At 43.9% G+C, this 57671-nt stretch carries 54 protein-coding genes (1 of these 54 cut by a window edge); 29 read left to right on the top strand and 25 right to left on the bottom strand.

The window, feature by feature from the left end:
• The first annotated feature begins 304 nt into the window (after positions 1-304).
• The 3 genes from IEW93_RS00795 to IEW93_RS00805 all read left to right on the top strand — a co-directional run bounded on the left by IEW93_RS00795 (position 305) and on the right by IEW93_RS00805 (position 5754).
• A complete protein-coding gene (locus IEW93_RS00795; RefSeq protein ID WP_188735891.1) occupies positions 305-709 on the top strand; it encodes a hypothetical protein in 405 nt (134 codons plus the stop codon).
• 129 nt (positions 710-838) lie between these two features.
• Positions 839-2611: an efflux RND transporter periplasmic adaptor subunit gene (locus IEW93_RS00800; protein WP_229706550.1), complete on the top strand. Its 1773-nt coding sequence runs from the start codon at positions 839-841 to the stop codon at positions 2609-2611.
• An 11-nt stretch (positions 2612-2622) separates the two neighbouring features.
• Positions 2623-5754 (top strand): efflux RND transporter permease subunit, encoded by a 3132-nt coding sequence (locus tag IEW93_RS00805; RefSeq protein ID WP_188735893.1) that lies wholly within the window; start codon positions 2623-2625, stop codon positions 5752-5754.
• 96 nt (positions 5755-5850) lie between these two features.
• On the opposite strand, the gene IEW93_RS00810 is transcribed toward IEW93_RS00805, so the two are convergent.
• From IEW93_RS00810 to plsB, 5 genes are all read right to left on the bottom strand, one after another.
• The gene (locus tag IEW93_RS00810; protein ID WP_188735895.1) at positions 5851-6129 is read right to left on the bottom strand and encodes a hypothetical protein; all 279 of its coding nucleotides are present in this window, start codon (positions 6127-6129) and stop codon (positions 5851-5853) included.
• Complete coding sequence (locus tag IEW93_RS00815) at positions 6129-6389, bottom strand: tetraspanin family protein (RefSeq protein ID WP_188735897.1); 261 nt, start codon at positions 6387-6389, stop codon at positions 6129-6131. Before IEW93_RS00815 ends, IEW93_RS00810 begins: the two co-directional genes overlap by 1 nt.
• Before the next feature lie 100 nt (positions 6390-6489).
• Entirely contained in the window at positions 6490-7269 is a 780-nt protein-coding gene (locus IEW93_RS00820; protein ID WP_188735898.1) for a VOC family protein, read from the bottom strand.
• Positions 7270-7375: 106 nt separating this feature from the next.
• The gene (gene mtr, locus IEW93_RS00825) at positions 7376-8632 is read right to left on the bottom strand and encodes a tryptophan permease (RefSeq protein WP_188735900.1); all 1257 of its coding nucleotides are present in this window, start codon (positions 8630-8632) and stop codon (positions 7376-7378) included.
• On the bottom strand, positions 8632-11055 hold the full coding sequence (gene plsB, locus IEW93_RS00830; RefSeq protein ID WP_188735902.1) for a glycerol-3-phosphate 1-O-acyltransferase PlsB: 2424 nt from the start codon (positions 11053-11055) through the stop codon (positions 8632-8634). The genes mtr and plsB overlap by 1 nt, the downstream gene beginning before the upstream one ends.
• Before the next feature lie 264 nt (positions 11056-11319).
• Between plsB and lexA the strand changes: the two genes are divergently transcribed.
• From lexA to IEW93_RS00860, 6 genes are all read left to right on the top strand, one after another.
• Entirely contained in the window at positions 11320-11934 is a 615-nt protein-coding gene (gene lexA / locus IEW93_RS00835; protein ID WP_188735905.1) for a transcriptional repressor LexA, read from the top strand.
• On the top strand, positions 11931-12437 hold the full coding sequence (locus tag IEW93_RS00840) for a cell division inhibitor SulA (protein WP_188735907.1): 507 nt from the start codon (positions 11931-11933) through the stop codon (positions 12435-12437). Before lexA ends, IEW93_RS00840 begins: the two co-directional genes overlap by 4 nt.
• Before the next feature lie 393 nt (positions 12438-12830).
• A complete protein-coding gene (gene coxB, locus IEW93_RS00845) occupies positions 12831-14411 on the top strand; it encodes a cytochrome c oxidase subunit II (RefSeq protein WP_188735908.1) in 1581 nt (526 codons plus the stop codon).
• A gap of 10 nt (positions 14412-14421) precedes the next feature.
• Complete coding sequence (gene ctaD / locus IEW93_RS00850; protein WP_188735910.1) at positions 14422-16017, top strand: cytochrome c oxidase subunit I; 1596 nt, start codon at positions 14422-14424, stop codon at positions 16015-16017.
• A gap of 1 nt (position 16018) precedes the next feature.
• Positions 16019-16582 (top strand): cytochrome c oxidase assembly protein, encoded by a 564-nt coding sequence (locus IEW93_RS00855; protein WP_188735911.1) that lies wholly within the window; start codon positions 16019-16021, stop codon positions 16580-16582.
• Positions 16579-17454, top strand: coding sequence for a cytochrome c oxidase subunit 3 (locus tag IEW93_RS00860; protein ID WP_188735913.1), 876 nt, complete (start codon positions 16579-16581; stop codon positions 17452-17454). Before IEW93_RS00855 ends, IEW93_RS00860 begins: the two co-directional genes overlap by 4 nt.
• Positions 17455-17461: 7 nt before the next feature.
• Here the strand turns inward: IEW93_RS00860 and IEW93_RS00865 are convergent, their stop codons facing one another.
• Complete coding sequence (locus tag IEW93_RS00865; protein WP_223418933.1) at positions 17462-17680, bottom strand: DUF2909 domain-containing protein; 219 nt, start codon at positions 17678-17680, stop codon at positions 17462-17464.
• On the opposite strand from IEW93_RS00865, the gene IEW93_RS00870 reads away from it, so the two are divergent.
• From IEW93_RS00870 to IEW93_RS00890, 5 genes are read left to right on the top strand one after another with little or no spacing between them, the layout of a single operon-like run.
• The gene (locus IEW93_RS00870) at positions 17628-18443 is read left to right on the top strand and encodes an SURF1 family protein (protein WP_188735915.1); all 816 of its coding nucleotides are present in this window, start codon (positions 17628-17630) and stop codon (positions 18441-18443) included. The genes IEW93_RS00865 and IEW93_RS00870 overlap by 53 nt on opposite strands.
• A gap of 42 nt (positions 18444-18485) precedes the next feature.
• Positions 18486-19037, top strand: a complete 552-nt coding sequence (locus IEW93_RS00875; RefSeq protein ID WP_188735917.1) for a redox-active disulfide-containing membrane protein — start codon at positions 18486-18488, stop codon at positions 19035-19037.
• Positions 19037-20017, top strand: a complete 981-nt coding sequence (locus tag IEW93_RS00880; protein WP_188735919.1) for a COX15/CtaA family protein — start codon at positions 19037-19039, stop codon at positions 20015-20017. Before IEW93_RS00875 ends, IEW93_RS00880 begins: the two co-directional genes overlap by 1 nt.
• Positions 20018-20030: 13 nt before the next feature.
• Complete coding sequence (cyoE, locus tag IEW93_RS00885) at positions 20031-20939, top strand: heme o synthase (RefSeq protein ID WP_188735921.1); 909 nt, start codon at positions 20031-20033, stop codon at positions 20937-20939.
• Positions 20940-20952: 13 nt separating this feature from the next.
• Positions 20953-21576 carry an SCO family protein gene (locus IEW93_RS00890; protein ID WP_373284843.1) on the top strand — a complete coding sequence of 208 codons (624 nt, stop codon included), beginning with the start codon at positions 20953-20955 and terminating at the stop codon, positions 21574-21576.
• Between the two features lie 27 nt (positions 21577-21603).
• Here the strand turns inward: IEW93_RS00890 and IEW93_RS00895 are convergent, their stop codons facing one another.
• The gene (locus IEW93_RS00895; protein WP_188735923.1) at positions 21604-22662 is read right to left on the bottom strand and encodes a polysaccharide deacetylase family protein; all 1059 of its coding nucleotides are present in this window, start codon (positions 22660-22662) and stop codon (positions 21604-21606) included.
• 14 nt (positions 22663-22676) lie between these two features.
• On the opposite strand from IEW93_RS00895, the gene IEW93_RS00900 reads away from it, so the two are divergent.
• The 3 genes from IEW93_RS00900 (at position 22677) to IEW93_RS00910 (ending at position 26401) form a co-directional block, all read left to right on the top strand.
• Positions 22677-24020: an MATE family efflux transporter gene (locus IEW93_RS00900; RefSeq protein ID WP_188735925.1), complete on the top strand. Its 1344-nt coding sequence runs from the start codon at positions 22677-22679 to the stop codon at positions 24018-24020.
• A gap of 68 nt (positions 24021-24088) precedes the next feature.
• Positions 24089-26023, top strand: a complete 1935-nt coding sequence (locus IEW93_RS00905) for an alpha/beta hydrolase family protein (RefSeq protein ID WP_188735926.1) — start codon at positions 24089-24091, stop codon at positions 26021-26023.
• A gap of 48 nt (positions 26024-26071) precedes the next feature.
• On the top strand, positions 26072-26401 hold the full coding sequence (locus IEW93_RS00910; protein WP_188735928.1) for an FKBP-type peptidyl-prolyl cis-trans isomerase: 330 nt from the start codon (positions 26072-26074) through the stop codon (positions 26399-26401).
• A 66-nt stretch (positions 26402-26467) separates the two neighbouring features.
• Here IEW93_RS00910 and nfuA read toward each other — a convergent pair whose 3' ends face one another.
• Together nfuA and IEW93_RS00920 are read right to left on the bottom strand one after the other, a co-directional pair.
• The gene (gene nfuA, locus IEW93_RS00915; RefSeq protein WP_188735930.1) at positions 26468-27046 is read right to left on the bottom strand and encodes a Fe-S biogenesis protein NfuA; all 579 of its coding nucleotides are present in this window, start codon (positions 27044-27046) and stop codon (positions 26468-26470) included.
• 219 nt (positions 27047-27265) lie between these two features.
• Positions 27266-28072 (bottom strand): ComF family protein, encoded by an 807-nt coding sequence (locus IEW93_RS00920; protein ID WP_188735932.1) that lies wholly within the window; start codon positions 28070-28072, stop codon positions 27266-27268.
• 33 nt (positions 28073-28105) lie between these two features.
• Between IEW93_RS00920 and bioH the strand changes: the two genes are divergently transcribed.
• Both bioH and IEW93_RS00930 read left to right on the top strand, forming a co-directional pair.
• Positions 28106-28897 carry a pimeloyl-ACP methyl ester esterase BioH gene (bioH, locus tag IEW93_RS00925; RefSeq protein WP_188735934.1) on the top strand — a complete coding sequence of 264 codons (792 nt, stop codon included), beginning with the start codon at positions 28106-28108 and terminating at the stop codon, positions 28895-28897.
• A 63-nt stretch (positions 28898-28960) separates the two neighbouring features.
• Positions 28961-29464 carry a hypothetical protein gene (locus IEW93_RS00930; protein ID WP_188735936.1) on the top strand — a complete coding sequence of 168 codons (504 nt, stop codon included), beginning with the start codon at positions 28961-28963 and terminating at the stop codon, positions 29462-29464.
• Here the strand turns inward: IEW93_RS00930 and IEW93_RS00935 are convergent.
• The 6 genes from IEW93_RS00935 to IEW93_RS00960 all read right to left on the bottom strand — a co-directional run bounded on the left by IEW93_RS00935 (position 29456) and on the right by IEW93_RS00960 (position 38698).
• Positions 29456-31480 carry an LTA synthase family protein gene (locus tag IEW93_RS00935; protein WP_188735938.1) on the bottom strand — a complete coding sequence of 675 codons (2025 nt, stop codon included), beginning with the start codon at positions 31478-31480 and terminating at the stop codon, positions 29456-29458. The genes IEW93_RS00930 and IEW93_RS00935 overlap by 9 nt on opposite strands.
• A 405-nt stretch (positions 31481-31885) precedes the next feature.
• On the bottom strand, positions 31886-33313 hold the full coding sequence (locus IEW93_RS00940; protein WP_188735940.1) for a sensor histidine kinase: 1428 nt from the start codon (positions 33311-33313) through the stop codon (positions 31886-31888).
• Positions 33310-33987, bottom strand: a complete 678-nt coding sequence (locus IEW93_RS00945; protein ID WP_188735942.1) for a response regulator transcription factor — start codon at positions 33985-33987, stop codon at positions 33310-33312. Before IEW93_RS00945 ends, IEW93_RS00940 begins: the two co-directional genes overlap by 4 nt.
• Before the next feature lie 83 nt (positions 33988-34070).
• Entirely contained in the window at positions 34071-34481 is a 411-nt protein-coding gene (locus tag IEW93_RS00950; protein ID WP_188735944.1) for a diacylglycerol kinase, read from the bottom strand.
• Positions 34482-34490: 9 nt separating this feature from the next.
• Positions 34491-36158: a phosphoethanolamine transferase gene (locus tag IEW93_RS00955; protein WP_188735946.1), complete on the bottom strand. Its 1668-nt coding sequence runs from the start codon at positions 36156-36158 to the stop codon at positions 34491-34493.
• Between the two features lie 194 nt (positions 36159-36352).
• A complete protein-coding gene (locus tag IEW93_RS00960; protein WP_188735948.1) occupies positions 36353-38698 on the bottom strand; it encodes a Tex family protein in 2346 nt (781 codons plus the stop codon).
• Between the two features lie 183 nt (positions 38699-38881).
• On the opposite strand from IEW93_RS00960, the gene greB reads away from it, so the two are divergent.
• Positions 38882-39361, top strand: a complete 480-nt coding sequence (greB, locus tag IEW93_RS00965) for a transcription elongation factor GreB (protein ID WP_188735950.1) — start codon at positions 38882-38884, stop codon at positions 39359-39361.
• Between the two features lie 13 nt (positions 39362-39374).
• Complete coding sequence (locus tag IEW93_RS00970; RefSeq protein WP_223418935.1) at positions 39375-39512, top strand: hypothetical protein; 138 nt, start codon at positions 39375-39377, stop codon at positions 39510-39512.
• A 199-nt stretch (positions 39513-39711) separates the two neighbouring features.
• On the opposite strand, the gene IEW93_RS00975 is transcribed toward IEW93_RS00970, so the two are convergent.
• Together IEW93_RS00975 and IEW93_RS00980 are read right to left on the bottom strand one after the other, a co-directional pair.
• On the bottom strand, positions 39712-40560 hold the full coding sequence (locus IEW93_RS00975) for a universal stress protein (protein ID WP_188735953.1): 849 nt from the start codon (positions 40558-40560) through the stop codon (positions 39712-39714).
• Between the two features lie 30 nt (positions 40561-40590).
• On the bottom strand, positions 40591-42081 hold the full coding sequence (locus IEW93_RS00980) for a SulP family inorganic anion transporter (protein ID WP_188735954.1): 1491 nt from the start codon (positions 42079-42081) through the stop codon (positions 40591-40593).
• A gap of 457 nt (positions 42082-42538) precedes the next feature.
• Between IEW93_RS00980 and IEW93_RS00985 the strand changes: the two genes are divergently transcribed.
• The 4 genes from IEW93_RS00985 (at position 42539) to IEW93_RS01000 (ending at position 47737) form a co-directional block, all read left to right on the top strand.
• Positions 42539-43348 carry a C15 family peptidase gene (locus IEW93_RS00985; RefSeq protein ID WP_188735956.1) on the top strand — a complete coding sequence of 270 codons (810 nt, stop codon included), beginning with the start codon at positions 42539-42541 and terminating at the stop codon, positions 43346-43348.
• 117 nt (positions 43349-43465) lie between these two features.
• Positions 43466-44191 carry an osmolarity response regulator transcription factor OmpR gene (ompR, locus tag IEW93_RS00990; RefSeq protein ID WP_188735958.1) on the top strand — a complete coding sequence of 242 codons (726 nt, stop codon included), beginning with the start codon at positions 43466-43468 and terminating at the stop codon, positions 44189-44191.
• Positions 44192-44194: 3 nt separating this feature from the next.
• A complete protein-coding gene (gene envZ / locus IEW93_RS00995; RefSeq protein ID WP_188735961.1) occupies positions 44195-45538 on the top strand; it encodes a two-component system sensor histidine kinase EnvZ in 1344 nt (447 codons plus the stop codon).
• A 228-nt stretch (positions 45539-45766) separates the two neighbouring features.
• Positions 45767-47737, top strand: a complete 1971-nt coding sequence (locus tag IEW93_RS01000) for a methyl-accepting chemotaxis protein (RefSeq protein WP_188735963.1) — start codon at positions 45767-45769, stop codon at positions 47735-47737.
• Positions 47738-47790: 53 nt separating this feature from the next.
• Here the strand turns inward: IEW93_RS01000 and IEW93_RS01005 are convergent, their stop codons facing one another.
• From IEW93_RS01005 to IEW93_RS01015, 3 genes are all read right to left on the bottom strand, one after another.
• Positions 47791-48264 carry a peroxiredoxin gene (locus IEW93_RS01005; protein ID WP_188735965.1) on the bottom strand — a complete coding sequence of 158 codons (474 nt, stop codon included), beginning with the start codon at positions 48262-48264 and terminating at the stop codon, positions 47791-47793.
• A 31-nt stretch (positions 48265-48295) separates the two neighbouring features.
• Positions 48296-48808, bottom strand: a complete 513-nt coding sequence (locus IEW93_RS01010) for a DUF2937 family protein (protein WP_188735967.1) — start codon at positions 48806-48808, stop codon at positions 48296-48298.
• A 102-nt stretch (positions 48809-48910) separates the two neighbouring features.
• Complete coding sequence (locus IEW93_RS01015) at positions 48911-49792, bottom strand: LysR family transcriptional regulator (RefSeq protein ID WP_188735969.1); 882 nt, start codon at positions 49790-49792, stop codon at positions 48911-48913.
• Between the two features lie 149 nt (positions 49793-49941).
• Here IEW93_RS01015 and IEW93_RS01020 point away from each other — a divergent pair, with 149 nt between their 5' ends.
• Complete coding sequence (locus IEW93_RS01020; RefSeq protein ID WP_188735971.1) at positions 49942-51132, top strand: MFS transporter; 1191 nt, start codon at positions 49942-49944, stop codon at positions 51130-51132.
• 58 nt (positions 51133-51190) lie between these two features.
• Here IEW93_RS01020 and IEW93_RS01025 read toward each other — a convergent pair whose 3' ends face one another.
• Positions 51191-52087, bottom strand: a complete 897-nt coding sequence (locus tag IEW93_RS01025) for a LysR family transcriptional regulator (protein ID WP_188735973.1) — start codon at positions 52085-52087, stop codon at positions 51191-51193.
• Positions 52088-52235: 148 nt separating this feature from the next.
• Here IEW93_RS01025 and IEW93_RS01030 point away from each other — a divergent pair, with 148 nt between their 5' ends.
• Together IEW93_RS01030 and IEW93_RS01035 are read left to right on the top strand one after the other, a co-directional pair.
• Entirely contained in the window at positions 52236-52682 is a 447-nt protein-coding gene (locus IEW93_RS01030) for a DoxX family protein (RefSeq protein WP_188735975.1), read from the top strand.
• Positions 52683-52781: 99 nt separating this feature from the next.
• Positions 52782-53477, top strand: a complete 696-nt coding sequence (locus IEW93_RS01035; RefSeq protein ID WP_188735977.1) for a pirin family protein — start codon at positions 52782-52784, stop codon at positions 53475-53477.
• A 50-nt stretch (positions 53478-53527) separates the two neighbouring features.
• Here IEW93_RS01035 and IEW93_RS01040 read toward each other — a convergent pair whose 3' ends face one another.
• The 3 genes from IEW93_RS01040 to IEW93_RS01050 are packed head-to-tail and all read right to left on the bottom strand — an operon-like array spanning position 53528 to position 55724.
• The gene (locus IEW93_RS01040; RefSeq protein WP_188735979.1) at positions 53528-55114 is read right to left on the bottom strand and encodes a PepSY-associated TM helix domain-containing protein; all 1587 of its coding nucleotides are present in this window, start codon (positions 55112-55114) and stop codon (positions 53528-53530) included.
• Between the two features lie 11 nt (positions 55115-55125).
• The gene (locus IEW93_RS01045) at positions 55126-55386 is read right to left on the bottom strand and encodes a hypothetical protein (protein WP_188735981.1); all 261 of its coding nucleotides are present in this window, start codon (positions 55384-55386) and stop codon (positions 55126-55128) included.
• A gap of 20 nt (positions 55387-55406) precedes the next feature.
• Entirely contained in the window at positions 55407-55724 is a 318-nt protein-coding gene (locus IEW93_RS01050; RefSeq protein WP_188735983.1) for a hypothetical protein, read from the bottom strand.
• Positions 55725-56018: 294 nt separating this feature from the next.
• Between IEW93_RS01050 and IEW93_RS01055 the strand changes: the two genes are divergently transcribed.
• Entirely contained in the window at positions 56019-56942 is a 924-nt protein-coding gene (locus IEW93_RS01055) for a GGDEF domain-containing protein (RefSeq protein WP_188735985.1), read from the top strand.
• An 85-nt stretch (positions 56943-57027) separates the two neighbouring features.
• Here IEW93_RS01055 and IEW93_RS01060 read toward each other — a convergent pair whose 3' ends face one another.
• Positions 57028-57671 carry the 3' portion of a hypothetical protein gene (locus IEW93_RS01060; RefSeq protein ID WP_188735987.1) on the bottom strand. The gene runs 409 nt beyond the window's last position, so only the last 644 of its 1053 coding nucleotides appear in the window; its start codon lies off the right edge, out of view; it ends in the stop codon at positions 57028-57030.

Below are 57671 nucleotides of genomic sequence, written 5' to 3' on the forward strand. Positions count from 1 at the left end.
ACTAAAACTACATTTCTAATATTTGTTTATCTAGTTTAGGATTTTTTTAAATTAGAAAATTGATTCTAGTCGCTATTTTTATGATTACTTATTGGAAAATATCTAAAATGGGAGCTAGATCGCTACAAGTGATTTTCAATCAGTCTCATTACTTAGCTATGCGTAATTAAACAAACGAGAAAACACGACGAGAATAAATAACACAAAGATAAAAATGAGCGCTGGCGCATTGTTTACCTTGGCATATGCGTTTATATTAGCCTTGATTGACATTTTATTTATGCAGATTCATTTTTAGGACACTATGGGTAAATCTATTCGCCATTATCTTATTGCTATTTGCACCTTGCTGTCTTTATTAGGCCAAGGTGTGCTAGCTAATGGCCACACTATGATTGCACCAAACCATAGTCAAATGAACGATAAAGCCACAGCATCTGTTATGCTTGCAGGCGATCAAAACAACAACGACTGTCACGGTATGATGCAAGCACAAACTGCATCAACCGACGATACCAATCATTGTTGCGATAATGGCAGTAATTGCGCTAATGACTGCAGTCATTGCTTTACGATTACCTTTACCGGCACTGTGCTTACCACTGATATTAGTGTGAGCCCCGCACCTGCAGATGAAGTCATACCAAGGCCCACCTCACTGCTGTTTTCTATTGATGGGACCCCAGCGTTTCGCCCTCCTATCGTTTAGCCTCGCTTTAATAACGTCGGCCTAATGCTGGCGAAATCAATGCTACTTTTACAATACCTATGGTTTTTGAGTATGAGCAAGTCATAACGTTATTTTCTGCTCCGCGCTCTGCCATGATGTGAGGTTAAAATGAAACACACTCTTTTCGTTGCGTTATTAGCAACTGCCTGCTTATTGGGTTATTTCACTTCTGCGCCAACACTGGCCGCAGGCGAATCAACACCCCATGAGCAACATCAACACGCCTACTATTGCCCTATGCATCCTGAAGTCACCAGCAATGAGCCTGGTAGTTGCCCAAAATGCGGTATGTTTTTGATTGAAAAAGAATCCAATGCAAATGATGTTGAGGCTAAGTCGGTCACTCATGCAAAAACCCATTTAACTCCAGCAACACATGCGGCTAATTACTATTGCCCGATGCACCCAGAGGTCACCAGCCATGAACCTGGTAGCTGCCCAAAATGTGGCATGTTTTTAATAGAAAAAGAGACCGATTCGGCGACATCACATTCTGATGAAACCGCTCAAAACCATGAGCATCAGCAGCACAATTACTACTGCCCCATGCACCCAGAGGTCACCAGCCATGAGCCGGGCAGCTGTCCTAAATGCGGCATGTTTTTAATAGAAAAAGACACCGATGCTGAACCAGCAATGGATAGTAAGCAAATGACGCCAGCAGCTAAAAAGGTATTTGAGCAACCCATTAGCTCGCTCAAACCGTCTAATAAGGCGCTGTCTATTGCAGAAACCAGCAGTAATGAAACCACCAAATACATCTGCCCCATGCACCCTCATGTTATCTCTGATGCTCCTGGAAGTTGCCCTATTTGCGGAATGAATTTAGAGAAAGTTGCGGTTGGTGACGCAAATCAAGAAATAGTCGTAGGTGTATCTGGCGGCATGCAACAAGCACTCGGCATGCGCAGCCATGTGGTGGCTAAAGGCAGTTTATCCCGTCAGGTGAATACCATTGGCACGGTACAATATAATGAAAATACCATTGGCCATGTGCATACTCGAGCAACCGGCTGGATTGAAACGCTAATGGTGCATAACGTTGGCCAACAGGTAAAAAAGGGTCAGTTACTCTATGAGCTGTATTCACCTGAACTGGTCAATGCTCAAGACGATTACTCCCAGGCGCTGGATTACCTCAAACAGGACAAAAACCGTGGCAGCATATTACTCAGTAAAGCACGTAAACGTTTAGATCTGTTGGGGGTTGATAACGCGGTAATTAAGCGTTTAGAAACCACTGGGGAAACGGTGTATCGCGTGCCATTTTACGCACCGCAAAGTGGCTTTATTAGTAAATTAACAATTCGCCATGGCATGTATATTCAACCAGGTGACACCTTGTTTGAAATCGTCAATTTAGACAGTGTATGGGTAATAGCAGACGTGTTTGAAAACGAGCAAAGCTGGTTATCAGAAGGCCGCAAAGTTAGCGTAAGCGCAGCTGCACAAGGCTTGTTTGATATTGATTCAACCATTGATTATATCTACCCAGAGTTAGACCCTGTCACTCGCGCAATGCGAGTTAGAATTGAGTTACACAACACACAAGACAAACTAAGGCCAGGGACATTGGTAGACGTCACATTACATGGCCAACCTAAAGACAATGTACTTACGGTTCCCACAGAGGCGTTGATTTTAACGGGTAGAGAAAACCGCGTAGTAGTGCAACGTAATGACACCAGCTTTGCTTCTGTTCCGGTAAAAGTCGGCATGATGACCCAAGGTAAAGCTGAGATCCTTCAGGGCTTAAACGAGCATGACAAAGTCGTAGTATCAGGACAATTTCTACTCGACTCAGAAGCCAGTATTCAAGGCAGTCTTCAGCGCTTAAGTAGCACCAATACACCATCTGCTCACGATACCCATCAGCACTAAGGAGCCTTGTTATGCTAGCGCAAATTATCAATGCTTCAATTAAAAATCGCATCATGGTGCTGCTGCTTACCGCCATCATTGCGCTGGTAGGTTATCAGGCCATGCGCACCACACCGCTTGATGCGTTGCCCGATTTATCTGACGTACAGGTGATAGTGAAAACCAGCTATCCGGGCCAAGCGCCACAATTGGTAGAAGATCAAATCACCTACCCATTGTCGTCGGCCATGTTGGCAGTTCCGGGGGCAAAAACCGTACGTGGATTCTCCATGTTTGGCGACTCGTTTGTGTATGTCATTTTTGAGAACGGCACCGACATTTATTGGGCTCGTTCACGGGTGCTTGAATACCTTTCGCAAACCCAAGATCAACTGCCTGCTGGTGTAACGCCGAGTTTAGGGCCAGATGCATCTGGTGTCGGCTGGATTTTTCAATATGCGCTTGTTGATCGCAAAGGCCAATACGATTTAGCGCAATTACGCTCTCTACAAGACTGGTTTTTAAAACTTGAGCTGCAAAGTGTGGCTGGCGTGTCTGAAGTGGCTACCGTTGGGGGCATGGAGCAAACCTACCAAATTGTGGTCGACCCACACAAACTGGCGTTATATCAAATTGATTTAATGACCATTAAAAACGCCCTCGATAACTCCAATAGTTCAACGGGTGGTTCGGTGATTGAAATGGCCGAAGCCGAATACATGATCACCTCTAGTGGTTATCGCCAAACCATTGCCAACTTTGCCGAAATTCCCTTGGGTATTTTGTCTGAAACTGGCACGCCAATTTTAATGAAAGACGTGGCAGAATTACGCACTGGCCCAGCAGCAAGACGCGGTATTGCAGAGCTAGATGGTCAAGGCGAAGTTGTTGGCGGCATTGTGGTGATGCGCTATGGCGAAAACGCCCTTGAAACCATTAACAATATCAAACTCAAGCTCGAACAAATCAGCAATGGCCTGCCTGACGGTGTCGAGTTAGTCATTACTTACGACCGTTCTGATCTTATTGTGCGTTCAGTCGATAATCTCAAGCATAAAGTATTAGAAGAAATGTTTGTCGTGGGCTTAATTTGCTTACTGTTTCTATTACATGCCCGCTCAACGCTCGTTGCTATTATCACCTTACCCATTTCAATTTTAATCAGCTTTATTGCCATGCACTTTATCGGTGTTAACGCCAACATTATGAGCCTAGGCGGGATTGCCATCGCCATTGGTGCGGTAGTTGATGCGTCTATCGTGATGGTAGAAAACACTCACAAGCATTTAGAGCACTACCGCCAGCAACATGGTTGTGCCCCAGAGGGTGAAGCACATTGGCAGCTGGTAAAAGATGCCTCTGTTGAAGTCGGGCCTGCACTGTTTTTTAGTTTATTAATTATTACCTTAAGCTTTACGCCCGTGTTTGCACTCGAGGCACAAGAAGGCCGTTTATTTCATCCATTAGCGTTTACCAAAACCTTTGCCATGGCCGCATCTGCCATATTGGCCATCACCTTAATTCCGGTTTTAATGGGCTATTTTGTACGTGGAAAAATCCCCGATGAGCGAAAAAACCCGCTCAGTCGTGTTCTCATTGCTCTATATCAACCCTTATTAAAGTGGGTGTTACGTTTTCCAAAAATCACCATAGTGATGGCTCTCGCGGCCTTGCTCAGCGCCTATTACCCACTGACAAATATGGGCTCTGAATTTATGCCGACGCTAGAAGAAGGTGACTTGCTGTATATGCCCACCACCTTGCCAGGCGTGAGTGCGGGCAAGGCGGCGGAGATTTTACAGCAATCCGACAGGCTGATAAAAACCGTACCTGAAGTTAAACGGGTATTTGGCAAAGTCGGCCGAGCAAAAACCGCAACCGATCCTGCACCATTAACCATGCTCGAAACCACGATAATGCTTAAACCCACAAGCGAGTGGCGCCCTGGGGTGACCTTAGAAAGCATTATTGCCGAGCTGCAAAAAACCGTGCGTATACCGGGTATGACCAATGCCTGGGTACAACCGATTAAAACCCGTATAGATATGTTGTCCACTGGCGTAAGAACCCCTGTTGGCATCAAAATATCAGGTTCAAACGTTGAGGAACTGCAACGAATTGGCAGTGAAATAGAAGCCGTGGTTAGCCAATTACCCGGTACCTTATCGGCGTTTGCCCAACGCAGCAGCGGTGGCCGTTATATTGATATTACTCCTAACTTAAAAAATGCTGCCCGCTATGGAATGACACTCAAAGACATTCAAGATGTGGTGCAGATTGCCATTGGCGGCATGACAATCGGCGAGTCGATCCAAGGCCAGGAACGCTACCCAATAAACATTCGTTACCCAAGGGAACTGCGCGACAACATTGAAAAACTAAAAGACCTACCCGTGCTCACTAAAACCGGTAAATATTTACCCTTAAGTTACCTAGCAGAACTCACCATTAGCGATGGTGCGCCAATGCTCGCTAGCGAGAATGGTCGCCTTATCTCATGGGTATTTGTCGACTTAACAGATATCTCAATTGGCGAGTACATTGCTCAGGCACAAGCCGCGCTCGATGAGCAAATTAACTTACCTGCACGTTACAGCTACAGCTTTGCTGGGCAATATGAGTATATGCAACGGGTTGAAGCTAAAATGACCCTGGTGATCCCTTTAATGGTGGCGGTAATTTTTATCTTATTAATGATGACCTTTAACTCCATGACACAAGCATTAGTGATTATGCTCAGTTTACCTTTTTCACTGGTTGGCAGTGCTTGGTTACTTTATTCACTCGAGTTTAATTTTTCGGTTGCTGTGTCGGTTGGCATGATAGCCCTGGCCGGTGTTGCCGCTGAGTTTGGGGTAGTGATGCAGGTGTATCTCAATAACAGCATTGCCGCGTATAAACGAGAAGAGCGTTATCAAACCAAAGCCGATTTAACCGCTGCGCTTATGGAAGGTGCAGTAATGCGCATACGACCAAAAGCCATGACGGTTGCCACCATCTTTTTCGGATTATTACCCATTATGTGGGGCAGCGGCACAGGTAACGATGTCATGCAAAAAATTGCCGCACCTATGGTTGGCGGTATGGTCACAGCTCCCTTATTATCGCTATTTGTGATCCCGGCGATTTACTTGCTGATTTATGGCAGACGGCTGCCCGCTTAAACATTCGCAGACGCCAAAAGCAAAAATCCCAAACAATACATTGTTTGGGATTTTTATTGTCACGTTTAAACCTAAGTTAAGCTGAGGTTAGTTCGGTTAGTTACGCTCAAGTGACTCATTAAGATGATCCGCTTCATCTTGTTTCTTCTTACGGCATGCCGCGATGTCATCTGGATGACCGTGTTTGCATGGATCGCTGGCTAAAATGGCCCGAGGCAGATTGAGTATCATATACTCTGTATCATTTTTATTATCGTCTGCATTGCCAGCATTGCCTAAACGATAGGACGAAGTACCACTACAGGCCGTTAGCAACAGCAAACTAGACAACACCAGACTCGATAACAAAGTTGATAATAAAAGCGGCTTTTGCATTATTGAGTGATCCTTTGCTTTTCACGCGCCAACCCCATCATCCTAAACATTCCCCACGCCATAATCGCGCCACCAATAACCAACATTGCATTGATGATCATTGGGTGAGCCAGCATAGGTAAAAAGCCTTCATCAAAGCCGGCAAAAATGCCGTAAAGCCCTAAGCCAAACAATAAGGTGCCAGGAAAATCGATAATAGCCACCATCAGCATACTGCGATTAATTCGCGCTAATGCGGCTTGAGTCGTTTCTTGAGTCATAAATTCATCCTTGGGTGTATTCCTTGTGTATTGCTAATCACTGTGACATCGATTGTTAGTGTGAGTTCAAATAATGACCTAAATGCGAGGTGTTAGATGTTTATGCCGCTGGATCCAACAGCGAAATAATCGAGAAAAAACCGCCTTGTGGATCATTAAGCACCGAAAAACGGCCCACATTAGGGATATCGGTAGCCGGTACGCACACAGTCGCACCCAGGCTATTCGCCTTAGCCACTGAGGCATCACAATCTTCAACGGCAAAATAGTTCATCCAATGCGAAGGTGCGTCGCCCCACTCTTCGGTCATCTCCATCATGCCACCAATCGCTTGCTCGCCCACATACCATTCGGTGTACTCAAAATCGGCCATGTCTGCTAATTTTGTGTGATAGCCTAACACCTCACCATAAAACGTTTTAGCAGCATCACTATTTCGACACGCTAACTCAACCCAGCATAAGGTATTTGGCTCTTGAGCACGTTTAATACCAATATGATCTTGCCCCTGCCACAGTGCAAAACGGCTACCTTCGGGGTCGGTACATAACGCCATAAAGCCTGCATCACCAACGGCATGTGGCCCAGCTATCACTTGCCCGCCGCCTTTTTTGACCAACTCAGCCGATACAGAGACATCATCAACAGCAAAGTATACTGTCCAGTGTGTCGGCAAGGATTTCATATTGTCTGGCATGGGATACATGGCACCAATATCATCACCATCTATTTGCAACATAGTGTAGTGACCTTCTGGCATAGGCATATCGTCTGCGACCCAACCAAATAGCGCTTGGTAAAACGCTTTACCTGCTGCCCAATCGTGTGTCGCCAGCTCAAGCCAGCATGGTTGTCCTTGTTGATATTGTTGTACTTTCATTGTAGTTATCCTGTGACTGTGATGCTTATAAGTTAAGTTGATATCACCCAAAAAGCAAAAAGCCTTCAAACGAAGGCTTTAAAAATAATGTGCTATTAAAATCAGATTATTTAAATACCGGCAGAATATCAGCCATAGCCAATAGATGGCAGGTTGCAGTGATAATACCAAACAGCACAACGACAACGATTAATGGCGTACCACCAGGCACTTTAAAACCTGTAGAGTCAGGATACAATTGACGCACTTTATACGCTAATAACGCTGGCACAATCACGGCCCAAACCGTTGCGGCTAGTGCGGCAAACCCAATGGCGATAATAAAACCATTTGGAAATAACAAACCTAAAATCGTTGGCGGTATAAACGTGATTGCAGCGGTTTTCATTCGCCCAGCACGAGAATCATCAAAGCCAAATAAATCAGCCAGGTAGTCAAATAACCCTAAGGTGACCCCTAAAAATGATGACGCTACCGCTAGGTTAGCAAATAAGGTCAGCATGCTATTTAACCATTGACTCGCCATCGCCCCTGACAACGCCTCAACCAACACGCCAATATTGCCACCTTTAGCAATAACATCGGTAAATTGACCACGAGGAATATTTCCCATGGTCGCGATAAGCCAACATACATAGATAACTAAGGCGATAGACGTGCCAACTAGCAGTGCTTTAACTATGGTGCTGGCATCTTTACCGTAATATTTCACTAGACTCGGCACATTACCGTGATAACCAAAACTGGCTAATCCAAAAGGGATTGCAGCAAATAAATACGGTAGATAACGGGTTTCACCATCTGGCGAAAGTAATTTAGTGGTATCGATTTCAATCAGTAAATTGCCAATCGCTAAAAAGAAGGTAATCACCATACCACCGAGCATAATGGTGGTAATACGGTCAACCGCTTTAGTGCTAATTAAAACGATAAACGCCAACACAGCAGCAAAGACTAAACCAGCAACACTTTGCGGTAAAGTTACACCAAGCGCTGACAAGCTATGATTAACGATTGAACCACCACCACTGATGTAGGCGTAGGTTAAAATGTACAATACAAACGCAATGGATACGCCGTTAATCACTCGCCAAAATTGGCCTAATGTTTCACGAGTTAACGTATCAAAACTGGCGCCGGGCTCAAAATGCAAGTTAGCTTCAAGTAATAATAATCCCGACATTAACATGCAAAACCAAACACCTAGTAGCATGGCCATAGAATAACCAAACCACATGCCAGCACCCACAACGGGCAGTGAAAACATGCCTGCACCTACAGTCGTGCCGGCAATAATCATGGCGCCGCCCAATAAAGATTTACTTTGTGGGCGGTGCTTTGCCGCATTCATATGATTAGCCATTATTGTCCATGCTCCGCGTGCACACTATCAACAATGGTTTGTCTAACTGCTGAGCTTAATAATTGATTAGCATGATCACGAATTCGAATCACTTCTGCGCGGTGTTCAACACTGCATAGATAACCTAATTCTTTAAGCTTAACGCTTAAGGTATTATAGAGTTTTTTATCGTAAAACTCTGGCGCAGTAATACCATGCAATGCACCTAAACGCTGGGCCAATAAGTGGCTGTCGGTTTCGAGTTCTGAGCGCTCTAAATCAGGTTTTATTGCCAGTAAGTTAAAGATAATGGCATAACGCTGTAACGTTTCACTGATGGTTTCAGCCATTAATAATAATTGCGCAGTGTAGTTGGGATTGACTTCAAATTGCGTGTCGCCACTGAGTAAACCTTGGTCCACCATAAAGTCTAAAATACTGTCGACATGTTGCTGCACATCTTCAATACCCATAAATAACTCAGCTTTAAGTAAAGGATAAAAGTCCTTAACAACGGCATGTATTGTATTACGGTCGCAAATATCATATTGCACCAAACAGCTAGCAACCAATGACGGTAAAGCCATTAAATGAATGATATTGTTACGATAATAGCTCATGGTGATGGCAATTTTTTCATCAACAGAAATAATCTCACCAATCGCATCTTTGGTGCTAACAAACTTATTGAGCGATAAACAATGATCAACAATGGTTTTACCATCGCCTTCGGCAACCGAAGCATAATTGGTATAAGGTACTGCTTTAAGCAATGCTAAATACAAATCTAATTGACGCTCTAACAAGCTGCGCTCTAATGCATTACGCTCAGAAGCAAGCAACACTAAGCTGGTTAGGGTAACTGAACTGGCTGCTGCGGCACCGTTAATGTTGGTCATAACGCGATTAGCCAGCAAATTAACAGACGGTGTAAACCAGGTTGGTTTTTGCTCGGGGTCGTTGGCCACTTCTTCACGCCAATCTGGTGCTTGTTGGTTTAAAAAATTTTGTAAGTTAATAGGCTCACCAAAATTAACATAACCTTGGCCAAAATTACCTAATTTACGAATAGCGCCAAACACTTGCCAAACAGACTCTTTTTGCTTTTTCTTACCGCTGAGCTCTTTGTGATAGGTTGCCACTTCCATAACATGGTCATACCCTAAATACACAGGCACTAGGGTTACAGGGCGTTCAATTCCGCGCAGTACGCTATTGATGGTCATCGCTAACATGCCGGTTTTAGGCGCAAGTAAACGCCCAGTACGCGAACGGCCACCTTCGGTGAAGTATTCAACCGAGTAACCTTTAGCAAATAGTTGGTCCAAATATTCACGAAATACTGCGGTGTAAAGCTTATTACCATTAAAGCTGCGACGAATAAAAAACGCCCCACCTCGGCGGAACATAGGGCCTGCAGGCCAAAAGTTTAGATTAATCCCCGCTGCAATATGCGGTGGCACCATACCCTGGTAATACAAAATGTATGACAGTAATAAGTAGTCCATGTGACTACGATGACAAGGCACGTAGACAATTTCATGGCCATCATGATGGAGCTGACGAATTTGTTCAGCACCTTTAATGTTGATACCACTGTATAATTTGTTCCACAACCAAGTTAAAAAGCGTTCTGCAATACGGACTAAGCTGTCAGAATAATCTGCGGCAATTTCATCTAAATACTCAATGGCTGTTTCGCGCGCTTTTTCTGGCGACACTTTTTTACTAACAGCTTCTTCTTCAATGGCTTTTTTAATTGAATCCGACTTAAGCAACGAAGCAAAAAACATCTGTCTATTGGGTAATTGCGGGCCGGTCATCACTTTACGTTGGCGACTAAAATGCACCCGAGCAACTCGGGTGAGCTTATGAGCTATACGCTTATCGGAACCATGTTCATCGGCCATATAACGCAATGATAATGCATTAGAAAACTGCACAAAGTTATGGCGACCTAAAAACAAAATCATTAGCCATTTACGTAACCATGTAGGGCTTTCACGCTCAAAAACAGCCGCTTTCATGCTGTCGTCTTCTTTGCCGGGTGTGCGCCCCCAATATAAGCTAACAGGCACCAGCTGAATGTCTAAATCCGGACGCTGACGATGAAGTGCCAGTAAGCTGATAAAACAATTGATAAACTTTTCGCCACTTTCGCGTTTGCCAAAAAGAGGTTTACGTCCCTCAAGGCAAACAATACGCGGTACTTTTAATCCATCGACGATTAAAGGCTCATATGGGCTAGGCATACCAAAGCCTTCGGTGATTTCGCTTAAAGCCGCAGCATCACTAATTGACTCTGTTTTCATGACATAAACCAGTGGCTTAGTCGGGTCTAAATTAAGATCATCAAATGGGTCATGCGGCACAACAATGGTATGCACCATCCATTTTTGCACCCATTTTAATGTCCGTAAAAATATTGAATTTGGTTTTGACATGGTTAATTTCGCAATATAAGCCACTGTAATATTGCTGCATAGGATACCAGAAACCACCCTTGTTACACTATCTGGCTGTTTTATCTTTACTTTGTGAACTATCGCCAATGACAGATCTCAAATAATAAAACCAATAAAACACCTATAAAACATATGGATAACAGTATAACTGATAACAAAGAATAAAAAACAGTTGGTTAATACTTGCGCGAACAAAAACACTGTATATAATGACAGTCACTGTATAAAAAGACAGGAATCATCATGAGACCGTTAACGCCACGCCAAGCAGAAATTTTAGACCTAATTAAAAACAATATCGCCGAAACCGGTATGCCACCGACTCGCGCTGAAATTGCCAACCGTCTTGGGTTTAAAAGTGCAAATGCTGCCGAAGAGCATTTAAAAGCATTAGCCAAAAAAGGCTTTATCGAGATCATGCCTGGCACTTCTAGGGGGATCAGATTACCCCAAGAAGACGAACAAGAATCTGGCTTACCGCTTATTGGCCAAGTGGCTGCAGGCGAGCCTATTTTAGCGCAAGAACATGTTGAGCAATATTATCAAGTTGACCCAAGCATGTTTAAACCTGCCGCTGATTTTTTATTACGGGTTCGTGGTGACAGTATGAAAGATATTGGCATTTTAGAAGGTGATTTACTGGCCGTACATAAAATGCAGCAAGCACGAAATGGCCAGGTTGTTGTGGCCCGCGTTGAAGACGATGTTACGGTTAAACGTTTCGAGAAAAAAGGCAATGTGGTGTATCTACATGCTGAAAACGAAGCCTATAACCCAATTAAAGTAGACTTAAGTTGCCAAAGCCTAACCATTGAAGGGCTTGCAGTTGGCGTTATCCGTAATGGAGATTGGTTATGAATAAACTAATGGGCACAGCCCCACGCCACCCAGGCTTATGGGTCGATTTAACCGAAGCTGATATGTACGGCAGCCAAACCATTCAAACATTACAAACCGTGACTCAAGGTGAGTCTGAATTGGGTCAGTTGTGCAGCCAATTAGCTAGCTTGAGCCAACAAGGACGCTGGATTGTACTCATTAGTCCACCACACATTGGCTATAAGCATATGCTTGCTAGCGCTGGCGTAAGAATGGACCGTATTTTATTAGTGCACACTAAAGATGAAGTCGAAACCTTATGGGCCATGGAAAAAGCGCTAACCAGTGGCACGTCAAGTGCGGTTATAACCTGGACCAGCTCATTAGATGCCCGTGACAGCCGCCGTTTAGAAATCGTTGCTAAAAGTGCCCGAGCATTAGGAGTTGTAATCGAAGATGTGAATACTCACTCACAAGAAAAGCACCAAATGGTTAATCCTTCGATGACAACAGCTTCAAGTAATTTTTCAGCATTTCATTAACAACGAACCCATAAACACCAAGCCCTGCATTCAATTCAGGGCTTTTTTTTACATTTTTTCAGACGATTAGCGAACAAAGTGATCTTGATCAAAGTTTGATCTACAAGTAATGTTGTTAACAAGGATGAAACATTGTCTATCCTTAATATGACGTGTATTGGCCGACACAATAGCCATCGATGGGAACACGTCAACATAAATTGATTAGTTCAGTCGTAGGTACAGGTGTGGTGTTCAGCTAACAATAAATGCATAGGCTTAAATGTCTACAACCACCAGTGTACTTTGAAGTCATCAAACTTTTTTGGGAATCGAAGAGTTTGCATAGAGCAGAGACTTACTGTGTGACTCTTCTTTGTAATTGCGGTTTGCAATTAGCAGAGGAGAAGTCTTGTGAAGCAAAGGTGGTATTGTTTATTGGTAGTGCTGTTAGCACTCCCGTTAGGGGCAGCAGAAATGCCCCTCAACATGACTCAAGGTGTGACAGATATCAGTGGTAGGGTTTACGACCTCCATATGACTATTTTATATATCTGTTGTGCAATTGGGTTAGTGGTATTTGGGATCATGATTTACTCAATGATCTATCACCGCAAATCAAAAGGCGCTGTTGCGGCCAATTTTCACGAAAGTACTAAAGTAGAAATTGCCTGGACAGTCATTCCATTTATCATCTTAATTGCGATGGCAATTCCTGCCACCAAAACCTTAATTGCAATGGAAGATCCTAGCAATGCTGATCTGACCATTAAAATTACCGGGTCGCAATGGAAATGGCATTACAGTTATTTCGATAAAGATATCGAATTTTACAGCACACTTTCAACGCCAAGAGAGCAAATCGATGGCGACCAAACCAAAGGTGAAAATTACCTACTTGAAGTAGATAAACCATTAGTGTTGCCGATAAACCGAAAAGTCCGCTTTTTGATGACTTCAGATGATGTAATTCACTCTTGGTGGGTGCCCGCATTTGCCGTGAAAAAAGACGCTAACCCAGGTTTTATTAACGAAGCCTGGACACGTATCGACAAGCCCGGCATTTACCGCGGCCAATGTGCAGAACTGTGCGGCAAAGACCATGGGTTTATGCCCATTGTGGTTAATGCACTGTCTGAAGCGGACTTTGAAAACTGGCTAGTAGAACAAAAACAACTTGCCGAAACCGAAGCCGCAGCAGCGGCTGCCTCCATGTCACAAACCTTATCACTTGCAGAATTAAATCAGCAAGGTGAGCAAGTATACCTTGCCCGCTGTGCAGCGTGTCACCAACCTAATGGAGCAGGCCTTCCTGGTGTATTTCCATCACTTATTGGTAGCCCAATGATTAAAGGCCCTGTGCAAGGTCACCTTGATATAGTGATCAACGGTAAACCCGGTACAGCAATGCAAGCCTTTGCCAAACAGCTATCTGCACAAGAAATTGCCGCAGTTATTACCTATGAGCGTAATGCGTGGGGTAATAACAGTGGCGATGCCGTGCAAACAGCAGATGTTGGCCAATTTTTAAATAGTGGTGCGGCGGTGTCTGAGCCTGTTACAACACAGGTCGCCGACACGGCAACTGCGGTTACTAATTCTGTCACTGATGCGCTAACCGAAACAGTCAACCAGGCCGAAGAAGTGATAGCGCAAGTGGTAGAGCCAAAAGACTTACCCACTCTCACCATGGAACAGCTCATGGCAGAAGGTGAACAAGTTTATGCTACAACCTGTGCAGCGTGTCACCAACCTACTGGCGCAGGTTTACCTGGCGCTTTCCCCTCACTCATTGGCAGTCCTTTAATAACAGGACCGGTTAGCGGGCATATCGATATTGTTATGCACGGTAAACCGGGCACTGCAATGCAGGCATTTAGTAGTCAGCTCAGCCCTCAACAAATGGCTGCGGTGATTACCTATGAGCGTAATGCATGGGGTAATAATTCTGGCGAGGCAGTGCAACCTGCCGATGTCGCAAGCCATGGACAGTAGGGGAAAACCAATGAGCACAACAACGCACGATACACTCGACAATGCGCATGATGAGCATCACCACGGTGCCCCTAAAGGGCTTATGCGCTGGGTACTAACCACTAACCACAAAGACATAGGCACTCTGTATTTATGGTTTAGTTTCATTATGTTTTTAACCGGTGGTGCCATGGCTATGGTCATACGCGCCGAACTATTTCAACCCGGATTACAGTTAGTTGAACCAAACTTTTTTAATCAAATGACTACGGTTCATGGATTAATTATGGTGTTTGGAGCCGTTATGCCGGCCTTTACCGGTTTAGCCAACTGGTTAATTCCTATGATGATTGGTGCCCCTGATATGGCACTGCCGCGAATGAATAACTGGAGCTTTTGGATTTTACCTTTCGCCTTCACCATATTGCTGGCTTCATTATTTATGGAAGGCGGCGGCCCCAACTTTGGCTGGACATTCTACGCACCGTTATCAACGACTTACAGCCCTGATTCAACAGCATTATTTGTCTTTTCTATCCATATTATGGGTATTAGCTCAATTATGGGCGCAATTAACGTGGTGGTTACCATTGTCAATATGCGCGCGCCCGGCATGACATGGATGAAACTACCACTATTTGTATGGACCTGGTTAATCACGGCATTTTTACTCATTGCCGTAATGCCAGTACTTGCAGGTGTCGTAACCATGGTACTGACCGATAAGTTTTTTGGTACTAGCTTTTTTGATGCTGCAGGTGGTGGCGATCCTGTGATGTTCCAACATATTTTTTGGTTCTTTGGGCACCCAGAAGTGTACATCATGATTTTGCCGTCTTTTGGCATTATCTCAGCAATTGTACCTACCTTTAGTCGTAAGCCATTATTTGGCTATTCGTCAATGGTTTATGCAACTGCAAGTATTGCTATTTTGTCATTTTTGGTTTGGGCACACCATATGTTTACTACCGGTATGCCGGTATTTGCTGAGCTGTTTTTCATGTATTGCACCATGCTCATAGCGGTGCCGACAGGGGTAAAAGTGTTTAACTGGGTTGCCACAATGTGGCGAGGCTCTATGACCTTTGAAACTCCAATGTTATTTGCTGTCGCCTTTATCATTTTATTCACTATTGGTGGGTTTTCTGGATTGATGCTCGCCATTACCCCGGCGGATTTCCAATACCATGACACCTATTTTGTGGTAGCTCATTTCCATTATGTACTGGTGACGGGTGCCATTTTCTCCATTATGGCAGCAGCGTATTACTGGCTGCCAAAATGGACTGGCAATATGTACAGCGAAACCTTAGGAAAATGGCACTTTTGGTGCTCGGTAATATCGGTAAATGTGTTGTTTTTCCCGATGCACTTTTTAGGTTTAGCCGGAATGCCACGCCGTATACCTGACTATGCGATTCAATTTGCTGACGTTAATCAAATTGTCTCCATAGGCGGCTTTGCTTTTGGCTTATCACAATTGATCTTTCTAGCGGTCGTTCTTAAGTGCATTAAGGGTGGTAAGCCTGCGGGAGACAATCCTTGGCAAGCCGCCGATGGCTTAGAATGGTCAATTCCTAGCCCTGCGCCTTATCACTCATTTACTACCCCACCGGAGATTAAGTGATATGAGCCCAACGCAAAAATCAAACCGTAAATTACTCACCATGCTTATTTTAGGTTCTATAGGCATGTTTGGGTTTGGTTTTGCCTTGGTACCGCTTTATGACGTGCTGTGCGACACCTTGGGAATTAACGGCAAAACCCAAAATAGCGCCAGCACTTATGACTCGGTAGTTGTTGATAAAAAACGCACAGTGACCATTGAATTTGTTACCCAGGTGCAATCGGGTATGCCATGGGAATTTTCGCCTAAAGTGAACCAAATCACCGTTCACCCTGGTGAGCTAACCCATGCTAAATTTGAAGTTAAAAACCTGTCGGCAAAAAATATTATTGGCCAGGCAATTCCATCGGTTTCGCCTGGTCAAGGCGCGGCATATTTTAACAAAACAGAGTGCTTTTGCTTTAATCAACAACCTCTCGCCGCTGACGCAAGCGCTGAACTACCACTGATATTTTATGTGGACGCTGATTTACCCGCGTCCATTAATACTTTGACTCTCTCTTATACCCTTTACGATATCACCGACAAACAAGCGGTATCGGCAAAGCAAGGAGCAGCAAGATGACAACAAAGCATCAAACTTATTACGTACCAGCCCAAAGTGGTTGGCCTATTATTGGCGCCATTGGTTTATTTTTAATTGCCTTTGGCGCGGGTAATTATATTCAACAACTAGCCACTGAAAAAACCTCTGGCGGTTACATATTATTAGCCGGTATTGCAGTGATAATTTTCATGATATTTGGCTGGTTTAAAACTGTCATTGACGAGTCAATGGCAGGCTTATACTCACCACAAATGGACCGGTCGTTTAGACAAGGCATGAGCTGGTTTATTTTTTCTGAGATAATGTTTTTCGGCGCATTTTTTGGCGCTTTATTCTATGCACGTATGATTTCAGTACCCTGGTTAGGTGGCGCGTCAAACAATGCCATGACCCAGGAAGTATTATGGCCAGCATTTGAAGCCGCATGGCCGCTACTTAAAACCCCAGATGGCACCACAACCGAAGCCATGCCATGGACAGGCTTACCACTCATTAACACCATTATCTTACTGACATCTTCAGTCACCTTACACTTTGCACATGTCAGTTTAGAAAAAGCCAAGCGTAAACCATTAATTATTTGGCTCAGTTTAACGGTGATACTAGGCGCGGCGTTTCTTGCCTTACAGGTAGAAGAATACAGCCATGCTTACCAAGAAATGGGCCTCACACTCACCTCGGGCGTTTACGGCAACACCTTTTTCTTGCTCACGGGTTTCCATGGCATGCACGTCACCATAGGCACCCTATTTTTGATTATTTTGTTGCTCAGAATTATCAAAGGCCATTTTTCCCCAGACAAGCATTTTGCTTTTCAAGCCGGTAGTTGGTATTGGCACTTTGTCGATGTGGTGTGGTTATGCTTATTTATTTTTGTGTACGTGTTGTAATTGCAGATTAATAAGGCCGAGTGTTGGGTTGAATATAGCCCAACCCTAAGGCCACCAGCAGTACCACAATAACCACCACAGAAAATAAAACACGACGACCTAAATACTGACTCATTGATTGCTGATGCTGTCCTTTAACCATAATAAACAAAGCTCTACCCAGGTTAAAAATTATGAATACGAGCAACGAGACTAAAACTAACTTAACGATCAATGGTGTTGTCACGGGCAATCCTTTTGGTGGAGTGAGTGTGTCTCGGGTGTTATTGGTATTGATTACTTTGGTCGTGTTTACCCTTTTGGTCAAGTTAGGGTTTTGGCAACTATCACGCGCGGAGTTTAAACAACAATGGCAACAAACTTTAGTTTTACGAGAGCAGCAAGCCGCCATCAACTACACGCAATTGCTGTCACTAACCCAAACTGAACCAACAGATGCTGAAGAAGCCGCTTTACTGACGGGCTATCGCTTGTCGATAAATGCAACCCCTGTAAAGCAACCCTTATTACTACTCGATAATCAGGTGTATCAAGGTCAGGTTGGGTACCTTGCCTACCAATTATTTGAAGTTACACCCGATAGCCCATGGATTCTAGTGGAGTTAGGATTCGTATCTGCAGGTAAAGATCGTCAAATATTGCCAGCGTTAACGCCTATCACAGCAGGACAATATCAATTAACAGGTCGGGTATATCAAAAACAAGCCAATCCATTAAGTGACGGACTCCACCCAGAAATGCAAGTTGATAAACCTATACGGTTTCAAAATTTAGCCATGCCAGCGTTAGCAAAACTACTACACCATGACATTGCCGCAGCGGTATTACAGCCCGACAGCGTACCGCAATACTCACTGCCGCAACCTTGGGTACCCATTCCGCTGTCGGCGCAAAAACATCAAGGCTACGCATTGCAATGGTTCACCATGGCAGCAGTATTTTTAGGGCTGATGATCTGGGTCGCCTTAAGGCAATTTAGACATCAATAACAACCGTAACACACTAAAATTAAAACGATACGAGGAGATACAATGAACTCCCAACCTAAAAAAAAGAATAACGCATTACTCATATTGCTGGCGGTATTTGTGTTACCCATTGCCGTCGCTAAGCTAGTATTAAGCTTTGATCTTTACAACGGTGGTGCCACAAATAAAGGAATATTGCTACCTAGTGATATTAACTACTCAAATTTAGCCATGCCCAATCCCAAGCCGCACACATGGCAAATGCTGTACTTGTTGCCAAAACGCTGCGAACAAACATGTCAGGACCAATTATATGTGCTGCACCAAAGTTATATCGCTTTGGGTAAAGATCGCGACAGAGTGGTACCTATCATATTAATTAACCATGATAGCGATACTCGCACACTCAACAACTTAAACATGGCTTTTGAACAGGTCACTGCCAATAAAGCCCTAGCAGACTTATTAACGCAACAACAATTAGTGATTGTCGACCCACTTGGTAGCTTAATAATGCAATATAACCAAGTTGCCGGACGCGATGCCAACATAGCACAAGGCAAAGCCATGATTGCCGATTTACGCAAAATGCTTAAATTATCGAGGGTTGGCTAATGGCAGTAAAAAGGCTTATTAAGTTCACCTTAGTATTCACCCTTGCGGTGATTTTAATGGGTGCCTACACCCGCCTATCAGATGCTGGATTAGGTTGTCCTGACTGGCCGGGGTGCTATGGTCATTTAGCTGTACCCAGCGCAAGCCATGAACTGGCAAAAGTAGAGCAGCATTTCCCAGAGATGACTATTGAGCCAGAAAAAGCCTGGCTTGAAATGATCCACCGCTACATAGCTGGCACATTAGGGTTAATGGTATTAGCGATTCTTATTTTGTGCCTTAAGCAGCCGCAGGCGCCTAAAAAATTACCCAGCTTTATTGCCATACTCATTATCTTTCAAGCCGCTCTCGGTATGTGGACAGTCACCATGAAGCTTATGCCAATTGTAGTGATGGCACACCTTATCGGCGGCTTTAGCTTATTTGCCTTACTGTTACTACTGTATTTACGCCTTAAGCCGCTGCGGATCCCCAACGGCGACAATCAAGCACGTAAACTTATGCCATTAGCATTAGTGTGTTTAGGCGTGTTGGTGGTGCAGATTATGTTAGGCGGTTGGACATCATCAAATTACGCCGCACTCGCCTGCACAACATTACCCATTTGCGAAGGCAACTGGGTTGATAACCTCCGTTTTGCCGATGCATTTTCGCCCTTTCAAGGTGAACACCCCAGTTTTGAATATGGCGTATTGGACTACCCAACGCGGATGACAATTCATATTACTCATCGCATTTGGGCTGTCGTCACCGCCGTCATGTTAATTTGGCTTGCATTAAAATTACGTTATTCGCATTCGCAAATCATGCGTAACAGCGGCTATTTATTACTGCTGTTAGTCATAGTGCAAGTCGGCCTTGGGATCAGTAATGTGGTAATGAATTTACCCTTAGGTATTGCGGTCTCCCACAACGCAGGGGCAGCATTTTTACTGCTCAACTTAGTCTTTATTAATTACGCCCTGTGGCGTAAAGCATAAGCGAGGATTGACCATGACAAAACCTCTTACCCTAAGCCAACCACAACAAAAATTATCTTTGTCTTGGCGAGCCTATTTTGAAATGACCAAACCCAAAGTGGTTGCCTTAATGCTACTCACGGTGTTAGTGGGCATGTGCCTAGCGGTGCCAGGAATAGTGCCATTGCAGCCGCTCGTAGCAGGAATGGCAGGGATTGCCATGATGGCCGGTGCAGCTGCAGCTTTTAATCACTTAATCGACCGTAAAATTGATGCCTTAATGGCGCGCACTTACAATAGACCACTCCCTAAGGGTAAAGTCTCCACCACCAAAGCCGCGGTGTTTGCCGTTATGCTAGGGCTCGTTGGTTTTGTCGTATTGTATACCTTGGTTAATCCACTCACCGCCTGGCTCACATTTGCCAGCCTAATCGGTTATGCCCTTGTGTATACCGCTTATCTTAAACGCGCAACGTCGCAAAATATTGTCATTGGCGGGTTAGCCGGCGCAATGCCACCGCTACTTGGCTGGACCGCTGTCACTAACGAGTTACATGGTTATGCCTTACTGTTAGTGATTATTATCTTTACCTGGACCCCACCGCACTTTTGGGCGTTAGCGATACATCGCCGTAAAGAATACGCCAAAGTCGACATTCCTATGCTCCCCGTTACCCATGGGGTAGAATTTACCAAAACCTGTATTTTGCTATACACTATTTTACTGGCCATTGCCTGCTTATTGCCGGTGTTAGTTGGTATGTGCGGGCCGGTATATTTAGTCGGTTCAACGATTCTTAGTTGCGGGTTTATTTATAAAGCGTGGCAACTTAAATACCATGACTATCCAGGCTTGGCGATGAAGGTGTTTACCTTTTCAATCTACCATTTGATGGTGTTATTTATTGTGCTATTGGTCGATCATTATTTTTGGGTTGCATAGAAAGGATTTTGCATTGAAAAAACGTATTGCTGCAGGTGTATTCATATTGCTGGCTGCCGGAGTTATGGCCTATCAAATGACCCAACAACGGCCACTTGATTTGGCCACCAGCTATGTATTTGAAACCCCTAGAGCATTGGCACCTTTTACCCTTGAAGATCAATACGGTAATCAATTTACTAATCAGTCTTTACAGGGTAAGTGGAGTTTATTTTTTATTGGCTATACTGCCTGCCCTGATGTGTGCCCAACAACACTCAACAAACTCGCAGCGGCATACCCTGAGTTGCAAAAAATATCTGATTCATTTCAGGTGGTATTTGTGTCAGCCGACCCTAAACGAGACACGCAAATTAAGCGCCTCGATTACATTAACTTTTTCAATAAAGAGTTCAAAGCGGTCAGTGCAGAGCACGCTGCACTATTTCCGTTTAGTCGTGACTTAGGGTTTGTTTATGCCATGGTCGGTGAAGACAGTGACTATCAGGTAGACCACAGTGCTTCGTATGTGTTGGTGTCCCCTCGAGGCGAGAAAACTGCCGTGTTTAAAACTAAGCCCGCTCCTGGGCAACTGCCGCAAATTATCAATAACGAATTGATTAGCGATGTGGATAAGATTGTTAGCGCTTGGCACTAACAATCTATTTTGATCATCGCAATAGGCTTACTCTTGTGGCCACTTGCCATCATCTTTAGGCCGAATCCACATTTGCGAAAACCAGTAATAGCCTGTACGGGTTTTACTGGGCACGGTGCAATTATATCTTGAACGACCTGGCGCCATATCAGCAGTAGCCTGAATGCTAAAGGTATCTTCTTCGAGCCAAATTGGTTTTTTTGCGCCCTGGCCTTGAATAAAGCACATCAATTGATGTGGATATAAATCAGAAGTGTCTAAGGTAACGACTAACTTAGGTCTAAATTTGTCAGAGGTTAACACAGGCTCACTGATATTCTGCTTTAACACTGGCATCGGCAAGCTTGAAAATTTCACCGTTAAGCTAGATAAATCGGCATAAGCATTTGCCACCGGGAAACGCGGCAACGCAGTGATAGACGAATACTCACCAGCAGCGCCAGATTGCTGCCCAAAACCTACAAAGCCATGCTTAACTAAAATAGCCTCTAACGCTGCGGTATACTCACCATAAGGATAAGCAAAAAACTTCACGCTTTGGCCAGTGTGCTTTAGTAATTCCGCCTCGGTTGATAAAATATTATTTTCAACCCTATCATGCCATTGTTCTGAGGTTTCTTTAGGTAGACGACGGATTAAATGTTCATGCCCCCAACTGTGGTTTGCAACCGTAGCGCCTTGTTTGGCTAACGTTTTAATCTCGTCCCAGCTCATCATGCCGTCATAGCCTGCAATAATTGGCGCAGGCGACACAAATACCGTAAAAGGAAAGTGATGCGATGCTAAAATGGGCGCAGCATTTTCAATGATGCTTTCGTATGCATCATCAAAGGTGATCACAATGCTGTTATTGGCAATTGCCGTGTTATTCTTAATGGCATCAACGGCATCCGTTAACGACATCACAGTAAAGTTATTGTCTACTAAATACTGCATTTGCTCGGTAAATTGAGCGGGAGTCACGCTCGTGCTTTTGGGCGTACTGTCAGATACATGATGATATTGCAAAATCACCACCGCGTTAGCGTTAAGGTGAATAAAACTAAAACAGATAACCATCAAGCCTAAAACGATTTTTTTAACCATGATTACTCATACCTATGTCAGTTAGCGCATTACTATTAAATCGCCATAAGCATCGTCAATTATTGGCATTAGCGACACCAATGATACTGTCGAATATCACTATCCCACTTTTGGGGTTAGTAGATACCGCAGTAATAGGCCATTTAGGTCAAGCTTATTATCTTGGTGGGGTTGCGCTAGGCAGCACAATTATCACCTTGATGATTTGGTTGCTCGGATTTTTAAGAATGTCGACAACCGGACTCGTTGCCCAAGCTTACGGAGCAAACGATAGAATAACTCAGCAACAATTATTGTTACAAGGTTGTATCTTAGCATTAACACTGGGGTTTGCCTGCGTGATGTTGCAGTCTCCCATCGTAAATTTTGCATTAAGCCTTAGTGATGCAAGTGAACAAGTCATATTTTACTGTCGTCAATATGTCGATATTCGTATTTGGTCCCTGCCGTTTGCCTTAGTCAATTTAGTATTATTAGGCTGGTTACTCGGCCGCCAAGCTCCTAAAGCCGCCATGTGGCAACTGATCATCGCCAATGGCGCCAATATTATTCTCGATGTAGTGTTTGTTATTGGTTTTCAATGGGATGTACAAGGCGCAGCGCTTGCCTCTGTTATTGCCGATATTTGCGCCTTTTCTGTTGCTTTTATTATGGTTAAACGCCAATTGACTAAAATGGGCGACGTTCATTTAACACGCAGTCTTAGCCAATTATCCTTGCGCGGTTTTAGCCGCTTATTGTCGCTAAATCGTGACATTTTTATTCGTAGTTTGTGCTTACAAGCGGCGTTTAGCTTTATGACATTCCATGGCGCAGGGTTAGGCGACAACATCATTGCGGCTAATGCGGTATTACTTAATCTGTTAATGCTGATCTCATATGCCCTCGACGGAATTGCCTATTATGCCGAAGCTGAAGTTGGCCGAGCATTTGGACAAAAAAACCAAGTATTACTTCAAGATAGTGTTCATCTTGCCTTTTATTGGTCGGCTGCAATTGCCGTGTTGTTTAGCCTGTTATTTTGGGGCGCAGGAGGTGAAATCATTCAATTGCTCACCAATGTAGAACCTGTACAACAAGCAGCAAACCAGTATCTTATTTGGCTAATCTTTATGCCCATTTTAGCATTCGGCTGCTATCTATTTGACGGAGTATATATTGGCGCAGCACAAGGCCAGATTATGCGTAACAGTATGATTATTGCTACCTTTGGAGTGTATTTCCCGTGCTGGTACTTATTACAAACATGGGGGAATCACAGCTTATGGGCGGCAATGTCTGTGTTTATGCTATGCCGCAGTATGACATTAGGCTGGCATTATTTTTATCAGCTTAGATACAGACTAGCTTTGGCATAATAATCATTGATAGCTACAATGCAAATATGTAACATGCTGACAACATTATTATTTTTAACGGACTGTTAATGAAACGGATTTTATGGCTCATCGCCTTTATGTTTGTGCAACTCCCAAACATTATTCAAGCTAACTCCCTACCTGTTGACGCTTTTGCCAGCCTACCTGATGTAAGCTTTGTAACCTTATCGCCTGATGGTACAAAAATCGCGTCGTTAATTAGGATTAACAGTGACACAGTCGACGGGCAAATATTGGGCATTCGCGACATTAACACCAATAAAGATATCTTCCCGGTACAAACCGACAATCAAAAATTTGTTATCTTGTCGCTCACCTGGGCAAACAACGATATTGTCTTAATCAAAGCCAAATACCCTGCTATCCGTCGCGGCGTACCCACAACAGAAACACGCTTAATGAAATACAGCTTAAGCGACGATAAAATCTCTAGTGTGTTTTCTAAGCGGACCTTTTCCCGCTTCCAATTTGTGCCGCAAATACAATCGTCTATTATAGATTATCTTGAAAACGATCCTGACCATATTCTTATGGAAATAAGCGGTTTAGGCTCACAAGCACAATATGAAAGTGTGGTTCAAGTCAGCTTAAAAAGCGGTGGAATCAAGCAAAAGCAATACGCAGAAAAATACATTGAAGATTGGATAACCGATAGACAACATCAGGTACGCATTGGCATTTATCGCGACGATACAAGCTACCGTATTTATGAACAACAAAAAGCCAATGGTGACCTGCGATTATTATGGGAATTTGAAGCCTTTGATGAAAACGCCATCTGGCCAATGGGCTTTGACCATGACCCCAACATCCTTTATGTCAGCGCTTATCATCAAGGCTTAAAAGCCATTTTTAAAGTCAATTTAACCGACCCCGATCTCACCAAAGAGTTGGTATATCAAAACGAGAATTATGACGTAGAAGGCCAACTCATTTATTCCAAGTTAAAACAAAAAGTCATCGGCATTGATACCAATATTGAAGGTGAATTCCTATTTTGGGACCAAGACTATATCAAGCTCAATAATGGATTAAACCAAGTATTGCCAGAGTCACATAATGTCATCAATCAACTCAGCGATGATGAGCGTCGTTACCTCGTTTATAGCACAGGCCCCATTGAATCTGGCACCTACTTTTATGGCGACCGGGACAAAGGAGAGCTTTACCCAATTGCCTATCGTTATAGTCAATTAACACCAGAAGTGTTATCTAAACCTAAAAAAGTGAATTACAACGCCCGTGACGGTTTGGCTATCGAAGCGTTTTTAACTACTCCTAAAAACACAGAAGCCAAACACCTCCCAACCATTATTTTCCCGCATGGCGGTCCGATTAGTTACGACTCAACTTCATTTGATTATTGGGCGCAGTTTTTCGCTAATCGCGGCTATGCCGTGTTGCAAATGAACTTTCGAGGATCAGCAGGCTACGGCTATCAGTTTATGACCTCAGGGCTAAAAAACTGGGGCCTTGAAATGCAAAATGATGTTGAAGATGGTGCTCACTGGCTTATTGAACAAGGTATTACTGACCCTAAACGTATCTGTATTGTTGGCGCCAGTTATGGTGGCTACGCAGCATTAATGGGGGTAGCTAAAACACCCGATTTGTATAGATGTGCTATTAGCGTAGCAGGTGTGACAGACCTTGAATATTTAATTAAATCATCACGTAGATACGACAACAGTAAAATTGTTAAAAAACAAATTGGCGATGACTATGACGATTTATATCAACGCTCACCAATAAGTAAAGCCGCCAGTATAAAAGTGCCTGTATTGTTAATCCACGGCACAAAAGATCGCGTCGTAAAAGTAGACCATAGCGAAGAAATGTACGATGAGCTTAAAGGATTAAATAAAGCCGTAAAGTACGTTGAATTAGAAAATGGCGATCATTATCTCAGTAACAATGAACACCGCCTAACCACATTTATTGAAATAGAGCGCTTCCTGGCAACCCATATTGGGGTAAAATAACCGCACATTTTTTAAAGGCCAATTAGCCCAAGATGAGTAGAGAAAACGATGACCCAAGAATTGATAATAACCGATCTTGAAGTCGGCACGGGCAAAACCGCAGTAAAAGGCGCGCTAATAACGACCCGCTACAGTGGGCGATTAGCAAATGGAACACAGTTTGATGCATCTGATGCCTTTCAATGTGTCATCGGTACTGGCCGAGTCATTAAAGGCTGGGATCAAGGCATTATTGGCATGAATGTCGGCGGTAAAAGGCAATTATCAGTACCGGCGCACCTAGCTTACGGCGAGCGACAAATTGGCGATCGTATTCCGGCTAATTCAGATTTGTTTTTTGAAATCGAATTACTTGAAGTGCTCACACGAGACGATTAACCCATCTATATATAAACAAAAACGCGACTCAAAAGTCGCGTTTTTATTTGCTCACACTCAACACTCTTAAGCGTAAGAATGCTCACCATGTTGGTGATCCGTCACGTCACGCACACCGGTTAACTCACCAGGGAACATATCTAATAACTGCTTTTCGATACCATCTTTTAGGGTGATATCAACTTGCGAACAACCGTTACATCCACCGCCAAACTGCAACACAGCAACACCCGCATCGGTAATTTCAACCAACATAATGTTACCGCCGTGGCTGGCTAATTGTGGGTTAATTTCTGACTGAATTACATATTCAATACGTTCAACTAATGGTGCATCACCCGCCACTTTACGCATTTTAGCGTTAGGTGCTTTTAGGGTTAATTGTGAACCTAACTGATCGGTAACAAAGTCAATGCTAGCATCATCTAAAAATGGTGCGCTTTTTTCATCAACCATGGCGCTAAAGCCATTAAATGGTAACTCAATATCGTCAGCTTCTACTGCATCTGGCGGGCAGTAAGACACACCGCACTCAGCTTGTGCAGTACCTGGGCTGATAACAAAAACACGAATATGAGTGCCTTCTGGCTGATCGGCCAATAATTTAACGAAATGGGCCTGAGCTGTATCGGAAATGGTGATCATGAAAACCTGCTCCCTCAGGGTATACCCGAGTAATTTAGTAAGAATTAAGCACATGATACTCCGACTTGGATTTGCTTTGTAGTCTCTGAATGATTTGATCTTGAAAAAATGATCCACTGCAAAGTTTTTAAGCACAAAAACCATCTAGCTAAGACTAAAATAAATACATGCAATGCACTGATTTTATAACAAAATAAAACCGTTATTACTCAAATCGAATTAATCTAATAACCCTGGGGCCTCAGCACGCGCTAAACACCAGGTTTGCACATAAACATGTTGTTGAGTAAACAGCCTCGCAATTTCTTCCACTGTGGTACCCGTTGTCACCACATCATCAATAAGTGCGATACGCTGATAAGGAAAATGCGCACTTAATGAAAATGCATTACGGCAATTTTTACGCCGCTGCTTGCCCGATAAGTCAGCCTGTGGGGCGGTATCTACCATCCTAGTTAAACTACCATCATCAATAGGGATACCTAATAATTGGCTCAACCTATGCGCGATTAACCAGGCTTGATTAAACCCACGCTCACGCAAACGATTAGGGTGTAAAGGAACGGGGACTAACACTTGTGGCGCGCGGATGAGTTTATGCTCTATTAACTGACTCACTCTTGTTGCGAGTTGTTGAGTTATGGCATTAATTGGCGCGCACTGTTGCTGATATTTTATCGCCGCAATCAACGGCCCTAACCCCTGATGATAACTGCACGGCGCCACCACCAACATCGGTGTATGTTTTAAGCATTTACCGCAATACGCTTGTAACTGTGAAATTTCACGACCACAGCCCAAACACACTTCATGTTGATATAAACTGGCTGCCAAGCACACCTGACAAATACCGCTCAACACCTGGTTAGGAAATAACCTTTGATAGTCAAGCTGCTCAACTCGGTGCTGGCACAGCTGGCAACGGTTGGGTAAACTGCTCAGCAATGCCACACTTGCAAACTGATAAACAGATTTACTGCGCCTCACTAAGCCGGACATCTTACGTTTAAATACAGTTACAGACATAGGCAATTCATTCCATTAAAAAGAGAGATTAATGTGAGCTTTCCTGCACTGCATATCGAGATTGTTGGCACCCAAGGGCCAGATGTTGTCCTACTGCATGGATGGGGGGTCAATAACGCCGTATTCAGTCCATTAAAAAACGCATTACATCAGTATAGAGTGCATTATGTTGACCTGCCGGGTTTTGGCCTAAGCCCAAATATAGACGGTGATATCAATCAATGGGTGCAAGCACTGGCGCAGCAGCTACCGAAAAATGCCATATGGATAGGTTGGTCGTTAGGGGGATTGCTCGCCACTAAAGTAGCGATAGATTTTCCAGATTCAGTCTCAACGTTAGTCACCCTCGCCTCATCACCCTGCTTTATGGCCAGAGAGGCCACCGAAACAACCCCTGCCTGGCCAGGAATATTACCAGCGGTATTAGGGCAATTTTCAACACAACTCAATCGCGACTTACCACGCACAGTTGAGCGCTTTTTAGCAATTCAAGCCATGGGCAGTGATAACGCTAAAGCTGATATTAGCCAAATAAAACAGCTGGTACTGAGTAAACCCATGCCAAGTAGACAGGCATTAGCACAGGGATTAACTATGTTGGAAGAGGTTGACCTGCGCGGCCTGTTAAGCCAGCTACAACAACCCTGGTTGCGCGTTTGGGGTAAACTCGATGGCCTCGTTCCACAACGCGTCATTAAACACATGCCACAGGCTAGTCATATTACCGATGCGATCATCCCAAAAGCATCTCACGCGCCGTTTATTTCGCATCAAGATGAATTTTTGCACAATTTATTGCCTTGGATCATAAAATATCAGCAATAGCACTTTAGCTAATGAACGAGTTTGGCTATAATTTAGCCACGGTTAAATACAATAGCGACTGCGATGATCATTAACACTCATTATCCGCAAGTGCCTTTAGCAACATCGAATGTTGCGACGGATCTTGCACGAGTGGACAATCAACAAAAACCGCCGATTATTCCACCTCAAGAACCCAGCAAAGGCCACGAAGAACGCGCGTTTAATCCACAAAATGAACGGGCTCAAGCTTTTGTCGTGGCTGAAAAAAAACAGCAACAAGATCAATCTCAGCGCCAACAGCAAAACCTAACCCAACAGTCTGTTGACCCAAAAGCATTGTTGCAACAAGCCACACGACCACAAACTGTGCGCATCATGGCAAGCAACACACCAGCTCTGCAACGCAAAGACATTCAAATTAAATCACAATCGGCCACGACAAAAAGCTACATAGAGTCAACGCCACGCCAAGCCGATAGCAGCATGACCAACGCTACCGCTCAACAGTTTGGCATGCGAATTGGCCAGTTTTATCAGCAACAATCCGCACCCAATCTCGAGTCGCAATTACAAATATTAGCGTGACACTTTCTTTAAATTTTTGCCTGTTTCAACAGTGCTTTTTTCTGGTTTAAATAGCATTTTGTTGTACGCCAAACTCCCCCACAATGCCCAACCCAAAGCCGTTTCAGCTTGTTTACTATCGAGTTCTTTAGGGATTAAATGCTCACTGGCAAAGTCATACGTAAAGCTTTCTGCTGGTAATTCTGGCTGTAAAATAGTGACCAGGTTACCCTCTAATAAGCCAAAGTTTTTGTCATATTGCATCATCGCCCGCCCCTTCCAATCGCTTGGAACCTGGGTTAAATCTCGACCTAACATTGGATAACTGTCAGACACGCCCATCAGCGACAATAATGTGGGTGCCATATCGATTTGGCTTGTCACCCGTGAGTCACGTTTGACGTCAATACCTTCGCCTAAAATCAGCCCTGGGATCCTAAAGCGAGAAACTGGCACTAAGTCTGAACCACTGACACGGCTGTCATGATCTGCCACAACTAAAAATATTGTGTCTTTCCAATACTCTGATTTTTTTGCTTTTTTGAAAAACTCGCCCACAGCATAATCGGCATATTTTACTGCGTTATGCATGGTGTATTGTGGTTGCTCATAAAGCTCAATCCGATTATCAGGAAACTCAAATGGATCATGATTACTTGAGCTAAACACTAAACTAAAGAAAGGTTTACCTTGTTTATGCATTCGCGAAAACTCTTCATCAGCTCTGAATAACAAGTCTTCGTCTGACACTCCCCAAGACGCAATAAATGCAGGATTTTTATAATCACCTTGATCAACAATATTGGTGAAACCATTACCTAAAAAGAAACTGCGCATATTATCGAAATGACTTTCGCCACCATAAATAAATTGGGTTTCATAACCATGTTGCTTTAATAAATCTGCAATCGTAAAAAAGCCTGTCTGACTCTTACCTAGCTTAACCACTGCACGCGCTGGTGTTGGTGTAAAACCAGTAGTAATCGCTTCAATCCCACGTACAGAGCGAGTACCTGTGGCGTAAAGGTTTTCAAAAAACCAGCCTTCCTGCGACAACTTATCGATATTGGGTGTTAACGGTAACCCACCTAAACTTCCCACAAAACGTGCGCCTAAGCTCTCTTGTAAAATAATCACCAAGTTTTTAGGTTTACCACTATAGCTTGCTTGATTGAAAGACAACGTCGGTATTTCGGTTGAGGTAAACGCCTCCATGGGGCGGCCACTTTCACGGCGCACAATATCAATAATTTTATCGGCAGATAGTTTGCCATACACTTTTGAAGCATCTTCTTCGTTATTCATTTGCGAAATTGCAAACATTAATGAAAACGATGAATTAAGCACTAATGAATTGACTAATGGGTCATTGGAAAACGCCACTAACGAAGGGTTTAACGGGCGGTGTCCTAAAGATGAACGCGCGCCTAATAAAATCACGACTATGACTAATATGGTTAATACAGGCCGCCAATACCATTTTGGGTATGTAATTTGTTGCGTTAAACGGCCACCGAGCCACCAACCACCAGCTAACGTACCAATTGTGATAAGTGAAGATAAAATAAGCTCAGCTTTGCGCCCAGCCCATAACATCGATAAGACTTCTTTTGGATATATCAGATATTCAACATATAAACGGTTTGGCCTAAAACCATATTCGGCGATAAAAGACGGCGTAGACACTTCTAAAAATACCAGTACCCATAAACCGAGCGTAAGCCACACACGTAAAATGACTAACCAGACACGGCCAACAATATGTTCACCCGAAAAAATAACAGTACCCAGTGCTGCAATGCCAAAAACCCAGCAGATAGAAGCAATATCAACCCGTAACCCCTGGCTTAAAATATAACCCCAACCTTGCGCATCGGTGACACGCTCGGCTTGCCATATCGACAAACCTATACGGCTTAAACTCATCACGATAAGCGAAATAATGCTAAAAGCGAAAATGGCTTTGAATAAACTGGGTGAGAAGTATTGTTTTTGTGGATTATGATTAACACCCACACCTGAGAAGCTAGTCGTCATTTAGACTCCATTATTATTATTTTTTATGCTCTTAACCAAATTTTGTGCGCAAAAAGCTAACCCTAAATAACAATGGTTATTAGGAAAATCTCATCAGCGACTATTAAAAAGGCAAAAACGTTAACAGTACCAACAACTTTATTTTTAACGGCAAAACAAGTTCATTTTTATCGTTAAAAAAGTCTACTGGGTAAATTTCAATATTTTTATGTATTTCAATTGCTAAAAAGAATGTGACCCTTTTTAACGATATACTCATAAAAAATTGGCACCAAAAGTAGTTAAACTTAAGACTTACGTTTAGGTAAAAAGTTCACTCTCAAGGCCATTTTTATTAACATTTATTTTACATTTAAGCTGGGGCTGGTTTTATTGTAAATACCATGGTTTGCGCCTATAAGTGACTTAATCTACATTGGGAATGTGAACAGTAAACTTAATCCGGTCTTCTGCCATTAACCCAAAACTAAATACAAAACCATTTACCTTGGCGATATTTTCCACAATCGCCAAGCCTAATCCATGACGCTCGGTATTAGTACGCGACTGTTCAGCCTGGAATAACGGTTGAGTTAGGCGCTCTAAATCATCGGTTTTTAAACTGGTTAGAAGTTGATTTTCTACACTCAGGGTTACGCCGTTAGCGTCACTGCTTAATCGAACGGTTATTACCGACTTTGGTGGACTGTAATACAACGCGTTATCAAATAAATTAGTAAGAATAAGATGTAATGAAAACTCATCGACCAAAACACTGCTATTACGCAGATAATTTTCCACCTGCATACGCTCAGTTATGGTGTTGTACTTAAATGTTAAGGCTTCAATAATTCGATCGACTAAATCGGTAACATCAAGCTGCTGTCGATGCAGATGCATATTTTCAGACGAAGCTTGCTGCAGCAGTAATAAGTTACTCACAATGGTCTTCATCCGCAGACTAATATTAAGCACATCTTGTTTATAGGTAGCACCAATACGCTGATCATCCGGGTAGCGAATATAAATCTCACTTAAACTAATAAGCTCACTAATGGGTGTTTTCAGCTCATGGGCAATATCGGCGGTGATCCGCTTTTCAGTTTGCAAATATTGCTGGCTAATTTTAACGAACTTATTCAATTCATTACGTATCGGTTCAATCTCAAGATAACGCTCAGACTCAGTTGATAACGGAATATATTTTTGGGTGACATCAACACTTTTTAATGCGTTATTAAGTTCATTTAACGGCACTAAACCCCGAGATATCACCTTGACCACCGCCCAGCGCATCAACACAATTACCAGTAACAAACCAATGGCTAAACTGGAATCAATTATCACCAAAATTTGAGTTAAATCTTCAGAACTAATTGCCACGGTTAACCACATTGGCTCAACCGAGTACCCCACCACATTACGTAATGAATTTGGCACTTGAGGTTCAAAATATGACACCATTGCACGCCCTGAACGGCCGTCGGGTAATTCTACGTCAGCAAAAACAGCACTATTAATTGGTATGTCTTTTTTGAGTAAATCAATACCCGGAAAATGACCCAACGACTCCGATCGCTCAAATACGGCATCACCTTGCCATAGTTGGAAAAAGCTGGCTTTAGTTGAGGTGCCAAATTCAGGCATAAATTCGCCCGCAAAATCAAATTCAGTACCTTCAGGGGTTACTTTTACTAACGTTTTTAAATAATTAGATTTATCAGTGAGTGCATTATCAAACTCAACATCAACCCAATTATCGATACTGATATCAATCGCCAAAAATACAATAATTAAAATTGCTGTCACCACATAGGTCATGGTGTTCATTAGTTTAGTGGTTAAAGACTTCATGCTTGCGTATCCACAAAATAGCCAAAACCACGTTTATTTTTAATCGGTAACATTGCCCCTACAGCTTTGGCTTTTTTACGCACCGACGATAAATGCGCTTCAATCGTATTTTTAGATAAGTGACTAAACGATCCCACCACTGCCTCGCTGATTTGTTCAGGATTTAACACTTGTTTAGGGTTGTTAAATAAGTATTCCACTATCTTAAATTCGTTTTTAGTCAGATCGATAAAATGACCATTAACCCGCAAAGACTTATTGCTACTATCAAGCACAAAATCGGCGATGCTAATTGTTTTTGCTTGTTGATTTAACTCACCACGGCGCCCCATGGTAATTAATCGGGCCTGGAGCTCATCAAACGAAAATGGTTTGGTTAAATAGTCATCCGCGCCAGACAATAATCCGTTAACGCGGTCTTCCGCCTGAGATTTAGCCGATAAAATAATGACCTTAGCTTGATTACCTAGCTTACGGATACTTTTCAATAAGCTAATGCCATCGACATTAGGCAGCATTAAATCCAAAATAATAAAGTCATATTGATTGGTGAGCGCCATGCTCAAGCCTTCAGAACCGTCACCGGTTTCATCAACGGTATAACCCAAATGGTCTAACCCAACCCGAATACCACGGCGAAGTGCCTCAGAGTCTTCAATTAACAACACTTTCATTGAGCATCCTTTATCATTTTTATGCTTTATCCATGAAACTAACCACTATTTTGGCACATCGGTGTTCAGCCGTTACGAATAGTTTATGGCCATAAAACCGCCCACCAAATAATCGCAGCCATCAGCATGCTCACAAATACAAACGCTGATGAGATGTCCTTGGCCAAACCTGATAACGTATGAAACTCAAGGCCAATTCGATCGACAACGACCTCTATAGCAGTGTTAACCAGTTCGGCAAACAATACAAACAGTAGCGCTAAAACTAACATAGTAGTTTGTACTGCTGTGATATTTGCCATACATGCAAACACTGTCAATGGCACAAACAGCATCAACTCTTGTTGAAAAGCCGCCTCGTTACGACACATCCACTTTAAGCCGTTAAAGGTATGTTTACAGGTATATAGTAAGCGCATTAGCCCTTGGCGCTTAACCACTATTTTAGGCGATTCAGTTGATTGAGCTTTATTTGCCGAGCTTGATGATGTCATGGAGCGTTCCTAATTCAATTTACAGTTGCTGGTGATATCTAATTTAGCATCACGCGCCGAGGTATTTACGCCATAGAGGCCTAGCAAGCTGTGAAACAAGTTGTCGTGTGAGTAGCTTGCTGTTTGGGCATGATCAGCAATACATTCACGGTCGACACCTTTGGCTTGGGTGTATTCTTGCGGCAACCACATAAACCAAGGCACATGTGTTTGCTGGCTAGGCGCAATACTGTAAGGCGTGCCGTGTAAGTACATGCCACTTTCACCTAACGATTCACCATGATCAGACAGGTAAACCAATGCCACATTATAGTTGTCTTGGTATTGCTCAAGCACCTTAATGGTTTTAGCTAACACAAAGTCGGTATAGGCAATGGTATTGTCGTATACGTTGATGATTTCTTGGTCACTGCAATTTTCAATATCACTGCGGCTACACTCAGGGGTAAATGAAGCTTTGTCTGCGGGGTATCGTTGCCAGTAAGTTGGCCCATGGCTGCCAATAGTATGTAACGCAATAAATTGGTTAGTTAACCCTTTACCCGACGCAGCACTTGTCTGAGCATCTTGTTGTAATTTTTGCGTGAGCTTTTCAACTAAAATTTCGTCATAACAACTTAAACCATCACACAATGGGTTGTTTTCATTAGGTGATATGTCAATGGTGTTAATCCGTGCACCCACCGCTTTATCGCCACCGTCATTGTCAAACCAGGTCACTTCAACGCCTGCCGCTTTAATGACATCAAGCACATTATTTTGCGCCTCTGCGGCTTCGCGGTTGTAGCTATTGTGAGTCAAGTTAGAAAACATACACGGCAGAGAGTGCGCCGTTGCCGTGCCGCACGACGACACATTTTGCAATGCAATAATGCTTAAGTCTTGGGTGTATGGGTTGGTATTACGCTGATAACCGTTATAAGCCATGTTTTGCGCTCGCGCCGTTTCGCCAACCACCAATACCATTAAGGTAGGCTTGCCATTGGCAACTGGCACTAACTGCGCATCTTGGCCTATAGGGTTAAACGTCAACTTCTCGCTAAAAAAACGCTGATTAATATACTTAGCTGTGTTGTAAATGTGCGCAGGAATAATCATCTTATTCAGGTATTGATTATTGCGTCCTACAGAGGCGTAATCCTTGTAAAAAAACACAATCATTGCACCAATAACGGCCAAACCTAATACCACAAAGCCAACGCGACGAATTACGGTTTTAGCCACCGAAGCGCGATCTGTTACATTCGTGCTCAATAACCAAATCGATGGCAATACGCCAAACGCCAACACATAACCCACTGAGTAGGCATTAATGTATGAGTATGCCTCGCCAGAGTTAGTCTCAAAAATATTTTCAATCATGCTGTAATCAATCATCACGTTGTACTTGAGCATCGCATACATCGCCGCAGATGAGGTCAGCAGTAACACAACCATAACGGGCTTAAACACAAATCTAATCGTAAATAAACTGAAAATAACCATAAAGCAGCCACTGAGCAAAATAGCTGGAGAGAGCGAAAATAGCACATGGCCCTCTGTCGATAATTGGTAAATTTTACGAATAATAGGGAAGTTTAATACCAGGCCAAAATACACCGCAATAATGAGCGTCATCACTTCATAACTGATGCTTTTGGGGGTAATGCGTGAAAGTGTTTGGGTTAATAATTTCAAAATTGCCACTCGCGTTAAACTCAACTGGCGCTGATATTCAACTAAAACACTTAAGATCCACTGAATAAAAACTGAATTATTGCTGACTGTAGAAGTTCAGTTTTCTAAGGCAATAAAAAAGCCCCTGCATAGCAATGCAAGGGCTTATTAATCAATAGTTTAATTCAGCTCAATCTTGTGTAAGCATAGGCAAATTATTTCTTCAGTTTGGCAAAGGCATCAGCAAACGCATTACCCATTGCGGCATTCTGAACTGGTTTAGCTGGCTTGTTTTGCTGTTTTTGCTGCCCACCTTGTTTAGGTTTACCGCTAAATGAAGTTTTTTGAGGTGCAGATTTAGCTTGGCCCGTTTTGGCAGGTGCTGGTTTTTCATCGAGGCGCATACTTAAGGCAATGCGGCGACGCTCAACGTCCACTTCCATCACCTTCACTTTAACTACATCACCTGCTTTGACCACGGTATGTGGGTCGCTCACAAACTTGTCAGTTAATGATGAAATATGCACTAAACCGTCTTGGTGCACACCAATATCCACAAAGGCACCAAAGTTAGTCACGTTGGTCACCACGCCTTCTAAAATCATTTCAAGCTTAAGGTCATTTAAGTCTTCAACACCGTCTTTAAAGCTGGCTGTTTTAAACTCTCCACGCGGATCTCGTCCTGGCTTATCAAGTTCTGCCAAAATGTCGTTAATGGTTGGCACACCAAAGCTGTCGGTCACAAAGTCAGCGGCGCTAATACTGCGCAGTAAATCTGTGTTACCTATCAACTGTGCAACCGGTTGCTGCTTAGCTGCAGCAATCGATTCAACTAAGCTATAGGCTTCAGGGTGAACCGATGAGGCATCAAGTGGGTTGTCGCCATTGCGGATACGTAAAAAACCTGCTGCTTGCTCAAATGCCTTTGGCCCAACACGCGGCACACTCAATACTTGCTTACGGTTAGTAAACTGCCCATTGGCGTCGCGGTAATCAACAATATTTTTGGCGAGGGTTTTATTTAACCCAGCAACTTGAGCCAGTAACGGTGCAGACGCCATGTTTAAATCAACACCCACGCCGTTTACACAATCTTCAACAACAGCCTCAAGCGATTGCGACAACATGCTTTGGCTCACATCATGTTGATATTGGCCAACGCCGATGGCTTTCGGTTCAATTTTAACCAGCTCAGCTAATGGGTCTTGTAAACGACGAGCAATCGATACTGCGCCGCGAATAGACACATCTAAATCCGGAAATTCATTGGCAGCAAACTCAGATGCTGAATACACCGATGCACCCGCTTCGCTTACCATCACTTTGGTTAAGTTGGGTTGCGAGTCTTTAACAGCCGCAATCAGCTCACCAGCTAACTTATCGGTTTCACGCGAGCCCGTACCGTTACCAATAGCAATAATTTCAACCTTGTGCATAGTGACAAGGTTGCTTAGCGTACGAATGGATTTGTCCCACAGGTTTTGTGGCGCATGTGGGAATATCGTTGTGTGTGCCACCAGCTTGCCAGTGTTATCAACAATGGCCACTTTAACGCCAGTGCGGATCCCAGGGTCAAGGCCCATGGTGGCTTTCGCGCCCGCAGGAGCTGCCATTAACAAATCGCCTAGGTTGCGGGCAAACACTTTAATAGCTTCTTCTTCTGCGCTTTCACGCATTTTGGCAATAAACTCGGTTTCCATTTGCAAGGCCACTTTAATGCGCCATGTTGAGGTAACAACCGTTTTTAGCCAGCTATCAACGCTAGAGTCAGTCAGCGCTAACTTAAAGTGATCGCTAATGATCACTTCACAATAGCTGCCCTGGGTGGCTTCGGTATCTGGGTCGGCATTCATCGACAAGCTCAACACGCCTTCGTTACGGCCACGCAGCATGGCTAATGCGCGATGAGATGGGATTTTGCTCATCAGCTCGTTGTGTTCAAAATAGTCGCGGAACTTAGCGCCTTCTTTCTCTTTGCCTTTGACCACACGGCTCTCAAGCACAGCTTGTTGGCTTAAGTGTTGGCGAACTTTACGCAACAGCTCAGCATCTTCTGCAAAGCGTTCCATTAAAATATAACGCGCGCCATCTAACACGGCTTTTGCATCGGCAAAGCCTGCATCTGCATTAACAAACTCAAGGGCTTTGCTGTCAATATCTAATGTGCGATCAGCTAAAACTGCTTCAACTAAAGGTTCGATACCGGCTTCGATAGCAATTTGCCCTTTAGTACGGCGCTTAGGTTTGTATGGTAGGTATAAATCTTCAAGGCGGGTTTTACTGTCGGCTTCATTAATCGCTTGCGACAGGGCTGGGGTTAACTTACCTTGCGCTTCGATGCTCGACAACACCACCTGGCGGCGGTCATGTAACTCACGTAAATAGCCAAGGCGTGAAAACAAGTTACGCAATTGGGTATCATCTAAGCCACCAGTGGCTTCTTTACGATAACGGGCCACAAACGGTACGGTAGCACCATCATCTAACAGCGCTATGGTCGCAGTGACCTGTTGTTCACGAACGTTCAGTTCTTGAGCGATAATCTGGGCAATATTATGCATAATCAGTAGAATTCGGCATGGTTTAAAATAAAATTATGCCAAAGATACCATAAAGACTACTAATTCGCTGCTAGTACTAAAAGCTTTATGATCCTTAGCAGACAATGCGCAGCCTACATACTGATGATATGCTTCACGCAAATACTGTCTTAAAAATAATACACAGATAAAAGAGTAGCAAAAGTGAAAACCAAGTTAATCACCCTCGAAGGTTACAACAAGCTCAGACTTGAGCACGATTACCTCTGGAAAGAAAAGCGCCCTGAAGTGACCAAAATTGTTACCTGGGCGGCCAGCCTTGGCGACCGCTCAGAAAACGCCGACTACACCTTTAATAAGCGTTTATTAAGGCAAATCGACCGTCGAGTACGCTACTTACGTAAGCTATTACCTGAGCTAAAAATCGTTTATTACGCCCCAGAGCAAGAGGGAAAAGTGTTTTTTGGTGCCACAGTTGAAATTGAAAACGACGCCGGCGACATCAAAACCTTTAAAATTGTTGGCCCAGAGGAAATCTACGACGAACGTAAAGATTACATCTCTATCGACTCCCCAATGGCGCGTGCACTGCTCAAAAAAGAAGTCGACGACGAAGCGGTGGTCAGCACGCCTCAAGGCGATAAAACCTGGTACATTAATAAAATTACCTATACCAAAGACTAAAAGTGCATTAGCGTTGGGCATATTTATATTCGGTGAAACGCCAGACACCATGACGCTACTTGGCAGCCTACTCGTGGTGGTCAGCGGCGTTTACACGCTCAGCCAAACACGTAAAAAAGTCAGTTCTAGAGTGGTGAATAGTGAAGCTTAATGGGCCGTGGGATTAAGATATGGCCTGCAAGCATTAAGGCCGTCTGCCTTAAATAATACCAATCAGCACAACCAAGTCATAAACAAAAAACCACCCCGACACACATTGCCGGAGTGGCTTTTAACTCGCATGATTACTATTTAGCTTTTAACTGTCTGCTATCTGCTATCTGCTATCTGCTACCAGCAATCCAATATGACTAGCGCAATAGTAATAACGGGATTTTGCTTTTGCTGATCATTCTGGTGGTGTTGCTTCCGACAAAAAATTCACGAATACGTGAATGGCCGTAAGCGCCCATAACCATTAAGTCGATGTTATGCTCAACTTGATAGGCTTCTAAAGCCGCTTGCACTTCACCCTGACACACTGCGGTGCTTACGTTAAAATCTGCACTGCTTAAGGTGTCTGCTGCCGCGGCCAATTCTGCACTGGCTTGCGTCAGATTGTCTGACACCATCACTAAGTGACACGCTAAACCTTTAAGCAAAGGGCTGGCTGCCACGCGAGCTAGGGCTTTTTTCGCCGTTGCACTGGCGTCGTAAGCAAAGATAAAACGCTTAGGTGCGGTAAACTCAGGCATAACCACTAAAATAGGTTGCTTAAGCGTGCGGATAACACTCTCAATATGGCTACCAATCGGTTGGTCTTGGTGCTGTTCACCTTGGCGTCCCATCACCACTAAGCGTGCATTAGGCTCTTGTTCTAATAAGGTTTCAATTAAGTCGCCGTGGCGCTGTAAAGTATCAACTGACACTGTCGCTTGTTGGTCAGAAACACGCTTTTTAGCATCTTCGAGCATATATTTACCTTGCTCAAGTGCCAGTTTGCTTCTGCGGCCTTCAAGCTCAACCATTTCGTCGAGTAGGTGTTCACGCGTACCTAAACCAATGCTGCCAGATAAATTCAACTGTGTTGGATACACAGATTTATCTAACACATGTAACAAGGTCACTGGCGCAGCCATTTGAGTTGCGGCCCACACGCTGGCATCACATACCGCTAAGGTGGCTTTTGAACCGTCGATACAAGCAATCACATTTGTCATTATTGTTCTCCTTTATGGTGTTGCTCAGGATTAGTGACCCGACATCATTTTTTCGACTTCTTCAGGTTTATCGTGCACCCCAAATTTATCAACGATGGTTGCACTGGCTTCATTTAAGCCAATTAACTCAACCTCGGTACCATCACGGCGGAATTTAATCACCACTTTATCGAGCGCCGATACTGCGGTGATATCCCAAAAATGCGCTAATGATAAGTCGATAGTGACTTTATCAACCACTTCTTTAAAATCAAATGATTGGCTAAACTTATCTGCCGAGGCAAAAAACACCTGGCCAACAATTTTATAATGACGGCCAGTTTCAGCGGTAATCTCTGAACTTTTAACCACCATGAATTGACCCACTTTATTAGCAAAGAATAACGAAGCCAACAACACCCCTACAAATACCCCAATCGCCAGGTTATGGGTAGCAACAACAACCACAACCGTGGCCACCATCACAAGGTTTGTCGACATTGGGTGATGTTTAAGGTTACGGATTGAATCCCAAGAGAAAGTACCGATAGACACCATGATCATTACCGCAACCAAAGCGGCCATAGGGATAAGCTTTAACCAGTCACCTAAAAATACGATTAGAATCAGCAAAAACAATCCGGCAGAAAACGTAGATAAACGCCCACGACCGCCCGATTTAACGTTAATAATCGACTGCCCAATCATGGCACAACCTGCCATGCCGCCCATTAAGCCGGCACCAATGTTGGCAATACCTTGGCCTTTACACTCACGGTTTTTATCACTTTGCGTGTCGGTTAAATCATCAACAATGGTGGCTGTCATCATTGATTCTAGCAAACCAACCACCGCAAGGCCTGCTGAATAAGGCAAGATGATCATCAGGGTTTCAAGGGTTAATGGCACTTCTGGCCATAAGAAGATAGGTAAGGTGTCAGGCAGCTGGCCCATATCGCCTACAGTGCGCACATCAATGCCCATAAATACCGCAAAAATGGTTAAACCAACGATGCACACTAACGGTGACGGTAATGATTTACCAATAACCGGGATCAGTGGGAATAAGTAAATAATCCCAAGGCCTGTAGCGGTCATGGCGTACACATGCCAGGTCACGTCAATCAGCTCAGGCACTTGCGCCATAAAGATTAAAATTGCCAATGCGTTCACAAAACCAGTCACCACCGAGCGCGACACAAAACGCATTAAGTTACCCAGTTTTAAGTAACCTGCTGCAATTTGGAATACACCGGTTAATAAGGTGGCGGCCAGTAAGTATTCAAGGCCGTGCTCTTTGACTAAGGTCACCATTAACAGTGCCATTGCACCCGTTGCCGCAGAGATCATCCCTGGGCGACCACCGGTAAATGCAATCACTACCGCAATACAGAACGAAGCATAAAGCCCCACTTTAGGGTCAACACCAGCAATAATAGAAAAGGCAATGGCCTCAGGAATTAACGCCAGCGCAACCACAAGACCGGCTAAAAGGTCTCCGCGGATGTTAGAGAACCATTCTTTTTTCATGGTTTGTATCATGTTATTCACTCTGTTTAAAATTCAATCAATTATTTCAATAGTACGTGCTTATTTGAAACTGCAATGTCGCTACAGCTTCTAATGTGTCGATCCGTCATGCAACGAGATGCTATCAAATATGAGGTAAAGCAAACTGCCACTACAAATGGATTGTCATAATCCAATTAGGAAGGGGTTAACGAATGCAGCTTATGTTCATGACATGCAAGACTTTACATGCATAAGATTTCGCTTTGACTACACAGGTGCAACTCAAAGCAGCGACACAGAATATAGTTCAGCCCGTTGAAAGTCAAAATCTGTCACTAAAATAGTCCACGTTTTGTTATTTAAAACCACCTGAAACTTTGGCGTTAATTTGATTTACCAGCATTGTTGACTACAGTTAAACCTCGTTCAAATTACCGTACGTGGTGCTATTTCTTTTCGCATTCAACCTAAAACATAAAGGGACATTATGTTTATTGCATTAACAGGCATGTTGCCCACACAACAATTTATTCAAATTATCAGTTTGTTACGATTACGCCCATTGTATCTTGTGCTGTATTTATTGCCGCTCAGCCCACTGCAAGCCACATCACAATCAATCCCGTCCACTTCACTCAAGCCTATTGTGGGCAACTGGATAATAGACACGCCTGAGCGGATTAGCTTATTACAGCTAAACCCAAACCAAAGCTACTTACACATTGAATTTAACTTGCTAGCACCACACCAAAGCGTGGCCGAATGGGGCCGACTCGCTATTGCGCCTAATAGCGTGCGCTTTATTGCCAGTTATACTAATAATCCACGCGAGGGTTTCGTGGCTCACCACTTTACTCATCCCACACACCAAATGACACTCACAAAAAGCAATACGACTTTACTGCTCGATGTCGATAGCAATGCCGATAGCGTTACTGATAAACAATATCGTTATAACCGCAACACAACCCACCCCGTCTATGGCGTGTGGCACCAATTGTCGACTCCCGCGTTGAGTAGCTTAGTACTGCTAAACAACGGTTATTACGCCACAGTGCACATTAACTTGCATCAGGATCCACATACCGATGCCCACATTACTCACCTACAATGGGGCCGCTTTGAAGGACTACAAGGGTTTGGTGAACCCATTTTTGATAGCCATCCACAACTTACATTAAACCCAGTAAATGCTATTACCAGAGTTATTTACCACCCACAAAGTCAACAACTGGCATTATCTTTTGACCAAGATATCGACCACACCACTGATCATTTGCCGCTTTTTAAGCAATAAAGCGGTATTTACAGCTATTTAGTTACAATTTCTGCTGCAATCAGCTATTCAAATTCAAGTGATTACACTTCATACTGAGCCATTGCTGGTATCAATTTAGTGTTTAAAGGATATTCCATGGGCCAAGAAACCTCTAAAATCCTCGTTGTCGATGACGACATGAGATTACGTTCATTATTAGAACGTTACCTAATTGAGCAAGGCTTTCAGGTGCGAAGCGCAGCCAATGCTGAACAAATGGACAGGTTACTTGAGCGCGAAAACTTTCACCTTTTAGTACTCGACTTAATGCTACCCGGTGAAGATGGCTTATCAATTTGCCGCCGTTTACGCCAGCAAGAAAACCCAATTCCTATTGTGATGCTCACCGCGAAAGGCGATGAAGTCGATCGGATTATTGGCCTTGAACTGGGCGCCGATGACTACTTACCTAAGCCCTTTAACCCACGTGAGTTATTAGCACGGATTAAAGCGGTAATGCGCCGCCAAACTGCTGAGGTACCGGGCGCGCCTGCACAGCAAGAAGAAATGATTGAATTTGGTGAGTTTTCACTAAATTTGGCCACGCGTGAGATGTTTCATGGTGACGAAAGCATTGCCCTCACTAGCGGCGAGTTTGCCGTATTAAAAGTGCTGGTTAACCACCCTCGAGAGCCATTATCGCGCGATAAGTTAATGAACCTTGCTCGCGGCCGCGACTACTCAGCCCTTGAGCGCTCTATTGATGTGCAAGTGTCACGTCTACGTCGTTTAATTGAAAAAGATGCCGCCAACCCACGTTACATTCAAACGGTTTGGGGTTTAGGTTATGTGTTTGTACCCGACGGCACTTCGCGTAAATAATTGATGGAACTCAAGTTAAAATGGTGGCAGCGCTTCTTACCTCGAAGCGCGTTTAGCCAAACGGTATTGCTGATTGGCAGCTTATTGCTGATTAATCAATTAGTGTCGTATTGGTCAGTCGCCGTTTACTTTATCAAACCCAGTTACGAGCAAATTAACCAACTGATTGCCCGCCAAATCAACATATTATTTGTTGATGGTGTTGATGTGGGCCGCGAACATCTCACCATGGTTGATGCTTTAAATGCCAAGGTACGTGACGATGGCATGACAGTGTACAATCAAAAACAAGCCCAGGAGGCCGGACTCGGCCAGGCCACCTATTACAGTTTTTTATCTGAACAGATGTCAGTGTATTTGGGCGGTGAAGCAGAAGTACGCTTTTCTCAGGGCGAAAATCTCGACGTGTGGATTAAGCCACCGCAAGCTCCTACATTATGGATTAAAGTGCCGTTAACCGGCATTAACGAGTCTGACTTATCACCTTTAACCTTATATTTATTAGTGATTGGTGCGCTTAGTGTTGCTGGCGGCTGGTTATTTGCCCGTAGGCAAAACAGGCCATTAAAACGCTTACAAAAAGCCGCCGTTGCGGTATCTCAAGGCGACTTTCCGCAGACATTGCCGTTAAGTGGTTCAACTGAAATTGTTGAAGTAACCCATGCGTTTAATCAAATGGCGCATAGCATGAAGCAACTTGAGCAAGACCGCGCATTATTAATGGCCGGTATCTCCCACGACTTGCGCACGCCACTGACACGTATTCGCTTAGCGTCTGAAATGATGGTAGAAGAAGACCAATATTTAAAAGAAGGCATCGTTACCGACATTGAAGACATGGATGCCATTATTAACCAATTTATCGCCTATATTCGCAACGACCGTGAAGGTGTGCGCGAACCTGATCAGATTAACCGCTTGATCCAAGAGATCAGCCAACAAGAATCGCACCGCGCAGAAACCATTGAGTTGTCGCTCGGCAATTGCCCAGACATTGCCATGAATAGTGTTGCCATTAAACGTGTGTTGAGTAACCTAGTAGAAAACGCGTTTAGATACGGTAACGGCTGGATAAAAATCAGCTCTTACCAGCAAGGCAATACGGTATGCTTTTGCGTAGAAGACAATGGTCCAGGCATTGATGAGTCTAAAGTTGAGCAGTTATTTCAACCGTTTACTCAAGGCGACTCTGCTCGCGGCAGTGTAGGCTCTGGCCTAGGGCTGGCGATAATTAAGCGAATTATTGACCGCCACCACGGCAAAGTAAAACTGTCTAACCGCCCTCAAGGTGGTTTAAAAGCCCAAGTTTGGCTACCACTAACCGACAACAACGTCGTCGACAATTAATGTTACCAAAGAATGAAAATAGATTAACTTTCATCCAAAACCTACACTGTATTACACATAATTTAATCACATTAGATTAGCTTTTCATCAATCAAAATTTACTAAATCATTGATTAAAATCAAAAATAAACAAAATACTTATCATGGCATCAGTTCAGGTGCACACGACAAACTGTCATATTAGTGCCATAAAATACTCACAATGAAAATTGCCTGAGTTTAGATTGAATGAAAATATCAACCTTATCGCTAGGAGCTTCTGCGCTGTTACTAATCCTTGCAGCATCACTTGCTGGCACAGTGCTATGGAGCAATCAGCAACGGCAAGTCAGTGAACAACTCAACCAAAGTTTGCAACGTATTCAGCATACATTTCAATATGATGTACGCCGTAATATCGATAAGTATTTGCAAACAGGCCAAAGCAATTATCTAGAACAGGCTCGTGCAGATATCAATAGCATTACGGGCAATATCAGTGCATTACAACAGGCACACCCGCAACTCGACAGCTCATCGTTAATCCAATTAATGGAGCAGCTCACGCAAGATTTAGACACAAAATATCGCGCTGCAGGTAAATTAGCCGGTAATCCACGGCAATTGCTGGCGTTTGCCGAATCTGAAATGCTCAGTTACAGCCGCAGCTTAAGCCGTTACGCACAATCGGCGCCGCAAGATAATAGCGTGGCACAACAATATCTTGCTCTTAGCACAGAGTTACCCAGCCTGGTGTATCAGTTATCGCAGCTCACTCAATCCTTATTAATTGATAAAGATACCGGTGTTAGCAACAGCGTAAATTTCACCATAGAAACACTCAACACCTGGCACGATCAATTGCAGCAACTGCCTTTACTCGGTATTTATCGCACCGAAGAAGTCGACGAGTTTGCGCTAGGTAACGATGAACCAGAGCAAATTGAAATAGGCGAAACACCTCGAGCTGAGCTACTAAGTTTAAGCCTGCGCTACAGTAAAGAAGTGAATAACACCGAGAACATGCTCAGCGAAAACCAGGCGGTACAAAACGCCCTTATTAATGCCACTAGCCAAGTAGAGCAACAACTCGTGGCATTAGCCGACATGCAAAACCAAACAGACCAACAATTAAAACTCAACTTACAATGGTTACTGTATGGCATGGTGGGCTTACTGGCACTGTTTGCCATAAGTTACTTTGTGTTACAACAGCGTCGTGTGGTCACGCCATTACGGCGCTTAAACCGCGCATTTGCGATGTTAAGCGAATCGAATCAACGTGAACCGATTGCGGTTACCAGCCAATGTGAAACGGGGCAAATTGCCGCGCATTTTAATCGTTTATTACAACGTTTTGATCAAGAGGACGAGCAGCAAAAACACAATATGGCTGTGGTCTCTAAGTCATTACGCGACTTAGTCATTCAAATTGGCTCGCTGTCAAATAGTACCCAAAAAACACAAACCGTAGTACAACAGGCTCAAGGGCAAACAACTGATTTAATTGAATTAGCCAACCAAGTAAACCAGTCGTCTAGTGAGCTGACCGTTCGCGCTCAACAAACCATGACCGACATGTTAGCCAGTCAGCAAGAAGCTCAGGGTGTATTAACGGCAACCGAACATACATTGTCTACGGTAAATCAATGTAACCACTCACTTAACCAGCTAAGCACCTCGGTGAATGACGCGGCTAAAATTGTTGACGTGATAGGCAATATTGCCGAACAAACCAACTTACTGGCACTAAACGCGGCCATTGAAGCGGCCAGAGCTGGCGAACAAGGTCGCGGCTTTGCGGTAGTTGCTGATGAAGTGCGTAATTTATCGCAACGCACCCAGTTGTCGCTCAAAGATATTATGGCGATATTAACTCAGCTCACCAGTTCAAATGAGGCACTAAGCCAAAGCGTCAATGACATTAGCGCCGCCTCTGAGCAACAAAAAACACGTGCCCAAAGCCTGCTAACCGTGGCTAAACAGGTACAGCAACAAGCCAGTGACATGGCAAACAGTGCCAGCCAGGGCAGCGAACACGCTAAGCAGCAAGTGCATTATCTCGATGAGTTCGTACAGGCGATGGACAGCTTAATGCACCGCGCTAAAGATGCGTTTGAACAAAGCGAAACCATTGCTCACGAGGTGAGTAACAGCGTCGACAATATTGAACAAAACCTCGGCATTGGCGAAACCAAAGCGCCATTCTCTACGCCATAAAAATGGGCGCCACATTGGGCGCCCATTTTGATTCAATCAAGTTAAAATCTGGCTTACAGTGCAGCCATTACCGCTTCTGCGGTGCTCACTTCAAATGATTTGGGTGCTTCAACATTCAATAATGTCACCACGCCGTTGTCGATAATCATCGCGTAACGTTGTGAACGCACGCCGCCAAAACCTGCGGTGTCCATTTCTAGACCAAGTGCTTTAGTAAAGCTTGCATCGCCGTCGGCTAGCATCATTAACTCAGAGGCATTTTGCGCTTCGCCCCATGCTTTCATTACAAATGCATCGTTTACTGACACGCAGGCAATCAGGTCAACACCTTTGGCTTTAAACTCGTCAGCTTGTACAACAAAGCCTGGTAAATGCGCTTCTGAACAGGTTGGCGTAAAGGCACCAGGTACGGCAAATAACACCACTTTTTTACCGGCAAATAATTCAGTTACATCGTGGTTCACCATACCGTCTTTTGTCAGTTGGCTTAATGTAGCTTTTGGTAGAGATTGTCCTTTAGCGATCATAATCATATTTCCTTAAGGGTGAATAAATGGGTTATTTGGGTGCCAATACTTTACGGCAACCCACGTAAAAAATTGATAATACTGACTCACATAAAATTGCGATCAACAGCCCAAGTAACATACCTATAGCAATGGCTTCGGGCTTTAATAAAATCACATGGGAATAATTTTTCCAAACCTCTAGTTGAATGTCTGTTTGCGGTGAAAAAATTAACTGCTGGTATGGGCTGTAACTGTGCTGACGAAAACGCGTTAGTGCATCGGTTAACGCCATGTAACGCTGGTAAATAGATTCAATGCTTTCACCGCCAGAGCTGAAAACCGGATCATTATTTTGGCGATAATGGTAGATGAGCTTGCTGATATCGCCACCGAAAAAACGGTCGGCGTCGTGTTGAAACTCGGCCAAATTTTGCTTAGCTTCTAGCTGATGTGCTTCAAGGCGCTGACCGTATTGGTCAACAAAACCAGGAACTTGAATACCAATCAATACGCCACAAACAAACAGCACTAAGCGCAGGTAGTCCATTAAATGTTTAATCATGATGTCATCGGCTGAGATAGAGAGAAATTCACAAACGCCACAATATCACCAATCAGTAAACTACGCATCTTGTATAAACTGATGTTAATTTATTGCCGCTGATTACAAGGTTAATCTGGGCTGAATAAACTCAATAAATGCCGAGATCCTGCGTGCCACAGTAGATGATTTGTAATACATCGCACTCACTTGCTCGCGTTCGGCAACATTAATTTTGTCGTGATTTAGCAAGGTGACTAATCGCCCAGCGGCTAAATCGTCATTAATCATAAAGCCCGACAAACACGCAATACCGTTGCCACTCAATGCCAATTGGCGCAGCGTTTCACCATTACTGCTACTGATCGTCGGCGTAATATCCTCACCGCCTTTTAGTGGCCATTGGTTAAGCACTTTGGGCTCGGTAAACCCTAACAACTCATGGCCGCTTAAGTCGGCCACCTTTTGCGGCGCGCCTCGTCGGGCAATGTAATCTGGTGAAGCAACGATGTGTAAAGCACTTTTACCTAATGGCCTGGCATATAAAGTAGAGTCGTTTAATTTACCAATACGGATCGCTACATCAGTGCGTTTCTCTAGTAAGTCGACATAACCCTCGTTAGAGGTGAGTTCTAGCATAATATCTGGATACGCTTGCCTAAAATCGTTCATGAGTGGCACTAACTGATGAAACACAAATGGGCTTGCGGCATCAACACGCAATCGCCCTTGCGGTAATTCACCTCGGCTCACTAGCTCATCTTCTGCCCGTTGTAATTGCAGTAAGCCCGTTCTCACTGACTCGACAAATTGCCGGCCTTCGTCGGTCAGCTCAATCCGCCGAGTGGTACGGTTTAATATGGTCACCCCAAGTTGCTGCTCAATTTTACTCACAGCCCGCGACACGCGCGCCACCTGAATATTTAACGTATCAGCCGCCGCAGAAAAGCCGCCACTGTCGACCACAGTTAATAAAATATCAAGATCATCTGAGCGAGTAAGCATACACACCTCGGGTTAACGCACTGCTTTATTACATTCATTTTACACAAATATCATTTGCTAAAGACACTGTTTTTTACAACTAAATTACCGTGAATAATAGCCAGCATTAAGCAACACCCATCCATATTATTGAAACCGAGGAACACATCATGCCGTTAGCCCTACTCGCATTGACGCTAAGCGCCTTTGCCATCGGAACCACAGAATTTGTCATTGTGGGATTACTGCCCACCATGGCACACGACCTTAATGTTTCATTACCCTCAGCAGGCTTACTGGTTAGCTTGTATGCTCTAGGTGTTGCCATTGGTGCACCGGTATTAACGGCATTAACAGGTAAATGGAATCGTAAACATGTGTTATTAACCGTTATGGCGCTGTTTGTGGCAGGTAATGTATTGGCCTGGCAAGCCCCCGGTTATGAAACCTTAATTGTCGCGCGCATTATTACCGGGTTGGCTCACGGGGTGTTTTTCTCTATTGGCTCAACGATTGCGACCGGATTAGTGCCCAAAGAAAAAGCCGCCAGCGCTATCGCCATTATGTTTACTGGTTTAACCGTGGCATTGGTGACAGGCGTGCCATTAGGTACCTATATTGGGCAAACATTTGGTTGGCAAGCCACCTTTTTAACGGTAGCGCTGTTAGGCCTTATTGCACTGATAGGCAGCAGTTTATTGGTGCCAAACAATTTACAGCAACCTGCGGCCACTAAAATATCAGCTCAACTTAACGTGTTAACTCAACCACGCTTATTATTAGTGTATGCCATTACCGCCTTAGGCTACGGTGGCACCTTTGTCGCGTTTACCTTTCTAGCGCCCATTTTAGAGCAAGTGTCTGGTTTTGAGTCTAACGCGATTGGTCTAATTATGTTGGTTTACGGCGTGTCGGTGGCTATCGGTAATATTTGGGGTGGCAAAATGGCCGACAAGTTAGGCCCAATCAAAGCGCTAAGTATTATCTTTATCGGTTTAGCCGCTATTTTACTGGTATTTAACTTTACTGCGGTTAACCCTATTGCAGCGGTTATCACCATTTTGGTGTGGGGCGCCTTTGCATTTGGTAATGTACCGGGTTTACAAGTTTATGTGGTTAAACTAGCACAAGAACATACACCTAATGCGGTGGATGTGGCATCTGGCCTTAACATTGCCGCGTTTAATGTGGGCATAGCATTAGGCGCATGGGGCGGCGGAATCATTGTTGAACAAGCTGGCTTAATGCATACACCATGGGTCGGCGCTGTGATTGTATTGTTGGCATTAGCATTAACCCGCTACAGTGGCTCACTAGACAATAAAACCAATAGCGCTGCGGTATCTCGGGCAGCAGCATAAGCTAGAAATCATTAAATCAAGGGTATAAGTCTATGCCCTTGAGTATTTTCAACACTGCCTAGCTCAAGCCCCAATCAATGTTAGGCAAGTGCTCAATAAACCACTCAAATCCGCGGCCTTGATGCTCTTTATGCCAGGCAAGATACAAGCTCTGGTTAGGTCGTGGAATTGAGCATTGTTTTTCAATCAACTCGCCGCTATCAAAGTAACCTTGCACCATGTGCCGAGGTAAAAAACCAATCCCCAAACCTTGGCGCTGGGCCGCTATTTTAGTTTCCATGGTGTTTACTTTAATCACTTGCTTGCTTTTAAACAGACCACTGCTGCGGGTGGGTAACACTTGCGCCGTATCGGCTACCACCACCGAGGCATATTCTGTCAGCTTGTCGGCTTCTAATACACCATCGACAAATGCCAATGGATGATGTGGTGCTACCGCAAACACAAACTCGATTTCACCTATTTTATGGGTTTTAAATACACCTCGAGGTAACTCGCCAGAAGCGCCAATGACAATGTCGGCACGGCGACTGTGCAACGCATCCCAGCCACCACCTACCGCTTCAACATCAATCGTAATGTCTACCGAGTGTTCGAGCTGATTAAATTGCTCGATTAACTGAAACAGCGGTGCTTGTGGGATCACCGTATCACGTGAAAGCCTGATTTCACGCTCCCAGCCAGACTCTAACTGCTGCACAGAGTCAATCAACCGATTTGTGGCCAATAAAATATCGCGGCCATGCTCTAACACCAACTTACCTGCAGGGGTAAGCTGCGCCCGTTGTTTGCTGCGGTCAAACAACGCGGTACCCATGTCGTCTTCAAGTTTTTTGATGGTATAGGTTAATGCTGATGGCACGCGGTACAGTGATGCCGCCGCGGCAGCAAAACTGCCCTTGCGCTCAATGGCGTCCAAGGCCCGTAGTGCATCGATGGTAATCGCATGGTGCATGAATTTTCCTTATTCAAATAATTTGAACTATTAACTCAGTTTATTCCGATTTTTTATTCAATCAAGTCTCAATATACTCATTATCAATCGGTGAGGCAGACTCACTAAACGATATTCACACTGTTTAAATTTATTGAGGTTAATTATCATGAAAGCACTAATCAACAACATCACTCGTTCTACCGCTGGTTTTAGTACATTGGCATTACGTGTACCTGTAGGGATTATTTTTATGGCTCACGGCGCCCAAAAATTATTTGGTTGGTTTGGCGGTTACGGTTTAGAAGGCACTGGGCAATGGATGGCATCAATGGGGATGGAACCTGGGGTGTTAATGGCCTTTATGGCTGGCAGTGCTGAGTTTTTTGGGGGCTTATTTATTCTACTGGGTTTACTGACTCGTCCAGCGGCTGTTGCACTGGCCTTTACTATGGTAGCTGCCATTGCCAGTGTTCACCTAAGTAACGGTTTATTTATGTCTAACAACGGTTATGAGTATGCTTTAGCATTATTAGCCGCTAGCGTGTCATTGGCTTTATCTGGCTCAGGGAAAGCGGCACTAGATAACGCGCTTACCCGTCGATTAGCTAAATAATTTCAGCTCAAATTAACAAACCTGCATTTCGATAATACCAATCAGATCCAAACACACATCTGATTGGTATCAAGCTACATTATGCGTTAGGAGAACACCATGATCACTTTACGTCCTGCAAACGAGCGTGGCACCGCCAATTTTGGCTGGTTAGACAGTAAGCACAGTTTCTCATTTGGCAGTTATTACGATCCGGAGAAAATGGGGTTTTCTGCCCTGCGAGTTATTAACGATGACACAGTAGCCCCCGGCGCAGGTTTTGCCACTCATGGTCATCGTGACATGGAAATTATTAGCTATGTGCTGCAAGGCTCAATTGCCCATAAAGACAGTGAAGGTAATGTTGAGATATTGCCCGCAGGAGAGTTCCAGCTGATGTCGGCGGGTAGCGGCATTAGCCACAGTGAATACAATGCATCTAAAACCGACCCATTGACCTTTTTACAGATTTGGATCCAGCCTAACACCTTAGGGAATCCACCTGGCTATCAGCAAAAAAACTTTGGCCAGGCTATAGGATTAACCACTATTGCCACGCCAACGGGTGCAAATGGTACCTTGCACATAAAGCAAAATGCGACCTTATCGCAATTGATTTTAGCACCGCATTCAGAGTTAACGTACACCATTGCACCAGGGCGAAAAGTGTATGTACATCAAGTTGCTGGTAAGCTAATGGTCGAGTCTCAAATACTCAGTGGCGGTGATGGTGCTAAAATTACTGACCTACAAACTATTACGTTAAAAAACACGCTAGACGACCAGTCTACTGCACTAATATTCGATTTACCTTAACACCAACACTCGTGATGCCTGCAATAATGACATTGCAGGCACTTAAGCTGTTAATTCACAAGCGGATTGCTCAGGTTATCAAAAGTAGCCATCGGCTTTGGATCTTTTAGCTTTAACGCACTAAACACGCCAATTGCAGCCATAAAACCCATTGACACTTGCACCCCAATCACCGCAGTAAAGCCGTCTTGCCACAGGGTAATAATCTGCTCGGCAAACATCAGCCAATCGGCCACTATGGTGATGATAAGCAGCAAACTGGTGAGCAGTAATAAGCGGCTAATATGACGTTTAATATTGCTAATGTTAATACTCACTAACATGGTCGCTAACAACGCCAGCACAAAACTGGCAATAAGCCAGTCACCGCGAGCAGCTAAGGTTGCAGGCAGCAGTCGCTCGCATAAAAACCCCACAGCAGTAGCCACAATAATGCCGCCACATCCTCCAATGGTAATGGCGCCTGCAATGGCAATGCTGCGCGGTGATGACTGACGCTGCGCACGACGCTTATTTATCCACAACATGTTACCGGCAACAATCATCGCACTAATGGCAATGGCTAAAATAAAATATAAAATCCTTACATCCATGCCGGCAAAGTTACCAAAATGCAGGGTTACTAGCACATCACGCCCCTGACGAAATACATTGTACTGCTCAGCATTAACCTTATCGACTACATCACCATTGGCCACCCGATAAGTCACTTCGTCACGCTGGGCAAAACTGGCAGTATCAGTACCGCGCACTTGCACTAATGCATTTTCAGCGCCGAAATGATGAAAAATCACATTACGTAACTCAAAATTGGCTTGTTGTTTGGTTTGCTCAATCAAGGTAAACGCATTGTCCATTGCCATCGGTGTTTTACTGCGCGGCTCAACCACCCGCTTAAAGCCTGCATCATTAAACAAAGCCTGTTGATCGCCCTGATAAATAAACGTCGCAAATGCCAATTGAAACACAATGGCTAAATTGAGCACTAATCCACTTAAGGCATACATTAAGGTAAACGGCAGCGACATGACGCCCACCACAGTATGTAAATCCAATAGATGATCGCGCCGCTGCTTATCGACCCGATACTGAAAAAAGTGTTTAAACAGTTTACGTGCATGAATAAATACCCCTGAGACAAGGGCAAACAAAAACACTAATGTGACCATCCCGATGAGGTAACTTCCACCGGGTAAATGCAAGTTGTAATGTAATCGGTAGATAAATTGCGATAGTAAGAAGTCATCTTTACCGGCAACTGTTTCTCCGGTTTTAGGGTCAACCAAGATTGGAAAAGACAGACGACCGCTTTCAGCCGTTTGGTCTACAACCTCTAGATAAAAAATATAGTAAGGCACTAATGCTGTGGGCATGTTTATCCTAAAGCGACCATCTTCAGCGACAGGATATTCAGCCATTTTTTGTTCAACTAAGTTGCCAAGTGGCAAATCTTGCTGGCTGCTTTGCACCGGATGATGTGGGGTAATGGCCCACTGCGCTATCTCATCATGGAACAGCGTGATCGCACCCGCCCAAAATACGATAAACAGTAATGGCGAAATGATCAGCCCAAGCCAGCTGTGGGCTTCGACGAGGTTTTTAATCACTTTATGGGGAGCGTTAGTGCGAGGATTCATTGAAAACTTCATTAATAGACAGGAATATAAAACAACAACACATTGGCTGCGGCTGTGACGGCAAACCATCTACCACAGACTACACTGGCCGCTTTGGCATTATTGCGGCTGTAGCAATAAATCATCACCGCAACCCATAAGCAAAAACCCAGCATCATTCCGACAAATAGTTTGATATCAGCTGCAACAGGCAATAAACGAAAAAGCAACAACGCTAAGCAGACGGCCAGCAATAAGCCCCAAATAAAGGCTGCAAAAGACTTTAACCACATTTGATTAACCTTACCGAGCCTTACTTAACACCAACCAGCATAATGCTGACAAATAAGACAAAACCGAATGAGCTCACCCACATACTCCGGCCTTTAAAATGTGCGGCGAGTAATACCATCATTATCCACATGGTCATCACACAAATAATCACCAACAAACAAGACACCAGTACACTGTATGTATGGCTAAAACCCCACACAGAAAATGACATGGCAACACAGCCTAAGCTCCAGGCAAGTAATTTAGGAAACGGTAGGCTGATAAGTTGTTGTTTGTCTGAGGCTAAATAAGCAAACAAACACCCTAGCCACAAAGAAGACACGCTAATAAGTTCCATTTTACCGACCAGCAAATACAAATGATAATGATTACCATTAATTATCGTGGATCGTGACAATAAATACAAGCCTGCAGACTGTAATATCATCGGGCTTTTTATTAAAAATAAAGCACCATAGTTAAAGTTGGCTTGTCATTGGCTATAAAAAAGCAAGATAAAACCACAGAATAAAAACAAAACAAATCAGAACATTATGATCAACAGCAAGGTGTAAAAAACCGCGAGTTAACAAAAAGTAAACATTTTGACTTATAATACCCCTCAACCATCGCAGTATTTATGGGTGTATTCATGTCAAAAAGCACAAACGTTTGTTTAGAGTCTATTTTCCTCGAAGGGTTAGAAATCACCCCTAACTGCTTTGGTGTGCTCGATGATAATCGAACCGTCATTTATTGTAATAACCACTTTGCCAGCATATTTGGCGTCACAAAAGAACAAGCAATTGGACAAGATACAGGCACGCTATTACGCCATGCGTGGGAAAGTAAACAAGGTGTAATTATTAATACCGATGACTTTGAGCAATGGCTAGCCAACCTCAATAAGCTCCATGATGAAGTGGCTTTAAATGAGTTTGAAACCGATTTGATCGATGGTCGCTGGTTTAAAATGACCCGAGTAAACCTCGACAGTGGCCATGTTATGCTGTTGGGAGTTGATATTACCCAGCTTAAAAATGCGCAAAAGTCGTTAGAAGAAGCCCACCAACATATTGAAAATCTTGTTAATACCGATCAGCTAACTGGCGTACACAACCGCCGGGCCTATCATCAAATCGCTAAACAAGAATGCGCACGCGCCATTCGGTTTAATCAGCCACTGTCTCTGCTGGTGATCGACATCGATTATTTTAAAGCAATTAATGACAATTATGGGCATATCGGCGGCGACGAAATACTCAAAGAATTTGCCCAAAATTGCGATAAATTATTGCGCCAATCTGACTCGTTATCGCGCATCGGAGGAGAAGAGTTTACCGCGATTTTACCCATGACCGACAACAATGACGCCAGGTTAATTGCCGAACGAATTCGAGCCCAAATAGCCCAACATCCTTTTTATATATCAAAAACCTGTACTGGGGTGAATATTACAGTGTCGATTGGGTGCAGCTCGCTCACAAAGGAAGATAACTCAATGCATGATCTCTTTTGCCGTGCAGACAAAGCCTTATATCTCGCCAAACATAGCGGCCGCAACCAAGTGCTTTAAAAGCACAGAAACAGTTAAGCAGCCGTTTAATAAAAGCAAAACGTATTTTTAGCAAAGTAAGCTGATAATAATCCGATCATAACGCTTATTCGTTGGCCATTTTTTGCAAAAACTCCAAACGCTGCATTTCTTGCTCCTCAGGCTGCCATGGCTCATCGGACAGTTGATCAATAGCGAAGACACCTAACTCATAACTAGCCTCATTACTGCGACCATAACGCGTTAACTCACCTGGCACAGCTGGGCGACGCTCTAGCACAAAGCTACCCAAAGTAAACTCTCCATCTTGCTTAGGCAGTACACCTTTATAAGCTTTAAGCTCCATTTGGACAGCCCCTTCAGATAATTTTTCAGACTGCGTTAACAAGGCAACTGGCTGTTGATTAGCGTCATACAAGTTAGCTCGTAAGCGATAGTATCCTGCTTTTTCAACATCAAGCTTTAGCGGAATTATCATATCATGCCCTTCAGCTCGCACCTCACCGACTCCGGTGATCGTCGCTGTTGGGTAGCTATATTCAATGCCCGTCGTTAAAGTCTGCTTTTTACCTTTAGCACTAAAGGTAACATTGACCGACATAGGGCCATCCCACTCTTCTGTGGCATCGAGTTGCACCGTCCAGCGCCCGTTTTGCCCTAACATCTCACCTTCAACCAACACCTGACTTGCATCGGTTTCACTGATGATCGCGGTGCTAACCTCACTAACCGATAGTCCATTAACCTCTA

The sequence above is a fragment of the Shewanella inventionis genome (genome assembly GCF_014641855.1).
Lineage (GTDB): Bacteria > Pseudomonadota > Gammaproteobacteria > Enterobacterales > Shewanellaceae > Shewanella > Shewanella inventionis.

Coding starts and splice junctions, on each gene's coding strand:
- IEW93_RS00795 (WP_188735891.1), top strand. CDS start 305: ATGGGTAAATCTATTCGCCATTATCTTATTGCTATTTGCACCTTGCTG.
- IEW93_RS00800 (WP_229706550.1), top strand. CDS start 839: ATGAAACACACTCTTTTCGTTGCGTTATTAGCAACTGCCTGCTTATTG.
- IEW93_RS00805 (WP_188735893.1), top strand. CDS start 2,623: ATGCTAGCGCAAATTATCAATGCTTCAATTAAAAATCGCATCATGGTG.
- IEW93_RS00810 (WP_188735895.1), bottom strand. CDS start 6,129: ATGCAAAAGCCGCTTTTATTATCAACTTTGTTATCGAGTCTGGTGTTG.
- IEW93_RS00815 (WP_188735897.1), bottom strand. CDS start 6,389: ATGACTCAAGAAACGACTCAAGCCGCATTAGCGCGAATTAATCGCAGT.
- IEW93_RS00820 (WP_188735898.1), bottom strand. CDS start 7,269: ATGAAAGTACAACAATATCAACAAGGACAACCATGCTGGCTTGAGCTG.
- mtr (WP_188735900.1), bottom strand. CDS start 8,632: ATGGCTAATCATATGAATGCGGCAAAGCACCGCCCACAAAGTAAATCT.
- plsB (WP_188735902.1), bottom strand. CDS start 11,055: ATGTCAAAACCAAATTCAATATTTTTACGGACATTAAAATGGGTGCAA.
- lexA (WP_188735905.1), top strand. CDS start 11,320: ATGAGACCGTTAACGCCACGCCAAGCAGAAATTTTAGACCTAATTAAA.
- IEW93_RS00840 (WP_188735907.1), top strand. CDS start 11,931: ATGAATAAACTAATGGGCACAGCCCCACGCCACCCAGGCTTATGGGTC.
- ctaD (WP_188735910.1), top strand. CDS start 14,422: ATGAGCACAACAACGCACGATACACTCGACAATGCGCATGATGAGCAT.
- IEW93_RS00855 (WP_188735911.1), top strand. CDS start 16,019: ATGAGCCCAACGCAAAAATCAAACCGTAAATTACTCACCATGCTTATT.
- IEW93_RS00860 (WP_188735913.1), top strand. CDS start 16,579: ATGACAACAAAGCATCAAACTTATTACGTACCAGCCCAAAGTGGTTGG.
- IEW93_RS00870 (WP_188735915.1), top strand. CDS start 17,628: ATGAATACGAGCAACGAGACTAAAACTAACTTAACGATCAATGGTGTT.
- IEW93_RS00875 (WP_188735917.1), top strand. CDS start 18,486: ATGAACTCCCAACCTAAAAAAAAGAATAACGCATTACTCATATTGCTG.
- IEW93_RS00880 (WP_188735919.1), top strand. CDS start 19,037: ATGGCAGTAAAAAGGCTTATTAAGTTCACCTTAGTATTCACCCTTGCG.
- cyoE (WP_188735921.1), top strand. CDS start 20,031: ATGACAAAACCTCTTACCCTAAGCCAACCACAACAAAAATTATCTTTG.
- IEW93_RS00895 (WP_188735923.1), bottom strand. CDS start 22,662: ATGGTTAAAAAAATCGTTTTAGGCTTGATGGTTATCTGTTTTAGTTTT.
- IEW93_RS00900 (WP_188735925.1), top strand. CDS start 22,677: ATGTCAGTTAGCGCATTACTATTAAATCGCCATAAGCATCGTCAATTA.
- IEW93_RS00905 (WP_188735926.1), top strand. CDS start 24,089: ATGAAACGGATTTTATGGCTCATCGCCTTTATGTTTGTGCAACTCCCA.
- IEW93_RS00910 (WP_188735928.1), top strand. CDS start 26,072: ATGACCCAAGAATTGATAATAACCGATCTTGAAGTCGGCACGGGCAAA.
- nfuA (WP_188735930.1), bottom strand. CDS start 27,046: ATGATCACCATTTCCGATACAGCTCAGGCCCATTTCGTTAAATTATTG.
- IEW93_RS00920 (WP_188735932.1), bottom strand. CDS start 28,072: ATGTCTGTAACTGTATTTAAACGTAAGATGTCCGGCTTAGTGAGGCGC.
- IEW93_RS00930 (WP_188735936.1), top strand. CDS start 28,961: ATGATCATTAACACTCATTATCCGCAAGTGCCTTTAGCAACATCGAAT.
- IEW93_RS00935 (WP_188735938.1), bottom strand. CDS start 31,480: ATGACGACTAGCTTCTCAGGTGTGGGTGTTAATCATAATCCACAAAAA.
- IEW93_RS00940 (WP_188735940.1), bottom strand. CDS start 33,313: ATGAAGTCTTTAACCACTAAACTAATGAACACCATGACCTATGTGGTG.
- IEW93_RS00945 (WP_188735942.1), bottom strand. CDS start 33,987: ATGAAAGTGTTGTTAATTGAAGACTCTGAGGCACTTCGCCGTGGTATT.
- IEW93_RS00950 (WP_188735944.1), bottom strand. CDS start 34,481: ATGACATCATCAAGCTCGGCAAATAAAGCTCAATCAACTGAATCGCCT.
- IEW93_RS00960 (WP_188735948.1), bottom strand. CDS start 38,698: ATGCATAATATTGCCCAGATTATCGCTCAAGAACTGAACGTTCGTGAA.
- IEW93_RS00975 (WP_188735953.1), bottom strand. CDS start 40,560: ATGACAAATGTGATTGCTTGTATCGACGGTTCAAAAGCCACCTTAGCG.
- IEW93_RS00980 (WP_188735954.1), bottom strand. CDS start 42,081: ATGATACAAACCATGAAAAAAGAATGGTTCTCTAACATCCGCGGAGAC.
- IEW93_RS00985 (WP_188735956.1), top strand. CDS start 42,539: ATGTTTATTGCATTAACAGGCATGTTGCCCACACAACAATTTATTCAA.
- ompR (WP_188735958.1), top strand. CDS start 43,466: ATGGGCCAAGAAACCTCTAAAATCCTCGTTGTCGATGACGACATGAGA.
- envZ (WP_188735961.1), top strand. CDS start 44,195: ATGGAACTCAAGTTAAAATGGTGGCAGCGCTTCTTACCTCGAAGCGCG.
- IEW93_RS01000 (WP_188735963.1), top strand. CDS start 45,767: ATGAAAATATCAACCTTATCGCTAGGAGCTTCTGCGCTGTTACTAATC.
- IEW93_RS01005 (WP_188735965.1), bottom strand. CDS start 48,264: ATGATCGCTAAAGGACAATCTCTACCAAAAGCTACATTAAGCCAACTG.
- IEW93_RS01010 (WP_188735967.1), bottom strand. CDS start 48,808: ATGATTAAACATTTAATGGACTACCTGCGCTTAGTGCTGTTTGTTTGT.
- IEW93_RS01015 (WP_188735969.1), bottom strand. CDS start 49,792: ATGCTTACTCGCTCAGATGATCTTGATATTTTATTAACTGTGGTCGAC.
- IEW93_RS01020 (WP_188735971.1), top strand. CDS start 49,942: ATGCCGTTAGCCCTACTCGCATTGACGCTAAGCGCCTTTGCCATCGGA.
- IEW93_RS01025 (WP_188735973.1), bottom strand. CDS start 52,087: ATGCACCATGCGATTACCATCGATGCACTACGGGCCTTGGACGCCATT.
- IEW93_RS01030 (WP_188735975.1), top strand. CDS start 52,236: ATGAAAGCACTAATCAACAACATCACTCGTTCTACCGCTGGTTTTAGT.
- IEW93_RS01035 (WP_188735977.1), top strand. CDS start 52,782: ATGATCACTTTACGTCCTGCAAACGAGCGTGGCACCGCCAATTTTGGC.
- IEW93_RS01040 (WP_188735979.1), bottom strand. CDS start 55,114: ATGAATCCTCGCACTAACGCTCCCCATAAAGTGATTAAAAACCTCGTC.
- IEW93_RS01045 (WP_188735981.1), bottom strand. CDS start 55,386: ATGTGGTTAAAGTCTTTTGCAGCCTTTATTTGGGGCTTATTGCTGGCC.
- IEW93_RS01050 (WP_188735983.1), bottom strand. CDS start 55,724: ATGGAACTTATTAGCGTGTCTTCTTTGTGGCTAGGGTGTTTGTTTGCT.
- IEW93_RS01055 (WP_188735985.1), top strand. CDS start 56,019: ATGTCAAAAAGCACAAACGTTTGTTTAGAGTCTATTTTCCTCGAAGGG.